The following is a 57,671-nucleotide window of genomic DNA, read 5'->3' as shown; positions in this document are numbered from 1 at the left end:
CGGCAGCTGTATCAGTTGTGAAATATGGGTTTCCGGTTCCAGCACCAAAAATTACAATTCTTCCTTTTTCAAGGTGTCGTACCGCTCTTCTCTTAATATATGGCTCAGCAATCGCTTCAATTTTCAAGGCAGTTTGTAAACGGGTAAGCATTCCTTTATCTTCCAGCGCGCCTTGTAAAGCCATTCCGTTGATAATTGTAGCCAGCATTCCCATATAATCGCCTTGCACTCTGTCCATTCCTGCGCTTGCTCCGGCAACTCCTCTAAAAATATTTCCACCACCTATTACAATGGCTATTTCTACTCCTTTTTCATGAATTTGCTTGATCTCATCAGCATATTCAGCTAATCTTTTTGGGTCAATTCCGTATTGCAAGTCGCCCATTAAAGCTTCTCCACTTAGTTTTAGAAGAATTCTTTTGTATTTCATGTGTGTGTTGAGTTGATTGGTGCAAATATAGAATATTCTTTTTTTTTAAAATAATGTTGCTGAAATTTTATAAATTAAGTTTTTCGTACGATTTTTTTGCGGCTTCATAGCCAATGTTGAAAACAGCATCCATCTTCACTTTGTTGGTTTCAAAGGTGCTGTACAAACACAAATCCTTTGGTTCAATAACCCAGTCACAAATATTGAATTTATGCAGGTTAGAATTTGCCGAAAGAATATCAAATGCCCGAGTGGTCACCGCTTTAATAGAACTTAAATCTTTGGCTTCTATTTTTTGAATCGGGCTCACATAAACACCTATTAATGTATCACATTGTCCTTGTAAGATATCAGTGGGGAAATGATTCAATATCCCGCCGTCACTGTATATTTTTCCTTTAATTTCATACGGAGACAAGATTCCGGGAAATGCTGAGGAAGCTAAAATAGCATCGATGATTTTTGTTTCCTGATCAAATATTTTTAATTTTCCGCGAACCATATCGGTTGCTGTAATTTGAATCGGGATTTTTAAATCACCTAGAGTGGCATCTTTAAAAATAGTGTGAAAATAAGATTTGAAGGATTCAGAATCAATTAAACCGGCTTTTTTGAACGTTAAATGCTTCCAGTGAAAAAGGTATATCGATTTGAAAAATTCCAAAATTTCTTCGGGCGTTTTTCCCCACGCATACATTGCACCAACAATTGAACCTGCGCTTGTCCCTGCTATTTGAGACGGACGGATGTTTTTTTCTTCTAAAAATTTAACAACACCAGCATGAGCTATACCTTTAGAACCTCCGCCGGAAAGTACCAACCCTATCGATTTTGTTTTTAAATCCATCTTTTTTATTTGGGATAAAATTACTCTTTTTGTGGAATTGAAAGTGACATATATCATATTTATGCTCCAATTTTATGGTAACTTTGTGAAAACAAATAATTCATTATGAAAACTCCAGTAGCTAAAGCATTGTTTAATAGTCATTCCTATTCAGAGTATAGAAAGCTAGTTTCAGATTTATTACTGGAAGGAAAGTCAACCGGTAATGAACAATCGGAAGATTTAAAACATTACAGTGAGTTAAATGAAACCAGAATGAATCGTTTGGATAAAACGATGATAATTACCGAGGGGAATAGTCTGAAATTAAAGAACTTGAAGCGTGAATACATTTGGTTAGTGATTTCCGAAGGTTGGTGTGGCGATGCAGCTCAACTCTTGCCAATTATGAACAGAATGGCAGTTGATTCTGGTAGTATAGAATTGAAAATTGTTCTGCGTGATGAAAATGACGAACTGATGAAGTTGTTTTTGACTAATAAAAACAAATCAATTCCAATAGTGATAGTCGTAGATAAAGAAACAGGAAGTGTTCTTGGAAAATGGGGACCAAGACCCAAAGGCGCAACCGATTTGATTACGGATTATAAAAAAGAGTTTGGAAGTATTGACGAAACAGCAAAAAACAACTTGCAATTGTGGTATTTACATGACAAAGGAATAAGCACCCAAAATGAATTGATTAACTTGATGCTTGATTTGGAACAATAAAATTTTCAAAATCAATGATACTCATAACTTCTGTTGCCTCATAATTGTCAAAAAAGCTTTAATATAGAACAAGAAATTATTGTTTTAATGTAAAATTTTTAATGTAAAAAGCACCTGAAATTCTATGTTTATTGATGTAAAATAATTAGACTTTTTTTTCGTTATTTTTTTTTGTAAATCGAAAAAAAATTGTAAATTGGTGACTGCCAACCAGGTCTATTATTTGATTTACTTTTTTTATCGGTGTTTAAATATTGTTTCACAATTTAAAAAACAGCATGATGAAAAAACGATTTGAAAAGTTTTATGATTATTTGTCACATTTACTATTTGGAGGTAAAAAAGCAACTAATTATTAAACCATCGGCGCAAGCCTAGTAAGCAAATAGAGTATGGATTAAAACTACTTTAACTTTAAAAAAAACACATCGCAAATTCAATTTTGGATTTGTCATGTGTTTTTGCTTTTTGATTACAAATGAGGGTGTAGGAAGTATTAAAAGGCTAGTTTTTCAACAGCCTAAAATGTTTTCCTTCAAAAAGAGACTAAGGAAAGTCCTAAATTGATGTTGTAACTATCTCTTTGATTATTAATGGGAATCTCATAATGACTTACTTCAACAAATAAAATAAGATCATCAGCCGTTTGTAAACCCAAACTGATTTTTTTATAATCCCCCATCAAATCACCTCGACCCAAAGCAATTGCTTTTCCTAAACCGAGTTGTAGCGTAATTCTAGTATCGTCACCAATTTTGGGACTTAACTTTAAATTTGCAAAAACAGGAACGACAACCAGTTTGTCGGTCCACTTCCAGTCTATACCAGAGTGAATTCCTAAACCAACCCATTTGTTATGATGTATTCCATATCCTATTTTACTGCTCAATCCATCGGGTAGAAACCATAAATTGTCAGTGTTTCCATTTAGATCAGTTTCGCCTCGATCCGGATTTCCTTTGATAGAAAAAGCTACGTCAAATTGTGTATAAGTGAATTTTTTATTTTGAGAAAAAACAGAAAAAGTAAAAAATAAGAAAACGGATAAGGTTCTTAAATGACCCATAATACTAATTATTTGATTCTAGGCTATCCTCGAATAAAGTAACGTCCATTGCATCAGTCACATCATAATCTCCAATTTTTGTTCTGCGTAAAACGGTTAAATGGGAACCGGAATTCATCGCTTTCCCAAAATCAAAAGCCAGGGAACGAATGTAAGTTCCTTTGCTGCAAACGACTCTGAAATCTATTTCTGGAAGTGCGATTCGAGTAATTTCAAATTCGTAAATGGTTGTTTTTCTACTCGCAATTTCGATTGTTTCTCCAGCACGTGCATGTTCGTATAAGCGAACACCATCTTTTTTTATGGCCGAAAAAATGGGTGGTTTCTGGTCTATTTCCCCTAAAAACTGCTTGACTGTTTCCTGAATTAAAGCTTCGTCAATATGTTCCGTCGGGAAAGTTTGATCTATTTCTGTCTCTAAATCATACGAAGGCGTTGTGGCTCCAATATAGAAAGTTCCGGTATATTCTTTGGCTTGACCTTGAAGTTCAGTAATTCTTTTGGTAAATTTTCCGGTACAAACTAACAGTAATCCAGTTGCCAAAGGATCTAAAGTTCCGGCGTGACCAATCTTAAATTTTTTTGGAAGATTAATTTTGCTGATTAAAGCCCATTTCATTTTATTCACCGCTTGAAAAGAAGTCCAATTCAAGGGTTTGTCAATGAGTAAAATTTGTCCGTTTTGATAATCTTCGGCTGTTTTCAATGGGAATTATTTTAAGAATGAAAAGTAGATCAATAAAAACACGCCTACTATTATTCGGTACCATCCCCAAGGTTTGAAACCGTATTTTTTGATTATTTCAATGAAAAATTTAATAGCGATAATGGCAACGATAAAAGCAACAACATTTCCTATTAAGAATAATTGTATGTTTTCATTTGATTTTAAAATCAATTCGTAACCTTTCATTTGTGACGTTTCGTAGGTTTTCAAAAATACAGAGTAACACGTTACTGCCATCATCGTTGGGACCGCTAAAAAGAAAGAGAATTCTGCTGCAGCGTGACGCGTTAATCCTTGTTGCATACCGCCAATTATGGAAGCGGCAGAACGGCTTGTTCCCGGCATCATCGCTAAACATTGCCAAAAACCAATGGTTACTGCTTTTTTAATGGTGATGTCTTCTTCTTGAATAATCGTTGGACTTTGAAAACGACTGTCAATAAATAATAAAATGATTCCGCCTAAAATTAATACAATCGCAATAGGAATAGGATCTCCAAGAACTGCTTCAATCTTGTCATCGAATAATTTCCCTAAAACCAAAGCCGGAATTACGGCGCAAATAAGTTTAATATAAAAGTTGATTGCGACACTTTTTGAAGAGAAATCGAAAAATTTCTTCCAATACAAAGCGACAACAGCCAGAATGGCTCCAAATTGAATAGAAACTTGAAATAGTTTCACAAAATCATCCTCTTGAATTCCGAAATAAGAACTTAGAAAAACCATGTGAGCTGTTGAAGAAACAGGAAGATATTCTGTTAATCCTTCGATAACAGCAATTAAAAATGCTTGTAATGTATTCATTTATGCTTTTTTGGGATTCTTAAGAATGGCATAAATAGTAATTCCAAACCCGATTAAAACGGTAGTTGGTGCCAATCGAATTCTTCTGAAATTAAAGATATCTTCATTGAAAACATTTGGGTCATCACTTCCTCCGCCAGCCATTAGAATAAATCCTAAGGCAATTACTCCAATCCCAATTAATAAAATTTTATAATTTATTTTGTCAAAAAGAAATTCTGATTTCTGTTCGTTGTTTTTCATAAAGTCATTGCGAGGAACGAAGCAATCTTATCCTCATTATTTAAATTAATAAAGGTCGTCCGTTCTTAAATTCAAGAAACGTTGTGTTGCAAAATAAGTGCTTAACCAAGTAATCAATATTCCAATTCCTAAAACGGCTAATAATACCAATCCAATTAAAGCTTTATCGTCAAGTATGCCAAGATTTGGAAAGTTTGTTTCCACGTAAATCAAAACACCAATTAATGCAATAATGGCAAGTCCTGCACCAATCATTCCCAGTTTTATACTTCTAACTACAAATGGCTTTCTGATAAAAGCCTTGGTTGCACCTACCATTTGCATGGTTTTAATGATAAATCGGTTGGAGTGTATTGATAAACGCAACGAACTATTAATCAGTAATACGGCAATCATGGCTAAGAATCCGCTGATTACTAGAATCCACATACTTACTTTCTTGATGTTGTCATTTACTAGATTCACTAATTGCTTGTCATACACAATATCCGAAACCATAACGTTTTTGCGCAAGCGGGTTTCTATTTTTGCAATACTGTCCTTGATTACATAATCGGCTTTTAGGTGAATATCGTAAGAGTTTTGAAGTGGATTTTCACCAAGAAATTCCATAAAATCTTCTCCAATAATATCCGTATGTTGTTTTGCGGCAGCTTCTTTAGTTACATAATCGTATGATTTTGCAAAACGGCTCGATTTTAATTCAGTTCCAAAAGCCTTCAAAATACTGTCGTTAGCTTCGTTCTTGAAAAAAACGGTCATGGCAATATTTTCTTTGAAATCGTCCGCTAATTTTTTAGAATTTATAATAAAAAGACCCAACACACCCAATAGAAATAAAACCAAGAATACACTTAGCACTACTGAAAAATAAGAGGAAATTAATCTGCGTTTTTGAAATTTATCAAAGTTAGAACTCATAGTTTATTGAAATTATTGGGTAAAAATAATAAAGAATTTCTTTATTTAAAGTTAATAACGCTCAAAGTTTTAACTTTCGTACAATAAACGTAAATTTGCGACCTAAAAATAGTCATCGTGAGAAAGCCTTCAAGGCTTTGTCCCTTTGCAACTTTGCAACTTTTATAAAAATGAAATACAATCCGAACGAAATAGAGGCCAAATGGCAGAAATATTGGTTAGAAAACGAAACGTTTAAAGCCGAAAACAACTCAGAAAAACCTAAATATTACGTACTTGACATGTTTCCTTACCCATCTGGAGCGGGATTGCACGTAGGACATCCGCTGGGATACATCGCCTCTGATGTGTATTCAAGATACAAAAGACACCAAGGTTTTAACGTTTTGCACCCAATGGGCTATGACAGTTTTGGATTGCCTGCGGAACAATATGCGATTCAAACGGGGCAACGGCCTGAAGATACTACTTCGGTAAATATTGACGGAGGAACGGATAAAGAAGGGAATAAAATTGCCGGGTACAGAAAGCAATTGGATAAAATTGGATTCTCCTTCGATTGGAGTAGAGAAGTTCGCACTTCAAATCCCGATTATTACAAACATACGCAATGGATTTTTATCCAATTATTCAATTCTTGGTACAATAAAAATAGCGATAAAGCAGAAGATATTTCGACTTTGGTTTGCATTTTTTCAACGGAAGGAAATACGAATGTAAATGCAGTTTGCGATGAAAATATTGAAGCTTTTTCAGCAAATGAATGGAACGCTTTCGAAAAAGAACAGCAGGAGAAAATTTTGCTGCAATACAGATTGACTTATTTAGCCGAGACTGAGGTGAACTGGTGTCCGGGATTAGGAACCGTTTTGGCAAATGACGAAATCGTAAATGGTGTTTCAGAACGTGGCGGTTTTACGGTTGTTCGTAAAAAAATGACCCAATGGAGCATGCGAATTTCTGCTTATGCAGAACGTTTGTTACAAGGTTTGAATGCTATTGATTGGAGCGAAAGCATCAAGGAAAGCCAAAGAAACTGGATTGGAAAATCCGTTGGAGCAACGGTTTCTTTTAAAGTCGAAAGTCAAAAGTCAAATGTCGAAAGTGAGCAGCAATATATCGATGTGTTTACTACAAGACCTGATACCATTTTCGGAGTGACGTTTATGACATTGGCACCAGAACACGAATTGGTTTCACAAATAACCACTCCGGAACAAAAAGCGGAAGTGGAAACCTACATAGAAAAAACTTCAAAACGTTCCGAAAGGGAACGTATGGCTGATGTAAAAACCATTTCGGGAGTATTCACTGGAGCGTATGCTGAACATCCTTTTACCAAAGAACCAATTCCAGTTTGGATTGGGGATTATGTTTTGGCAGGTTACGGAACAGGCGCGGTTATGGCGGTTCCTTGTGGTGACGAAAGAGATTATGCCTTTGCGAATTTCTTTAAAGATCAAAACGGAATGCAGGAAGTCAAAAATATTTTTGATAAAGATATATCTGAAGCTGCTTTTGGAGCCAAAGAAGGTTTTCAATTGGTAGATTCTGATTTTCTAAATGGATTAGATTATAAAAAAGGGACTCAAAAAGTAATCGAGGAATTAGAAAAATTAAACCAAGGAAAAGGAAAAACGAATTACCGTTTGCGTGATGCTGTTTTCTCTCGCCAGCGGTATTGGGGAGAACCGTTTCCAGTATATTATGTGAATGGCTTGCCGCAAATGATTGATGCGAAACATTTGCCAATAATCCTTCCGGAAGTAGAGAAATACTTGCCAACCGAAGAAGGTTTGCCGCCTTTAGGAAATGCTTTGGTATGGGCTTGGGACAGTGTTCAGTGTTCAGTTGTTAGTACTCAGTTAGTAGATAACGCGACCATATTTCCTTTAGAATTGAACACGATGCCGGGTTGGGCGGGAAGTTCTTGGTACTGGATGCGTTATATGGATGCACACAATGAAAAGGAGTTTGCGAGCAAAGACGCACTTGCGTATTGGGAAAGTGTGGATTTATACATTGGCGGAAGCGAGCACGCCACCGGACATTTATTGTATTCTCGTTTTTGGAATAAATTCCTAAAAGACAAAGGTTTTGCGCCAACCGAAGAACCATTCAAGAAATTGATCAATCAAGGGATGATTTTGGGAATGAGTGCTTTTGTGTATGGTTTTGGAGTTGGTGTGAAAAATGTTAATCCTGATTTAGGGATTATTAAACCAAAGAGATATGTTATTTCTAGAACATCATATTTGAGTGCTATTAAAGGAGAATATGATGATGTTATTACGAATATTGTAGATAAAGAATTAGAGAAATATAAAGTTATTGGGAATGGAAATGTTGAGTGGGATTTAGAATTGACTGCCTTTACTCCAATTCATGTTGATGTTTCTCTAGTAAATTCTTCGGATGAATTAGATGTTGAGGCATTTAAAAATTGGAGGTCTGATTTTAAAGATTTTGAATTCATTTTGGATAAAGATAAATACATAGTTGGTCGTGAAATCGAAAAAATGTCGAAATCCAAATACAATGTGGTAACGCCAGATGATATTTGTAACGAATATGGAGCTGATACGTTGCGTTTGTATGAAATGTTCTTAGGGCCATTGGAACAAGCCAAGCCTTGGAACACGGCAGGAATTTCGGGAGTTTTTGGATTCTTGAAAAAACTGTGTCGTTTGTATTTTGACGATAATGGTTTGATTGTTACCAATGACGAACCAACAAAAGACAACTTAAAATCATTACACAAAACCATCAAAAAAGTAGCAGAAGATATTGAAGGTTTCTCTTTCAATACATCGGTTTCTCAGTTTATGATTTGCGTGAATGAATTGTCTGCGCAAAACTGTCATTCTCGTGCAGTTTTGGAGCCATTAGCAATTGTGATTTCGCCTTATGCGCCACACATCGCCGAAGAACTATGGTCATTGTTAGGAAATACAGGTTCTATTGCAACGGTTGATTTTCCAATATTCGAACCAGCACATTTGGTAGAAAGCAGCAAAGAATATCCGGTTTCTTTCAACGGAAAAATGCGTTTCACTATGGTTTTGCCTTTGGATTTAACCAAGGAACAAATCGAGGAAATCGTAATGAAAGACGAAAGAACCATCAAACAATTAGAAGGAAGAACGCCAAACAAGGTGATTATTGTTCCGGGAAAAATCATCAATTTGGTGGGATAGGTATCCATTCCTGTAGAGACGCACCGTAGAGACGCACTGCAGTGCGTCTCTACAACAACAGATATATAATCCAAATTCTAATTATTAGAATTTGGATTTTTTATTTTAATTCATAAAAATCCGCAAAAATCCGTTTCATCTGCGTTCCATTTTATGAATGCCAAATTGACATTGTAAAAAATTGGTTCAGATTTTGATGTTTCTTTTATAACTTTAAACAATAAATTAAAAAACAAAAATATGGGAATGGGTTATTTGATTCTTGCCGGAGCAATTATGCTTTTCAGCTGGTTAGTTAGTTCAAGACTAAAAAGCAAATTTGAACATTATTCTAAATTACAATTACAAAACGGAATGTCAGGCGCTGAAATCGCCGAAAAAATGCTCGCCGATAACGGAATTCGGGACGTGAGAGTGATCTCTACACCGGGACGTTTGACGGATCATTACAATCCAGTAGATAAAACTGTAAATCTAAGTGAGGCGGTTTACAACCAACGAAATGCGGCTGCGGCTGCTGTTGCGGCGCATGAATGTGGTCACGCCGTGCAACATGCTGTGGGATATCTATGGTTGACGATGCGTTCTAAATTAGTGCCGGTGGTGAATGTGGCCTCAACGTATATGCAGTGGATTTTGCTTGCGGGAATCTTGATGATGAAGACTTTTCCACAATTACTATTGGTAGGAATTATCATTTTTGCGGCAACCACTTTGTTTTCGATTGTTACTTTGCCAGTCGAATATGATGCAAGTAATCGTGCATTAGCTTGGTTAGAAAATAAAAGAATGCTGACGCAGCAAGAACAAGCAGGAGCCAAAGATTCCTTGAAATGGGCTGCCAGAACATATGTCGTGGCTGCTTTGGGATCTATTGCAACGCTGTTGTATTACGTTTCGATTTATATGGGAGGAAGAAGGAATTAGATTATTAGATCTTTAGAGGATTATAGAAAAAACCGTCTTGTGAAAACAAGGCGGTTTTTTTATCAAATAACCAATCAACGATTAACCAAAAAACTATAATTGAATCTGTCTGTCGATTTGTTGGTCTAAGGAAATAAAGGTTTCTGTTCTGGAAACACCTTCTATCGCTTGGATTTTTGTATTGAGCAATTGCATTAAATGTTCGTTATCGCGACAAATAATTTTTATCAGAATCGACCAGTTTCCTGTGGTGTAATGGCATTCCAATACTTCAGGAATTTTTTTTAAATCTCTTACTGCTTCTGGATTTCTGGCTGCTTTGTCCAAATAAATTCCAACAAAAGCCATCGTATTATAACCCAGGATTTTATTGTTTACCGTGAATTTTGATCCCGAAATAACGCCGGATTGCTCCAGTTTTCTCAAACGTTGATGAATTGCGGCACCTGAAATCCCTATTTTATTGGCGATTTGAAGAATTGGTTTTCGGGCATCTTCCATCAGGTCGCGTAAAATTTCTTTGTCGATACCGTCAATTTCTACTATTAGGGAATTAATTTTCATGAGTTGCTATTTTAAACTAAAATGTGAGATTTAGTTTTAATTGAAAATCAAAATTAAGTAAAAAACGATTACTAAAAAGAATATTGAGCTGTTTTTGTAATTTATGTCATAAAAAAAGCCATTCGGATTGCGAATGGCTTTTGTAATTGTATCTGAAAAGTAATTTTTTATTTTCCTTTATTTGCTTCAGCAATGTATTTTTCCAAAGCCATTGTCATTGAAGGAGTTGCTGGTGTTGGAGCGAGGATATCCACTCTTAAACCATGATCCAATGCTTCTTTTTGAGTAGTACTGCCAAAAACTGCAATTCGAGTATTATTTTGCTCGAAATCTGGGAAGTTCATAAACAATGATTTTATTCCGGTTGGGCTAAAGAAAGCCAAAACATCATAATATACATCGGCTAAATCGGATAAATCACTCATTACAGTTTTGTAAAAAACAGCTGGTGTCCAGTCTACTTTTAAAGCATTTAACGTTATTGGCGCATCGGCATTTAATTGGTCTGAAGCAGGCAATAAGAATTTTTCGTCTTTGTATTTTTTTATAAGCGGAGATAAATCAGCAAAATCTTTTGGTCCAACGTAGATTTTACGTTTTCTATACACTACGTATTTTTGCAGGTAAAAAGCAATAGCTTCTGATTGGCAGAAATATTTTAATCCTTCCGGAACTTTATAACGCATTTCGTCAGCCACTCTGAAAAAGTGATCTACAGCATTTTTACTCGTTAAAATAATAGCGGTGTAATGATTAAGATCAATTTTTTGAAGTCTAATCTCTTTTGCATTAACTCCTTCTACATGAATAAAAGGTCTGAAATCAATTTTTACTTTATGCTTTTGTTGAAGTTCAAAGTAAGGGGAATTCTCCACTTTAGGCTCAGGCTGTGACACCAAAATTGTTTTCACTTTCATATTTAACGGTTTCTAAGCACTCCCTTTTGTAAACCAATAATACATAAAATAATAGGGGGCTATTTCAAGAGCGCAAAGATATAAAATAAAATAAAACAACTTACCGAATATTATATTTTGATAATTTTTTATTGAAATCAAATAAGTCATAATATTGATTATCAGTACTATGGCTATAATTAGCAGTAGAATATTTCTTGAAAAGGAGTCGTAATAAAACAAAATAATATTGAACGGGAGTATGAATAGTCCAATATAGGTTCTGTAAGTCACCTTTTGGAGGTTAAACTGTTCCATAAATTCTTCAATATTGAATGAAGTAGCTATTATTTTCTCTATCAAATATTTTGATAAAATAAAGAACGCTAGGAAAGTAAATATTTGAATATAAAGAATCCAATCTGTTTTTGAGGCGTAACCAAAATAACTCAGCGCAATTTGAATGAAGAAAGCAAGCGAAATGACTTGGACAAAAAATAAAGAGATGGTGAAACCGCTTTTTAGGTGGCTGCTGTCTCTGTATACTTTGTTGTATTTGTTGGAAAAAATTAAATTGGCAAAATCACCGAATCTGTTTTCGAAAACGGATTTTGTAACAGCAATAATAGCAAATGACAGAACAAAAAGCACGGTTGCCCAGTCTTTGCTGTCAGTTATTCTTGGATGAAGTATATTTTCGATCATAACGCTGCAAAATTACTAATTTTTATATCATTCTTTTTATTATAATTTTATTAAGGATGAAATGGCATAAAAAGTTTACTTTTGCGGTGAAATTAGTCAAAATATGAATGATTGTATTGTTATAATTCCTACCTATAACGAAATTGAAAATATAGAAAGCATTATTCGATCGGTGTTTTCGCAGCATAAATCTTTTCATGTTCTTATTATTGATGATAATTCGCCGGATCATACTGCTGATAAGGTGGTTTTACTTCAATCTGAATTTGGAGGTAGATTGTTTTTGGAAAAAAGAGAAAAGAAATCGGGTCTGGGAACGGCTTATGTTCATGGATTTAGATGGGCATTGGAGCATAAATATGATTTCATTTTTGAAATGGACGCTGATTTTTCCCATAATCCAAATGATTTAGAGAAATTATACAATGCATGTCATTTTGGAGATGCCGATTTAGCGATTGGTTCACGCTACGTTACCGGAGTAAATGTGGTAAACTGGCCGTTGAGCCGAGTATTGATGTCCTATTTTGCATCGGTTTATGTACGAATGATTACCGGAATGAAGATTCATGATGCCACAGCGGGTTTTGTTTGTTACAAAAGACAAGTGCTCGAAGAGATCAACTTAGATAAGATAAAATTTGTTGGATACGCTTTTCAAATTGAAATGAAATACAGAACGTATTGTAAAAAATTTCAAATTACGGAGGTTCCCATCATTTTTACCGATAGAACAAAAGGGCAATCCAAAATGAGTAATTCAATAATTATTGAAGCTGTTTTTGGAGTTATTGCACTTAGATTAAAAAGATTAGTCAACACATTATAAGAAAAAGACAGGATGAACAGGGTTTTAATTAAGAATGCCAAAATTGTAAATGAAGGAGTGATTTTTGAGGGCGATGTATTAATTGAAAATGACTTAATTGTTGAGATTTCAGAAAGTATCAGTGCCAAATCCTCTCAATGTAAAATCATTGATGCCGAAGGAAATTATTTGATTCCGGGTGCAATTGATGATCAAGTGCATTTTAGAGAACCAGGGCTGACACACAAAGGAGACATAGAATCAGAATCCAGAGCGGCGGTTGCCGGTGGAATTACTTCCTATATCGAACAGCCCAACACAATTCCGAATGCGGTTACCCAAGAAATATTAGAGCAAAAATACGAGTTGGCCGCCCAAAAATCGTATGCGAATTATTCTTTTATGATGGGCGCAACCAATGATAACTTGGAAGAAGTTTTGAAAACAAATCCAAAGAATGTTGCCGGAATAAAAATATTTTTAGGTTCCTCAACAGGAAATATGTTGGTGGATAATGAAGCGACTCTAGAGAAAATATTTTCCAGTACACCGATGCTTATTGCGGTGCATTGTGAAGATGAAGCGACTATCAAAAATAATTTAGAGAAATACAAAGCTGAGTTTGGAGAGGATGTTCCTGTTACGGTTCATCACCTTATCCGAAGCGAGGAAGCGTGTTATATTTCGTCTTCCAAAGCGGTTGCACTGGCTAAGAAAACAGGGGCTCGCCTGCATATTTTTCATCTTTCGACTGCTAAAGAAATGGATTTGTTTACAAACAAAATCCCTTTGGAAGACAAGAAAATCACTGCCGAAGTTTGTGTGCATCATTTATGGTTTACCAATGATGATTATGCTACTAAAGGCAATCTCATAAAGTGGAATCCAGCTGTAAAAACGGCTAATGACAGAAAAGTGCTTTGGGAAGCATTGCTGGATGACAGAATTGATGTGATTGCAACGGATCATGCGCCACATACATTAGAAGAAAAAAAACAATCGTATTTGAATGCTCCTTCTGGCGGACCATTAGTGCAACATGCTGTTGTGGCTATGTTTGAAGCGCACCACCAAGGAAAAATAAGCATTGAAAAAATCGTGGAAAAAATGTGCCATAACCCGGCTAAAATTTTCAAAATAGAAAAACGTGGTTTTATCAAAGAAGGCTATTATGCGGATTTGGTAATTGTAAATTCAGGTTTGCCTTGGAGCGTAAAAAAAGAAAATATTTTGGCTAAATGTGGTTGGTCTCCATTTGAAGGTTTTACTTTTAAATCAAGAATTACCCATACTTTTGTAAACGGGCAATTGGTTTATACCGCTTTTAAAGTAAAAGATATTCGTGCAGGAAAACGTTTGTTATTCGAAAGATAAAATTTAATAAATGAGAAAAATCATAACATTTTTAACGATTATAACACTACTTGTAAGCTGTAAAGAAGAAGTGGTGAATAAGCCGGAACGTCTTATAGAAAAAGACGTTATGATAGATATTATGTATGATTTATCTGTTTTGGACGCCATAAAATATCAAAATCCGGCTTCTTTGGATACTTTTAAAATAAATTCGAGAGATTATATTTTTAAAAAATATAAAATTGACAGTGCCCAATTTGCTAAAAGCAATGTTTATTATGCATCTGATTATAATGAATATAAAATCATGTTTGAACAAATCAGCAAGCGATTGGAAACTAATAAAAAGAGCGTAGATTCTCTAGTCAAATTGCAAAAAAAGAAAAAGAATGCCATTATTAAAAAAAGAGCAAAGCAAGCTAAAATTGGCAGGGATACTACAAAAATAGAATAAGTAAAGAACTTAGAGATTAGAGATTTCTTTGATGTACTGATGAACATTTATAAAATCAGTTTTCAAGGTATCTTTAATCTTTTGGTTGGAATATATAGTTGTCGAATAGGATGACTTTGCAGTTGTTTGAGTCAGTTTTCTATTCTGTAGAAAAATATTCGAAACAAACCAATCCAATCTCCAAAGCATTTCCATAAAAAAGGGTTTTGCGTGAATTTCAGGTCTTTTTACACCCAAGGAATCGGCCATAGTATTCAGAATGTCACGGAAAACACTATTTTCTGCAATCAAGGTAAAGCGTTCGTTGTGAACTTCACTTTGCATTAATTGATGTGCGATTCGAACAACATCAGTAACGGCAACAAATCCTGTTGAGCCTAATGTATAAAATTTCAATCCGTTTTTTACTTTCGTAAAAAGTTGTCCACTTCCTTGTTCTCTAAAACCGGGTCCGAGAATAACGCCAGGATTTACAATTATTACATTTAAACCTTCTTGTTGTCCGCGCCAGATTTCCATTTCGGCACCATATTTAGAAATGGCATAATCATTATGTGGCTTCTCCGGATTCCATTCGGATTCTTCCGTGATGAATTTTTCATGAGGCAGTAAATCACCCAAAGTGGCAATAGAGCTTACAAAACACAGTTTTTTTATACCATAAGCAATGCAGAAATTCACAATATTTGCCGTGCCTTCAATGTTTGTTTTTCGCAATGCATCTTCGTCTTTTGGGTCAAAAGAAATCAAAGCGGCGCAATGGTAAACGGTGTCAATATTTTGAAAGGCAATTTCTAACGAAGGAACTTCGGTAATATCTGCGGGGATCCATTCGATTTGCTCAAACAGGGATTCCTTTTTATAGGTAGCGAATAGGGATTTGGTCTTTTCAATTGAAGCGACACTTCTATAAATAGCGCGTACTTTTTCTCCATTATCAATTAAATGAAGCAATAGATGTGCGCCTACTAAACCCGTTCCTCCTGTGACTAAAATCATGCTACGAAAATACGAATAATTTTTTTCGAATAACCTAATAAACAAATAACCGAATCCACAATAAATTTTATCTTTGTGCAAATTGATTAAAAAGATGAAGAATTTTATTGAAGAAGTGACTTGGAGAGGAATGCTCCACGATGTTATGCCCGGCACAGAAGAACATTTGATGGAACAAATGCGTGTGGCGTATGTGGGAATTGATCCAACTGCCGATTCATTGCATATAGGGCATTTAGTTGGCGTGATGTTATTGAAACATTTTCAACTATCTGGACACAAGCCATTAGCGTTAGTGGGTGGAGCAACAGGAATGATTGGTGATCCGTCAGGAAAATCGAATGAAAGAAATTTATTGGACGAAGCAACATTGCGTCACAATCAAGAAGCTATAAAAGGACAATTGTCCCGTTTTCTAGATTTTACTTCCGATGCGCCAAATGCGGCAGAGTTAGTGAATAATTACGAATGGATGAAGAACTTTTCTTTTCTGGATTTTATTCGTGATATTGGAAAGCACATCACAGTAAATTATATGATGTCAAAAGATTCAGTAAAGAAACGTTTGTCTTCTGAAGCTGCCGAAGGAATGTCATTTACGGAGTTCACGTACCAATTGGTTCAAGGATATGACTTTTTGCATTTGTACAGAGAAAAAAATTGTACGCTGCAAATGGGAGGAAGCGACCAGTGGGGAAATATCACCACAGGGACCGAATTAGTGCGCAGAATAGCCAGTGGAAAAGCATATGCGTTGACTTGTCCGTTGATTACAAAAGCGGATGGAACCAAATTTGGAAAATCAGAAGGTGGAAATATTTGGTTGGATGCAGCCAGAACATCGCCGTATAAATTTTACCAATATTGGTTGAATACTTCCGATGTTGATGCGGAAAAATACATTAAGATTTTTACTTTTTTATCAAAAGAAGAAATCGAAGTTTTAACCGAAAAACATAGAGAAGCACCACACTTGCGTTTGTTACAAAAACGTTTAGCCGAAGAAATTACGGTGATGGTACATTCAGCAGAAGATTTAGAAAATGCGATAAAAGCATCGAATATTTTGTTCGGGAATTCTACTTCGGATGATTTGAAACAATTGGATGAAGCGACTTTCTTAGATGTTTTTGATGGTGTTCCTCAAGCGGAAATTAGCAAAACCGAAATCGAAGCCGGACTTGATATTGTTGCTGTTTTGAATGAAAAAACAGGTTTTATGAAATCGAATGGTGAAGCAAGACGTGCTTTGACAGCTAACTCTATTTCTGTAAATAAAGAGAAAGTTGCCGAAGATTTTGTGCTTTCGACCAAAGATTTAATCAACAACCAGTTTGTGTTATTGCAAAGCGGAAAGAAAAATTATTTTGTAGTGAGAATTGTTTAATTGTTTGATTTGTTTAACCAAATAAACAAATTACCGAATAAACTTTAAAGAACCATCAAATTACAACCTCGAATATCAGAATTATCAAAACGTCCCAATACTTCAAAAGAGTTGTTGGGATTTTTTTTGCCCAAATCCTGCGTAGCAATAAACGAACAAGAATTAATGTTAGCCAAATCAATGATGTTGATTCCGCCCGTTTTTCCGTCTTGAATATAGGTCAAAGCATCTTCGGTGTCACGAACGAGGATTTGTATCCAAGAAGGGCATTCAAATACACCGTTTCCTAAAGAATAGGCTTGTGAAAGCAATTCGGTCATTCCATATTCAGAATGTATGGCAGAAACGCCAAATCCTTTACACAATTGTTCGTGTAATTCTTCCCGAATCATTTCTTTACGTTTGCCTTTCATGCCGCCGGTTTCCATGATAATAGTATGCTGCAGTTGGAACTGGTGGTTTTCAATTAAGTCCAATAAAGCGAAAGTGACGCCAATCAGAATGACATTTTGACCGGCTTGGTCTAAAGCTATGAGTTTGGCAATCAGTTCGTCATGATTGTGCAGGTAAAAACCACTTTCAGGATGATTGGATAATGCAATTAAATCCTTGACCATGTAAATTAAGGAAGAGCCTTCTCTTTCCAGATAGGATGGAAGCAAGGCTAAAACAACATAATCTTCAATGTTGCCATAAAATTCGGAAAATCCTTTGCGGTAACTTTCTTCATACAAGGTAACATCAGTAACCAAATGTTTGCTGGTAATCATTCCGGTTGTTCCGCTGCTGGTAAAGGTTTCTTGGATTGGATTGGTGTTAGAAACCACTTCATGACTCTTAAAGAACTGAATCGGTAAAAATGGAATTTGTTGTAAAGACTTTACTTTATGAGGATCTGTTTTCAAAAAATTACAAAACTCCTGATAGACCAAGTTGTTTTCGTATTGGAAACGAAACACTTTCAAGGCGATTTTCTCAAACTGTTTTTGACTGGAAATAGCAAATATATCGGAGGATGTAATCAAGAATTTTTTTTGCAAAAGTAATCAAAAATTCTAAGGGAAGCTCATTAACAAAATAGCAATAGTCTGTTTTTGGAATTCATTATATTAGAATTCTGTATAAAAAAAGCTCCAATGTGAATTGAAGCTTTTATATTTAAATCTTGACGTATTATCGTATAATTAATTTTCTGGTCGCAGATGCCTCTTTTTCATTAATCTTTATAATGTAGACACCTGAAGTAAGATTAGAGACATTAAGTTCTCTAGAACTAAGCATTGTTTGAAGCACTTTTTTTCCTAAAACATCAAAGATAATGATTTCTTTATCCAAGTCATTTTTTGAAGTAATGTAGACTTTGCCATTACTCACAGGGTTCGGGTACAAGCTTAAACCTTCAATTACGGCGGTTTCTTGTGTTTTTGGTTGTTGTTTAGTTTCTTGAGCACCAGCGCTCATAGAGAATAAAAAAACCAATAAGATGGTGATATAAAAGTAGTTTTTTGCCATTGGATTAGTTTGAATAGTAAATATACAAAAAATAATTCAAAAAGCGTACCAAAAAAAACATCCTGATTTCTCAGGATGTTTGATATAAATAAATGCGGGTGTTTTTTATAAATTCCCTAATAAATTAACGCCATCAACAATAGCCCATGCTCCAGGAGTCAATACTGCTCCAGATGCTGTTGTACTAGTGGTGAAGTTTGCAGGTAAAAATGAAACTGTGAAAGCTGTACCAGCGCCCCATTGAGCAGTATTAGTATCTGCAATTTTTACATTCAACATTTTTATTTTTCCAGTTGCAACTTGATTTGTATTTGTGTTAGCATCTTGTATTCTAACGGCAACTGCATTTATTGTTGTAGTTCCTGAAGTTGCAGTATTTGTGTATCCTGAAATTACTACATTAGTATATTCTCCGTTTCCTTCTTTTTTGAATTGGATTGCATCTATTTCAAGTGGGTTACCAGCTTCAGTTGCCGTACCGGCAGCTCTTCTTAAAGTAATGTTAGATACTTTTGGAAAAAAAGTATTGTTCACACTTTTTGCTTCGATTTCCATTCCAAAATTTCCAGCTCCAGTTTGATAAGCATACCAGTTAGTATTTGCTTGACCTTGCCATCCATCTTGCCAGTCAAAAGAATCATCAGTGTTTCCGTAAGAAATAAGGTTTTTAGCGCTTACAGTTCCTCCGTAAAATTCAAAACCATCATCAGCTCCTTTGTATGAAACCAGGTTTTCTAATACGGTACCAGAACCTACTGAGTAAAATGAGAAACCATTCATTTCAGAATTTCCGTCAAGGATTTTTTTACCTGCATATTCTACTCGTGCATATTTCAAAGAACCACCATTATGAGCAGCATTTGTACCACCGTAAACAATATTTGTTCCGTCTTCAGAAGTTGCAGTTGTAATAGGACTTCCGTCAGCTGCTTTTCCAGAAACGATAGGAGCATCACCAAACATGATTATTCCACCCCAAGAACCTGCAGTTTTAGATTTTTCAGTAAATACAACTGGTTCTGCTGCAGTTCCTGAAATATTTAATTTTCCGCCTTTTTCTACTAATAAAGCATCTGTACCGTCAGCTACATCAGCAGTGATAACTGAACCAGCCTCAAAAGTTAAAGTAGCATCATTTTTTACTCTAACAGTACCTTTAATAGTATAAACCCCTTTTGTATACGTTTTTGCTCCTGTGATATCTCCTGTGATTTCACCCGTTGCAGTAGGTGGAGTAGTTGCTACATCGTCATCACTTGAAGTACAACTTGTAAAAACCAAGCTCATTAATGCAAGACTGAATACTAATTTTTTCATTTTTAATGATTTTAAAATTATAAGTTTTTTTGTTAATTATTTATTTCAAAAGTACTCTAGGGCTTCTGAAATTTAGTTATGTAATTGTTATCAAAGTATTATATAACAATGAATTTGATGTAAAGTTTATGTTACTTATGTAAACAAAAAAAAGAGCCATGACAGCTCTTTTTTGTTGTTGTTTTTAAAACGTATATCCTATGTTAAAGGAGAATCCGACACCTTTTTTGAATTCTCTTAAAATTAGCGAGTCTTCTGTAATGTTTAAAGTGCTTTTGCTTCCCAGCTCTTTTTTATAGCTTGGATTTAATATGTTATCTACACCAAATTTAAGTTCAATGCTTTTTGAAATAGAGTTAGTCCAAATGAAATCTAATTTACTAAAAGATTTTTCGTAGATATGATCAATTCCTGAAGAACCTACAGCGAAAATACGATCTCCATAAACGTTATATACTAAGGTCATAGAGTTTTTCCAATCTTTATTAAGGATGAAATCATACTTTAAATCAGAATTAATTAACCAGCTTGAAGCTCCTTGCAGTTTACGATTTGTGCTGTTTTCTAATTCATTACCTTGTTTCTTAGTGTCAATTTTGACATCAGTACTCATTAATGATGTATTGAAACCTAAAGAGAAATTAGAAAGAGATTCGTTTATTCTGCTCAATTGGAAAAGCATTTCTATTTCGGCACCATAAATAACGGCTTGCTCTGAATTTTTGAAAGTTGTGATTTGACCACCGCTATTTGCAGTTGGTTTGAAAACTCTTTCTATTGGATCGTTAATCATTTTTCCAAATACTCCTACAGCAAATAATTCTTTATTGTTAGGGAATAATTCATATTTGAAATCTACATTATAGTTCTCGCTATCTTTTAAATCTGGGTTCCCGCTTTCTGAAGTTCCATCGGCATTGATGTAATTTATTGGTAACAACTCCATAGCAACTGGACGAGTTATTGTTTTTGCCAATGATACTCTCAAATTACTGTTTTCGTTCAAAATACGTTTCGCATTTATAGACGGCAGGATATCAAGCTTGTCATCTGTTTTTTTGCGGTAAGCACTTCCAAAAGGATCACCTTGCTGTCTGTATTTTATTTCACGAGTAGAACTTTCACCTCTAATTCCGGCATTTAAATCCCATTTTTCTCCAAGATTCATAAATAAATTGAAGTATCCCGCATTAACAAACTGATTCAATTTTACTTTATAATCTCCGTTAGACTCTTCCTGAACATAAACAATTCCGTTGTTGATGTCTTGGTTGATGTTTTGGCTAATAGTGCTTAAATCGGCAGTATAATTTTTCTCCAGATTTCTTCTTCCAGAGAAGAAACGGTAAGAAGATTCCATGTCGTTCAGCGAACTGTTGTATCCAATGGATAATTTATTAGAATCTTCGGTGTCTCCAAATTTTAAATTATATTCTAAAAGTGAAGAGTAATAGAAGTTTCCTTTTACATCAAGGAATTGACGGTTCAAGTTATTACCACCATAAGACATGTTTATTTGGCTATCATTTACTTTTACACCAGTGATAAATTTTCTGTCAGGTTGTTGAAAAGAAGTTTTTACATAAGAACCACCTGCTTTTAAGCTATGTTTTCCATCTTCGGTTAATTTATAATCTCCGTACAATTGCGTGTTCCAATAGTTAGATTCTTCGTATTGGTTCAATCTGATAAGATTATTTGTCTGATTTGCTAAGCTGTTTGTGTATCCTAACTGATCTTGAATTTTGCTTTCAGTCGCTTTAATCAAGAACGTATTGAAACTTAAATTAAAACGGTTTGTCTTGTATTTCAAACCTGCTAAACCAGAAAAAGTAGTTTGGTAGCTGTATTGTGTATTGTATAAATTATTGTCGTAGTTTCCTTGTCCAAGATTGAAAGTTCTGTCAACACCTTCTCTGTATGAGTATTTATTATCAAAATTGAATGACATGATATAACTAATATTTCTTTCTTTTTCAAGATTGAATTTTTGAGCATGTAAAAATCCAATGCTAGAATTCAAAGGACTTTTTGTGTTGTTAACATCCCATGATTTTTTACCAAATCCGTTTTCGTATTCAGCAGGAGAAAGCTTTTGTCCGCTTGGAACTGACCCAAAAATACCAGGAAGCGCTCTGTCATTACCAATCATTCCTAAAGATCCTTTAGTAGAATTTGCATCATCAGAAAGTAAGAAGTCTTGAAGGTTATTGTTAGTCGTATATCCAAAACCAATATTCAATTTAGTGATATTTTTTGGTTGAGGTGTTTCAATATTAACAGTTGCTCCAGCAAAATCCCCAGAAATATTAGGATTGAAAGTTTTGTAGATATTTAATACACCCACAACATCAGTAGGGAATAAATCCAACGGAATAATTTTTTTGAAAGGACTGTTTGATGGTGATTGTAAGTCGTTTATCAATAAGTTATTGTAACGGTCTTCTAGTCCTCTTATGAATAAACCTCTTCCGTCAACTTTAGTGATTCCGGTAATTTTTGTTAAGCCTTCCTCAACATCGCTAACTCCTTTACGGGCCATTTCTTGGGCACCGATACTTTGTTTAATTACGACGGCTTGTTTTTGGTCTAATAAAAGAGCCGTTTCCTTTTCTCTGCTGGCTGTATTTTTTATAACAACATCTTCTAGTTTGTAGCTTCCGGAACCTAACGCTTTGTTTATGGTTACAGTTTCATTAGCAACTACTGTTACAGGAATTTCTACAGATTCATAACCCACAAAACTAAGTTGTAAGGTATAGCTTCCAGATAGTATTGTTATGGTGTATTTACCATCAATATCAGTATTTGTTCCTATATTTGTTCCTTTAATAAGAACGTTGGCAAAAGGTAATGACTGATTATTAGCATCTTTGTCTGTTAAGATTCCAGAAATTGTTCCTTTATTCTGTGAAAAAGAAATAGCTGTTATTAATAACGTGAAAAATAGTAACTTGAATTTCATTTGGTTTTAATTTTTTTGCAAAGTAACGCCTGAAATGTAAAATGTAAGTTACTGACTTGTTATGGTTATGTTTTGTTTTGGGTCTCAATATCACCCCAATATTAAATTATGGTTAACACCATTTGAATATCCCATTTATTGTTACATTTACAATTCAAAAACAATTTTTTGCGCTTTATGAAGAAAAAAAACACGAAGATTCTATTAGTAGATGATGAGCCGGATATCTTAGAAATTGTAGGGTATAACCTTTCTCAAGAGGGATATCAAATCGTTACAGCAGCAAATGGGAGAGAGGCAATAGCGAAAGCTAAAAAAGAAATGCCAGACCTTATTATAATGGATGTAATGATGCCGGAAATGGATGGAATGGAAGCTTGTGAAGCTATTAGAAAGATTCCGGAACTCAGTAATGTAATCATCACTTTTTTGACAGCCAGAAGTGAAGATTATTCCCAAGTGGCAGGCTTTGACGCGGGTGCGGATGATTACATCACAAAGCCAATTAAACCTAAATTATTAGTCAGTAAAGTAAAAGCATTATTGCGCCGATTAAAAGAACAGGAACAGAACAGCGAAACACTTAACGTAGGCGGAATCGAAATAAATCGCGAAGAATACAAAATCGTTAAAGATAATATTGAAATCGCATTGCCCAGAAAAGAATTTGAATTATTCTATCTGCTTGCTTCAAAACCGGGGAAAGTATTCAAACGTGATGAGATCCTGGACAAAGTTTGGGGTAATGAAGTAGTTGTTGGTGGAAGAACGATTGATGTTCACATCAGAAAATTACGAGAAAAAATTGGAGAAGAATTGTTTAAAACAATAAAAGGAGTTGGCTATAAGTTTGAAGTATAAATGACAATAAATTTTAAAAAAACATATCGTTTTGCCGTAAAGTCAGCGCTTTATATTACTCTTTTTTCTACCGGATTAGTTGGTTTTCTGACCTATTTATTTTTCACCTTTTCGTATCGTTTTTGTTTGATTTTTGCAATTGCGATTGCTACTTTTTCATTTGTTGTAATACAATATCGAGTGGAGCGCTTTATCTATAAAAAGGTAAAAAAAATATACGATGATGTCTCTTTGTTAGAATCAAGCAGTTTCAGGAATCAGCCAATTACAACTGATATGGCAACACTAACACGTGAAGTAAAAAAGTTTGCCACCGATAAAAAGCTAGAAATCGAGACTTTAAAAGTTCGTGAAGAATATAGAAGAGAGTTTCTTGGGAATGTTTCCCACGAGCTCAAAACACCACTTTTTATGGTTCAGGGGTATTTGTCAACCCTGCTAGACGGAGCCATGAGCGATAAAACAATCCGAAAAAAATATTTAGAGCGTGCTGAAAAAGGAGTGGAAAGACTGATTTATATCGTACAAGATTTAGACATGATTTCTAAACTCGAAATTGGGGATTTGAACTTGGAAATTGCCGAATTTGACATTGTTAAATTAGTTCAAAATGTCTTTGATTTGCTCGAAATGAAAGCTTCCAAGAAAGATATTCTGTTGATGTTTGATATGAAATATAATAAGCCCGTTATGGTTGTTGGAGATCAGGAGAAAATCCAACAAGTAGTCATGAATCTTATTGTAAATTCAATCAAATACGGAAAATTAAAGGGGTCAACAGAAGTAAGCATCGAGGATTTGACTGATGAAAAAGTCATCGTTCGAATAACCGATAATGGCGAAGGAATTGATAAAAAAAATATCTCGAGAATTTTCGAACGTTTTTATAGAGTAGACAAAAGTGGCGCAAGAACCGAAGGTGGTTCCGGTTTGGGATTATCCATTGTAAAGCATATTATCGAAGCGCACAATGAGAAAATTTATGTAAACAGTAAATTTGGAATTGGATCTGAATTTTCTTTTACACTTGAAAAATCAAATAAACGCGGTAAATAATAGTAGAGTCAAATGTCATTTTAAAGTTAGGTAATTTTTAATATAACATGAAGGTTTTTGTTTGGTACAAAAAAGGTATATTTGTAACTGGTTAATAAACAATAGATTAATATTTATTCGTAACAATTTATTAACATTAGTTTTTAATTAAATTAACAATTGCGTAATGTTTAATTAACATTACGCAATCACCTTTGGGGTACTAAACAAACAACATTTAATCGTGAAAAAAATAGTATTAATTATTGCAAATATATTTGTAGTAAATCTAGCAGCTGCACAAGTTACTCCTGTTGTGGAAAGTTCTAAAAAAACGGAAATTCCTCAACAAACGGTTCCTTTAAATAAAGAAGAGTTTACTAAATCCATAGTTCATGTTTTGGACTCCATCAATAAAGTAAAGGATGCCCAAGAAAAAAGCAAGGAGAAAAAAGAACAATGGTATGATAAAATTTCAATACGTGGTTATGTACAGGTAAGGTACAACGGATTGTTTTCTACCAATGACAAAGTTTCCTGTGATCAATGTGATAGATCTTGGGGAACAACATCAACAGCCATTGATGCAAAATCGAATAACGGTCTTTTTATAAGAAGAGCTCGTATCGTATTTTCAGGGCAAATTCATCCTAATGTATATTTTTATATTCAACCGGACTTTGCAAGTTCGCCTTCCTCTAGTGTGAATAATAATAATTTTGTCCAACTAAGAGATGCGTATTTTGATTTATCATTTGACGCCAAGAGAGAGTACAGAGTCAGAATAGGACAAAGTAAAGTGCCTTTTGGATTTGAAAATTTGCAGTCAAGCCAAAACCGATTGACTTTAGATCGTAATGATGCTTTGAATAGTGCAGTGGCAAACGAAAGAGATCTAGGGGTGTTTTTTTATTGGGCTCCAAGTAAAATCAGAGATCGTTTTGCGATGCTGGTAAAAGATGGATATAAAGGTTCCGGAGATTATGGAGTATTCGCGTTTGGTGCCTATAACGGACAAACAGCTAACAGGTCGGAAGGAAATAGAAACTTGCATGTAGTGACAAGGGTAAGTTATCCTTTTGAAATTGGGAGTCAAATTATAGAGCCGGGCATACAAGCTTATACTGGGAAATGGGCTTTTTCTAATAATGAGCTTTCTACAGGAGTGACTACACCAAACAGGCAAAACACAATAGATCAAAGGGTTGCGGCTTCTTTTATTCTTTACCCAAAACCATTCGGGTTACAGGCAGAATATAATATTGGGAAAGGACCACGTTATGATAAAGTGACTAATACTGTAGAAGCTTCTGATTTAGAAGGCGGTTATGTAACCTTAAATTACAAATGGAATTTGCCTAAACAGCAATATATTTATCCTTTTGCCAAATTCCAATATTATGATGGCGGAAAGAAATTTGAGAAAGACGCCAGAAGTTATGTTGTAAGAGATTATGAACTTGGAATTGAATGGCAGCCTATTAAAGCATTTGAATTGGTAGCAGAATGGGTGATTGCTGATAGAACGTTTGAAGACAGTGCGCTTCCAAATAACAGACAAAAAGGTAATTTATTGCGATTACAGGCTCAGTTCAACTTTTAACAAATTGTTGTCATTTGTTTTGGATGGATTAAATAATTATTAAAATAAGCTAAATAATAAAGATAGTATAATACTGGCTTAACATATTGTTAATGTAGCGCATATACTTTTGTACAAATTTATAAATAACCATAAGATGACTATCAAAACGAAATTATTCTTAATGTTACCTTTAATAGGAATGTTAAGTTGCGGTAAAGCAAAAAATGAAGATAAAGGGACTGAAGATAAAGCAACGGCTGCGACATCAGTTACAATCAAAGGAAGTGATACCGTTTTGCCATTGGCACAGAAAGAGGCTGAGGAAATGATGAAAACAAATCCTGAAGTTAGTGTTACCATAGTAGGAGGAGGAACTGGAGTTGGTGTTACCGCTCTTTTAGACGGAACAACGGATATCGCAATGGCTTCCAGAGATTTAAAGACAGAAGAAAAATTAAAATTTTCTGAAGCCAAAAAAGAAATCGAAAAAGTGACTGTTGCCTTTGATGCTTTAGCGATTATTGTTAATCCGGCTAATAAAGTAGGTCAGTTAACACGTGAGCAATTGGAAAAAATCTATACAGGAGAAACTAAAAACTGGAAAGAAGTAGGTGGTGAAGACGCAAAAATTGTAGCGTATTCAAGAGAATCTTCTTCAGGGACGTATGAATTCTTTAAAGAAGAAGTAATGGATAAAAAAAATTACGCTTCTGATATCTTGAGTATGCCTGCAACAGGAGCGATTGTTCAAGCAGTAAGCCAAACAAAAGGAGCTATCGGGTATGTTGGATTAGCGTATGAGACTAAAGAAGTAAAACAACTTTCTGTTTCTTATGACCAAGGGAAGACCTTTGTTGCTCCAAGTGTAGCTTCTGCAAAAGACAAAAGCTACCCAATTTCAAGACCATTATTCTATATTTTTGATAAAGTAAATGCCGCAAAAGTAAAAGCGGTAGTGGATTTTGCTTTGTCACCAGAGGGACAAAAAATTGTTTCTGAAGTAGGTTATGTACCGCTAAATTAATAAGGTTTGTTTTTAAGTTATAAAAGGCTGTCCGTTTTGGGCAGCCTTTTTTGTTGCTTCATTTTCAGGATTTTTTTTATGGAAAGCGGAAACGATTTGCGTACTTTTATGCTTAACTTTAAATTAACACAAGGTTAATATGTAAAACACATTCGGAATATAAGGCTCATGTATTTTTGCCGTTAAAATAAACTATAGATTTGAAAACAAATTTTAAAAAAATAAAAGAGAAAATAATAGTGACTATATTAATGCTAAGTAGTGCTGCTACTAGTATTACTGTTGTTTTGATTGTTTTTTTTCTATTTATTGAAGGCGCGGGAGTTTTTACCAAAAAACCTATTGAAGAAGGTTTTTTGTTGGCAGTACATTCGACTAATCCAATACAAAAATTAGAGCCTTCGCAGGTAAAAGATATTTTCGATCAAAAAATCACTAATTGGAAACAGTTAGGCGGAAAAAACGAACCCATCGTTTTGTTTAGAACCGAAGATATTACGGAATTTTATTCTGAAGCCGAATTGGGCGAAAACTTCGAACATTTTCCTGCGAAAATAGATGAGTATGTTTCAAAAACGCCTGGCGTAATTGCCTTTTTTTCGGATAAATACAAAGCGAAAAATTTTCATGGAAAAGAATTAGAAATCAACAAAATTAAAATTTTTGAATTTCTTTCCGGAGAAGAATGGTTTCCAACCGCGCAACCCATTGCACAAATGGGAGTTAAGGCATTGATTTATGGTACGCTATGGGTCAGTTTTGGAGCAATACTATTGGCATTGCCCATTGGTTTGGCCGCAGCCATTTATTTGAGTGAAATAGCCCGAAAAAGAACCCGTAATATTTTAAAACCGCTTATCGAATTATTAGCAGGGATTCCATCAGTGGTCTATGGCTTTTTTGGATTAGTGGTCATTGTCCCTTTAATTCAGAGTGTTTTCGGATTACCCGTTGGAGAAACAGGATTGGCGGGAAGTATTGTTTTGGCTATTATGGCATTACCAACGATTATCACCATTTCGGAAGATGCAATGCGTACCACTCCGCGCGCTATGAAAGAAGCCAGTTTGGCTTTAGGTGCGAGCCATTGGCAAACTATTTATAAAGTAACAATACCTTATTCGGCATCTGGAATAACAGCTGGAGCCATTTTAGGAATTGGACGTGCTATTGGTGAAACCATGGCAGTTTTAATGGTAACAGGTAATGCGGCCATAATTCCGCATACACTTTTAGCTCCGTTAAGAACCATTCCGGCTACCATTGCGGCCGAATTGGGTGAAGCTGCAAATGGAGGATTGCATTATCAATCGCTGTTTGCCTTGGGATGTATTTTATTCCTGATTACATTCTGCATAAATATGTTGGTGGAGTTGGTTACCAATAGAGGATCCCATAAAAAACATTAAAAGATGACTAAAGAAATTCGTTTAGCAAAACAAAAAAGAAGAAACCAAAAAATTGCTTTTGGACTATTTCAATTCACCAGCTATGCCGTTGTGGGTCTTTTATTTGTAATATTGGCTTTCATAGTAATAAAAGGAATTGGCGTTATAAGTTGGGAGTTTATTACAGAAATGCCTAAAGAAGGGATGACTCAGGGAGGGATTTTCCCGGCGATAGTAGGAACACTTTGTTTGGTTTTTGGAAGTATGATTTTTGCCTTTCCTGTAGGTGTTTTGGCCGCTATATATATGAATGAATATGTGAAAGATGGCTGGATAAAAAAGATTATCAAACAAATGACCAATAACCTGGCCGGAGTTCCATCGATAGTTTTTGGACTTTTCGGGATGGCGTTGTTTGTTAATAAACTGGAATTTGGAGATTCCCTTTTAGCGGGGTCTTTGACCTTAGGATTATTGGTTTTACCGGTGGTAATCAGGACTACCGAAGAATCATTAAAGTCGGTGGATGATACTTTTAGACAAGCCAGTTTAGGTTTGGGGGCCAGTAAATGGCAAACGACCAGTGAAGTGGTTTTTCCTATTGCGTTTCCAAATATTATTACCGGGTTAATTCTTTCCATAGGTAGGGTTTCCGGGGAAACGGCACCAATTTTATTTACCGTTGCGGCTTATTTTTTGCCAAAATTACCCACTTCAATTTTCGACCAGGCCATGGCGTTGCCGTATCATTTATACGTTATTTCAACCAGTGGAACAAATATAGAAGCATCTCGGGCAATGGCTTATGGGACGGCACTTATTTTAATTATAATCGTATTAATTTCTAATTTATTAGCGAATGCGCTTCGTAAATATTTTGGAAAAAAAGTAAAAATGAATTAGTATGCACAAAATAGAATCAAAAAACATCAATTTTTATTACGGAGAAACTCAAGCTTTGCATGACGTTTCGCTATCCATGAAAGAAAATACAGTTACTGCATTAATCGGACCTTCTGGTTGTGGGAAATCGACGTATTTGCGTTTACTGAATCGAATGAATGATTTGATTGATAATACGAATCTAACGGGTACGATTTTGATAGATGGGCAAGATATTTATGCAAAAAACACCAATGTAGATGATTTGCGTAAAAATGTCGGGATGGTATTTCAAAAACCAAATCCGTTTCCCAAATCCATTTTTGAAAATGTGGCGTATGGTTTAAAAGTAAACGGAATTACCGATAAAAAAATAATTGAAGAGCGCGTGATTACCTCTATTGAACAAGTGGCGCTTTGGGGAGAAGTGAAAGACAAACTGAAGAAGTCGGCTTTTGAGCTTTCAGGAGGACAACAACAACGTTTATGCATTGCACGTGCATTAGCGATTCAGCCTTCTATATTGTTAATGGATGAGCCTACTTCGGCTTTGGATCCAATTTCGACCTCCAAAATTGAAGAACTTATTTACGAATTAAAAAATAAGTATACAATCGTTATCGTGACACATAATATGCAGCAAGCAGGACGTGTGAGTGATACTACCGCTTTTTTCTATATGGGCGAATTGATTGAATATGATAAAACAAAAACTATATTTACAAAACCGTCACAAAAACAAACGGAAGATTATATAACAGGAAGATTTGGATAAGATTGTTTTTGATTTGTATTCAGAATCGTTTAATTTTAAATCTTTTAAATCTTTAAAAAATGGGGTCACACATAGAAACAGAACTGGAAAAGCTTAAGGGCATAATAATAAAAATAGGAAATTTAGCCGAAAGTCAGGTGACTGAGGCTGTCAAAGCATTACTTTCAGAACCTGTCACGGAAGGTAAAGAAGTAAAAAAAACAGAAAACAAGATTGATAGACTGGATGTTAAGATTGATGAGGTTTGTCAAAGTATTTTTGCCTTGCATCAGCCAGTCGCTTCTGATTTACGTTTTATTATGTCAGCCATGCAGATTAGCAATGAAATAGAAAGAATAGGTGATTTGGCCATAAGCATCATAAAGAAATCTAAAAATATTAAAGATAAACATGACTTAATTGTTAAGTTTAGTATTGTTGATATTGCCAGACAAGTGGAGACTATTACAATAAAAACAAATGAATGTTTTTTAACTCGTAATGAAAGTACGATAGGTGAGATTTTCATATTGAATAATACCATAAAAAATGAAAGTGATGAAGCCATTCACAATATTATAAATGAAATGAAGATCAATTCTAAAACGGTAGTTTCAGGAACTAATCTTGTGATTGTTTTAAAACATTTGGAACGTATTTCGGAGCATTGTACAAATATTGCAGAGTATGTTTATTTTATGATTAATGCCAAAATTATCAAACACGAAAAGTTTGATGACAAAAAATTTGACTCCGATAATCTGGATTAATTTTTCAGATTTATTATAAAAACACACTAATTATATACTTTGAAAGTATGGTAATTAGTGTGCTTTTTGATTATGGAAGGAACCTAAATTAGGGCTTGTGTATTTGAAGTGTTTTATAAATTACAGTTGTAATAACGATTAATTCTTTTCAAAAACTTGGAATAATATTTTCCAGTCTAATGTAGTGTCTAATCGAGGCAATCCTTTATATTCCTCAATTTCTTGAATGTTTTCCATTCTAAAATCATCTTGTGTTGCATAAGGAACCAGACCTTCTTTCTTTAGTTTTTTTGCTAAATATTCTTGTTCATATTGACCGGGTGTTGGAATGAAAAAAGCTTTTTTTCTCAGTTGGGCTAGATCCATGATTGTAGTGTAACCCGAACGGCAAAGAACCATTTCACTTTCGTTAAAAGCCTGTTCCAGTTCGGTTGAATTCATGAAGTTGTAATACGTGACATTTCCAATTGCTGTTGTTTTTTGTTCCTTTTCGATATTTCCTTCAATGAAAATTACATTACCATTGTATTTAACAATCTCTTTTTTCAAATGTTTTTCTAACATGCCGCGTTGAGGTTCGGGGCCAGAGAGAATTACCATTAAATCATGTTTTTTTGGCAACAATTTCTTTTGTAGTCTGCTCAAAGGACCAATATATTTTGTTTTAAGATTTGGATTGTCAACATGACCTAGTTTGCCGGTTAGATTTAAAGTTCCAGCAAGATCGGGAACCCAACATTCCGTGTATTTTTTTATAATATATTGATGTACTTTACTGGTTATCCAAGTTGTATTTCCTGTCATCACATTCAATTGATGGGTGATAAATACGGAGGGTACATTCTTACTGAAAACCCCCAATCTGTTATCCGAAATAATTCCGTCTATTGCATATTTTTCAATCCAATTTTGAATTATTTTTTTTTCTTCCAGAATAGCTTTTACCATTTTGGGGCCATTTTTTATTAATTTCCACTTAAAATTGGCGCCATTTTTAGCATATTCAATTTGATAGGATGGCAGTTCCAATGTTTGGAGGTTTGGAAACTCTTTTCGCAGTAATTCAAGAGCAATACCATCAGAGGCAATTATTGGGATGTAGTTGTTATCTTGTAAAGCTCTAATGATTGGAATACAACGGGTGGCATGTCCTAAACCCCAGTTTAAAGGTGCAATCAAAATAGTTTTAGGGGCGATTTTTATATCCATTTCTAATTGTGTCAAATGTTTTTTATAGGTGAAAGATACATAAGTTAGGCCCTTTTTTGTATTTGCAAAATATTACTAAACTATTAAGTTATCCAGTTATTAAATACTGTTTCAGACTATATTTTTCTTTCTGATGGACTAAAATAAAGAAAGGCTATCTTTTTTAGGGACAGCCTTTTCAAGATACTTTCTATAAAAAATTATTCTTGGATATAGGTTTTATTTCCGTTTGAGTTAATATAATATTTTCCTCCTCGAGGACCGGTATATACTTTTTTGCCATTGTATTCTCCAGTTATTTTATCGGCTACTTTAGGCGCTTTTTCATTGGTTTCTTTAATTTTTTTTACTGATTTTGTATTTGTAGCTTTTTCTTTTACGGTTGCTTTAGCTGTCGCCACTTTATCTTTTGCTGTTTTTTTAGACGCGGTTGCTTTTTCTTTAGTTTCTGCTGCTTTATCTTTTACAGTTTCAGCTTTTTCTTTAACTGTTTTTTTTGCTACTTTATCTTTTGCAGTTTCCACTTTTTCTTTAGCTGTAGTTGCTTTTTCTTTTGCAGTTTCGGATTTCTCTTTAGCGGTTTTTTTAGCGGCAGCTGCTTTTTCTTTAGTTGTAGTTGCTTTGTCTTTAGCCATTTCAGCTTTGTCTTTAGCTATTTTTTTAGTTGCTTTATCTTTTGCAGTTTTCACTTTTTCTTTTGCAATTTCGGCTTTCTTTTTAGCGGTTTTTTTTGCTGTCTCTGCTTTTTCTTTGGCTATCGCCGCCTTATCTTTTGCTGCTTCAGCTTTTTCCTTTTTGGCTTTAGCCAATTTTTCAGTTTTAGCTTTTGCCGCTTTCTTTTCGGCTGCAGTTTCTTGTGCATGCAAGTTTGCCGAAAGGATAATCATGAAACATAACAACAGTAATTTTTTCATAATAGTTTGATTTTAAGTTTTATATAATAAAAATAATAAAAAATAATCATATTTGGAAAGTCATCCGATGAAATTGTTTCAAATTTAAATATTAAAAATAGGCTCTCAATTGAACATTTCCGGTATGAATGGCTTGGCTTGTTTCACTTTTCCGTCCTTGATAATTGAAATTAATGTCTAAAAATTGTGTGATGTTTTTTTGCAAAAGCAATCTCCAAGTCAAGTTCTGACCGGTTTGTAAACCTTCGAGCATTTGAAATCCAACCGAAGAAAATTCATTTCCTTCAAATTTATTTTGATAAAAAGAAACTTCTCCATTCAGCGTTATTTTTTTATCACTGGCATAGGAAAAGGCAGTTCCAAAACGGTTTTGTAGTAATGTTTCGAAGACTCCAATCTGGTTTTCTTTGCTTTGTAATTCATAAAAAATATCCCAACTGGTATTTTTAGAGAATAAATAACTGATTTTTGGTGCCAATTGGTACCCGTTTATAGCATAATTTTTTTCTGGGAAATTCTCTGATTGAATAGTTGTTTGGATTGTTTTGGCAAAGAAACCGAACAGCCAACTTTTTTGGTACAAATGTCCATACTGCAATTGATGCGAACTGTTTGTAGCTTCTTGCGAACCGATTGACAACAAGTTTTTCGTTTTATTTTGAAGATAAGAATAGGTAATCGAATGGTTTTGCTTTCCTCGATTGTAAAACAAGCTGTTCCTCAAACTGGAATTTAATCCCAGTACATTTTCATTGGAACCGCTAAACGGGTTTAATTCAAAATTATCTCCGTCACTTCTCGTTTTTCTGTCAATTATAAATGCGGTTTGATTATAGAAATAGGAAAGTAATTTTTTTATTCCTTTTTCATTTTGCCATTGATTTGGGTTTAATGTCACGGATTGTGAGAACTTATTTTGATGTGTTTTTATATAAATCCGATTGGGTAAAAATACTCTGATAAATTTTGCCTGATCGATAAACGGAGCAACTTCAAACTCCTGTAATTCCTGAATTCCATTGCCGTTGTAATCATTCCACGCATAAACGCCCTGACCTGCGGGAACTTCCAGATAGGTAAATTCCTGTTGTGGAATGGTTCCTGAATTCGTTTCATAAACCGTTGTGCTTTGGATCAATTGATTAAAAAAACGATCTGTGTACACTATTCTGGAATTTAATGAAGGTTCTCTTTTTCTTGCAGCATCCACAAAATCCAAGATTCTGTAATTGGCATAAAGGGATAAATCACTTTTATTGGTTTGAATTAATTTAGATTTCAGCATAAAAGTCTGGGAAGAATTTACGCGCTGAATCAAGCCATTTTGAAGGCTGTCATTAGTTCTTCTTAAATAGCCCAATTCTACAAAAACTTTAGTGCTGTCACCACGACCGGTAAAAAAACCATATTCCGTAAATTTCTGGCTTAACATCGAAAATTGATTTGTTGCTTTATCTTTTTCTTGATTATCCTCTAAACGCAAGCTGGAACCAACCCAATTTTTATCGAAATGAAAACGCATTTGAGATTGGTTTCTTAAAAATTTCGACGATGACACACTGCCATCGCTTTTTAGGAAACTGCCTTGGTTTTGAAAGGTCCATTTTTTTATTCGAAACAAACCATTTAAAATATGTCTGCTGCCAGAAAAATTTCCGGAGAAATCCAGTTTTTCAAATTGATACAACAGTAGTCCATTAGTAATAGATTTTGGTTCTGGATTTAAGTCCAATTGCAGACCTGAAACTAATAAACTTTGATTTCCAACAGCAGCGGTTCCTAAATTCCAGTCTCTGTCGAATTCTATATTGTACAGTCGTTCCACGGATCTGAAATCTTTTTGTATAAATTGATAATTGGCAAAAGCATCAACCTGCCATTTTTTTGAAAAAAGCCGTTGCTTTGCGTTGATTTTCCCTGCCAAGCCTTGATTGTTGGAGTCGTCAATGGATGAAAATAAATTTTTATCATTGTTGCTAAGGCCAATTTCAAAATCGACAGCCGTTTTTTCATTTGGTTTGTATTTTCCCAAAAAGGTGGCAACTTGAATTTTTGTTGGTGAAATGAGCTGAATTATTGGTTCATAATTTCCTTGAGGAATACCATTTATTGGTTGGATGTATTCGTAAACACGGGTAATTGTAGCCGAATTTGTCACGATATAATTCCCATTATTGGTTCCTACTAAAGTGAATCGAACATTGAATAATTCCTGTTGAGCGTCATTTGAGTATTCGAAAATTTCAACTGCATTAAATATCGTTTTACGATACAACACTTTGTTTTCGGAGTAGGAATCAGCATAGGCGGAAGGCGCAGTCATTAAATCAGGATTGTCTCCTGAATTGACTAAAATCTGGGCTTGTTCTTGTGATAAATTTTGTTGTAGCGGCTGGTTTTTCAAGTCGTTTTCCGAATATAAATACCCTCCAAAACTCCATTTTTCATTTTCATGCGTGGCACCGGCATAGGTTACAAAACGGGTGTAATTCCTGTCGGAATATTGATATTCTATGGCAATCCGCATTTCGGAAGTTATGGTAAAAAGGGGCGTAAATACAATTTCACCCGCATTGTAATCTATTGTATAATCATTGTTTTCGCCTCGTTTCAGTAAAATACCATTTACATAAACCCGCTCTGAACCCGAAACCACTAGGACATACAATTCTCCATTTTGCCCTTTTAATTTGTAAGGACCTTGATTGCCTTCTTGTCCCACAAAATTACTTTTGACATATTGTCCCCGAACTAATGCTGCTGATGCAAATACATTTGTTTTATTTTCTTCGGTTCCAAAGTTGAAAGTAGTCGCCAGTCCCTGTACTTTTTTATTGAAATTAAGGAATTGGGTTTTCTTGTTCTCGAGAAAAATATCTCCTGCCCGAATGTTCCATTGGTCACTGAATAACTCCATGAAAACATTGTCAAACTGATCTAGTTTTTGAGAATAGCCGCCATCCTGTAACGGGATATTACTGTCTTGGATGGAGGCTCTCAAGCTTACTTTTTCGGAAATTTTTCCTGTGATTTGTAAATCTAAATTAGAGTTCAAAACCGCATTTTGATTGTTTCCTATGGTAATGCCACGTGTAATACTTCCTGAAGTATTCAAACCGTCAAAAGGAACATTTTTCTTTAGGTTTTTATCTTCAATTTTATATAGATTTCCAGTCCCTGCTTCATTACTGACGACTCTGCTGGGGTCGTAAATGCGGTATTCTTTGGTTAGTATTTCAGGAAATTTAAGATAGTGTATCGTAAGCGAATCGGAGTTAAAAGAGCTATTTTCCTTTAAAATTAAAGCCCCTTTTTTAAAATCTATCTTAAATAAAGTACTGTCGATGGGTTTGCCATTGGCGTCAAGCAGTTTGAAAAAACTGGAATTAATACTTTCTTTTTCAATGTAAATAGTGTCGCGGGAAGGAAGAATTTTTTTGGTTTTGTACAGCGAATTAATTTCCTGTGCATGGAGCCCAGAAAAACAGCCTATTACAATCCAAAAAAGTAATTTTTTCAACATAAATACTATAACTCGACAGTATCAAAAGTAGTACTTATAATCCGATAATTAGAAAATGCGTCAATCAGAAAATAAGGAAATAGACAAATCGATATATTCAGGTTTAGAGTTCTTGATTTTAGGCTTTGGAACAGCAAAAAAAATGGGAATCAAAATTAAATTTCGATTCCCATTTTTAATAATGTTGGACAGTGTTTAAACTTCTTTAGTGATCACTTGCATGGTTTCACGACTGACTTGTTTCAATAAAACTACTTTGTTTTTTTCAACAGTTTGAGCTGCTTTGTCGTTGAAATGTCGGATAGTATATAAGGTTACATTTTCGTCGTAATCCACTTTAAATTTTTTAGATAAAATAGCATTCAGTGCTTTAAAATTATCGAATTTATCTTCCACGCATACAGAGAAACTAATCGCAGAATTCTGGATTAAGTTTACCTTTATCTTGAATTGGTGAAACAGAGCAAAAATCTCGCTGATGTTTTCTTCCATGATGAAAGAGAAATCTATAGAGGAAAGCGAAATCAGAAGCTGGTTTCTTTTGACAATAAAACAAGGTAAATACGGCTCTAAATCGACACCTTTAGAAACACTTGTCCCTTTTAATAATGGGTTTATAAATGATTTTACATACAAAGGAATTTCCTTTTTTTGTAAAGGTTGCAGTGTTTTTGGGTGAATAACCGTTGCGCCGTAAAAAGCTAATTCAATGGCCTCGCGATATGAAATTTGATTTAATAAATTTGCGTTTTCAAAATATCTCGGGTCGGCATTCATTACTCCAGGAACATCTTTCCAGATGGTTACGCTTTCGGCATTTAAGCAATACGCAAAAATTGCAGCAGTATAATCGGAGCCCTCACGACCTAAAGTGGTGGTGAAATTATTCTCGTCTGAACCCAAGAAACCTTGTGTGATGTTTAGTATTTTTCGTTTTACGTTTTTAGAAATGTTTTTCTGTGTCAATTCCCAATCTACTTCGGCATCTCTATAATTTGCGTCTGTTTTTATGAAATTACGCACATCCAGCCATTGTGTTTTTATTTCCATGAAATTCATGAAATGGCTTAGAATAGTTGTCGAAATTAATTCACCATAACTTACAATCTGGTCGTAAACAAAATTATAATTGGGAGATTTATTATGTGTCAAGAAATATTCTAAATCAGCAAATTGAGTATTTACAGCGGCAAAAACTTCGTTTTTGTCATCTTCAAATAAATCCATCAAAATTTGATTGTGGTATTTTTTTACTTCTTGGACTGATGAATTTAACTCAGCTGATTTGTCGAAATAGTTTTTTATGACAATTTCCAATGCATTAGTTGTTTTTCCCATTGCAGAAACTACCAACAACACATCTTCGTAACCCACTTTTTGTAAAACGTCATATACGTTTTTAATTCCTGCGGCATCTTTCACAGAAGCTCCTCCAAATTTGAATACTCTCATAATCTTTTAAACAAAAATTGTTCTTTTACTTTATTTCAATTTATTCTCTACAAAATGGTTGATTCCTGCTTCATCCATTTGTACAACATCCCAATCCCGTAGCACTTTTGCACCTGATTTTTCGTAAAATTCTATTGCCGGGGTATTCCAGTCCAGTACATTCCATTCCACTCTTCGAACCTGATCTTTTTTACCCTGTTTTATAATTTCAGAATACAAAGCATATCCAAGTCCGGTTCCACGCATTTTGTCTTTTACTACTAAATCTTCTAAATGAATTGTTTTTCCTTTCCAGGTCGAATAGCGGTAATAATACAATGCGATACCCACGATTTCGTTATCGGCTTCGGCAACAAAAACATGAAATAAAGGAACAGGGTCAAAACCATCCCGAATTAAATCGTCAACAGTTACAAGAACAGCATCTGGCTCCTTTTCAAAGTCGGCTAATTCTTGGATAAGACCTAAAACAGCTGGCATATCTTGAGGGTTTCCTCTTCTAATATTCATAAATTTTTATTTTAATGATTTAAAAATGCAATAAAACTGCATTTTTACGTATTAATTTTGTGTTTTATTCAGCAAATATACAATACTGACAAACTAAATAAATAGTATTCAAATTGTTTTCACAAAAAAAACGATATTTGTGACTTCAAAATAACTACATCGATTTCGTAATGGAAGAACGCAACAAAACACTAGGAGAATTTATCATTGAAAATCAAAATGCTTTTCAATATTCGTCAGGCGAATTATCCCGAATCATTAACTCGATCCGATTGGCTGCCAAAGTGGTCAATTATAAAGTAAACAAAGCTGGATTAGTTGATATTGTGGGTGCTGCCGGAGAACAAAACATACAAGGAGAAGATCAGCAAAAACTCGATGTTTATGCGAATGAAGTTTTTATTCAAACTTTAATCAATCGTGAAATTGTATGTGGTATTGCTTCCGAAGAGAATGATGATTTTATCACTGTAGAAGGAAGTGACAACAGTCATAATAACAAATATGTGGTTTTAATGGATCCGCTTGACGGTTCATCAAATATTGATGTAAATGTTTCTGTTGGAACTATATTTTCGGTTTATAGAAGAGTTACTCCAATAGGAACTCCAGTTACAATTGAAGATTTTTTACAGCCGGGAATCAATCAGGTTGCAGCGGGATATGTTATTTACGGAACCTCGACGATGTTGGTTTATACAACAGGACACGGAGTGAACGGATTTACGTTGAATCCGGCCATTGGAACCTTTTATTTATCGCATCCAAAAATGCAATTCCCAACCGATGGTCATATTTATTCCATTAACGAAGGGAACTATGTTCATTTTCCGCAAGGAGTAAAAGATTATATAAAATATTGTCAGTTAGAAGAAGGAGACAGACCTTATACTTCAAGATATATTGGGAGTTTAGTCTCGGATATTCATAGAAATATGATTAAAGGCGGAATTTATTTATATCCTACAAGTTCTAAAGCACCAAAAGGTAAATTACGTTTATTGTATGAATGCAATCCGTTAGCTTTTATTGCTGAGCAAGCGGGAGGAAAAGCCTCAGACGGTTTTAATAGAATCATGGAAATTGAACCGACGGAATTACATCAAAGGGTGCCGTTCTTTTGCGGAAGCTACAACATGGTGGAAAAAGCGGAAGAATTTATGCATAAAGCTAAATTAAGCAAATACTAAAAATGCAGGTTTAATAAAAAAGCTCCCAGATTTCTGGGAGCTTTTTTTATACTTTACAATTACTTGTTCATGTTTTGCATTTCGAAAAGGAAAGTGTCTATATCGACTTTTCTATCTACTAGTTTTAGTGCTTTATGTACAATGTAATCTACATTTTCAGCATTAAAGCCTAGTGCTACTCCAATTTTTCTCAATAATAATTCTTGTGTGTCGCCTAACTGATGATCCACATGTACCATTCTCGCTAAATCAAACAAACGTTCCAGTCTTTGCTCATGCAAATAAGGAGCGTTTATGGGATATTTTAATGGGTTTTCTAAAATTTCTTCATATTCTGCTTGAGAAATTTCTAATCGAACAGCCAGTTTGTCTAAAAATAATTTTTCTTCTGGAGCAAACTTATCGTCAGCCAGTGCTACGCGAACAATAGCTGAAAAATGACCTTTATTTCTTTGTTTGAATTCGCTATCAAATAAATCTGAAAATGACATAATTATTGTTTTTTTATCTTACAAAGATAAATCTATTTTTAAATTAATGATTTTAATTTTTTTATATTTTTTCTTTGAATTTGATCTCTTTTGAATTGCATTTATTTAAATAATCAAATCAATCATTTTCAAAATTAATCGTAAGTTTACAACCCCTTTATCAACCTAATAAATTACCTATGTCAGAATTTTGGATTTACTTTCAAATAGGATTAAAACACGTTTTAGATATTCATGCGTATGACCATGTTTTATTTTTAATAGCCTTAGCGATTCCTTTCTCTTTTAAGGATTGGAAGAGAATTGTGCTTCTGGTGACGCTTTTTACCATTGGACATACGATGGCTTTGTTGCTTTCTGTTTTTGGTATAATTGCAATTAAAGTGAATGTTGTCGAATTATTAATTCCAATAACGATACTGATAACGGCGTTGTTTAATCTTTTTACGGCGGGAAAATCAAGCAAGCAAGAAAGTATAAATTTGGTTTTTTTTATCACGCTTTTCTTTGGGATAATTCATGGATTGGGTTTTTCAAATTATTTCAAATCAATTCTCGGAGGCGATGCTACGGCTAAAGTATTGCCATTGTTAGAATTTGCATTAGGAATAGAAGCGGCCCAGATTGTAGTGGTTTTTGTAGTTTTGATTTTGTCGTATATTGTTCAAACCGTTTTCAGATTCTCGAAACGCGATTGGACCTTAGTAATGTCGGCATTTATAATAGGAGTAGTAATACCAATGATTGTTGAAAGTGAAATCTGGATTAGATAAAAATGAACGAAAAAAAATTAAATAAATACGATAAAGCGTATCTTAGAATTGCAAAAGAATGGGGTCTTTTATCGTATTGTAAACGCAAACAAGTTGGTGCGATTATTGTGCGAGATAGAATGATAATCTCTGACGGATATAACGGAACGCCATCTGGTTTTGAAAATTGCTGTGAAGATGACGAAGGATTGACACGTTGGGATGTTTTACATGCTGAGGCAAATGCGATTCTGAAAGTGGCACGATCTACACAATCCTGTGAAGGAGCTACTTTGTATATTACGCTTTCGCCTTGTAAAGAATGCAGCAAATTGATTCATCAATCCGGAATAAAAAGAGTGGTGTATCAGAATGGATACCGTGATGATTCAGGAATTCAGTTCCTGATAAAAGCAGGAGTTGAGGTGGAACATATTCCAGTATTAGAAGAATAAATGTTGTCTTCATATGAAATATAACGTAAAATATTTGCCCATTATTATTTTCTCAACACTCGCCTTGGGTGTTGTGCTGGGCGGAATGTTGAATTTTCCTAATGCGGCTGACTTTTCAGCCAGAAACAATTCCAGAAGCAAACTCAATAAATTGATTGATTTTATTGACAATGAATACGTCGATGATATTAATACGGATTCTATTGTAAATCTTACCGTAGATAATATTCTGGCGCAACTCGACCCGCATTCAGTATATATTCCGCCAAGCGATCAGCTGGAAGTGGTAGAAAGCATGAAAGGAAATTTTGTGGGAATAGGCGTGAACTTTTATATGTACAACGATTCAGTTGCAGTTATAAAACCAGTTGAAAATGGGCCTTCGGCAAAAGCAGGAATAAAGGCAGGAGACCGAATTTTGTATGCCGATAAAACGAAATTATTTGGACGCAAATTGCCAAGTGATAGTTTGTATTCTAAATTGAAAGGAACGGTAGGTTCTGATATAGAGCTTACTATCTACAGAAAATCGGAAGGCAAAAAACTAAAAGTAAAAATAAAACGGGATGTTATTCCTCTAAAAAGTGTCGATGCGGCGTTGCTTTTGAGTAATAAAACGGGCTATATAAAAATAAACAGATTTGCCGAAACTACTTATAGAGAGTTTATGGCGGGTTTAACTAAGCTGAAACAACAAGGTGCAAAATCACTCGTTATTGATGTTCGCGATAATGGAGGTGGTTATATGGAAGAAGCGATTGCTATTGCCGATGAATTGTTGACAGATAAGCAGCTGATTGTTTTTACCAAAAATAAAAACGGGAATATAGACAAGACATTTGCAACCAAGAAAGGCAGTTTTGAAAACGGAAACGTATTTGTTTTAATCAATGAAAACAGTGCTTCAGCCAGTGAAATTCTAGCGGGCGCCATTCAGGATAATGATAGAGGAACTATTGTGGGGCGTCGCTCTTTTGGGAAAGGATTGGTGCAGAGAGAAATGGATTTTGCGGATGGTTCAGCGGTTCGATTGACTATTGCCAGGTATTACACACCAACGGGTCGCTCCATTCAAAAACCATATTCAAAAGGAAATGAAGCGTATTTTAAAGAATCGGAAGCTCGTTTTGGAAATGGAGAGTTGTATGAAAAAGACAGTATAAAAGTTTCTGATACTTTGAAATTCAAAACTAAAAAAGGTAAAATTGTTTACGGCGGAGGCGGAATTGTTCCTGATGTTTTTGTGCCGCTTGAAGTGGAGCATGGAAATGAAAGTACGGCTTATTTATTGCAATCCGGAATCGTTGGTAATTTTGTTTTCGAACAATTAGATAAAAACAGAAGCGCTTTTAAAGGACTTACTTTCGAACAATTCAAAATTAAAATGGATCAAACGGATTTGTATTTTAATTTGTTTCAAAAATTTATTTTCGGAAACGGATTGGATTTGAAGTTTGGAAAAAGCAAGCCATTAGTAAAAAGATACTTAACTGCAGAATTCACCCGACAATTGTATGGGGAAAGCTATTATTATGGAATCATTTTGAAAGAAGATGCGATGATTAAGGCAATTTCTAAGAAGTAATTGTAAAGGAAAATACTTGTTTTAAAAACTATTAATTTTCATTATCCCAATCTTTTCTATACCGAATGAGTTCTTCATCTATCATGTTTTTAGACGTGTTTAATAAATAGGTTGCATCTTCAGAGTAAATAGGTGGAAAAAAAGTGATTTTAATTTCAGTAGTCCATTTTCCAAAACATTTTAAAAAATGCGGAATGAAAGTGTCGTCTCCGACAAAAGCATCTGTTTTTTCTTTATAATCAATAGCAATAGGAATAACGGCAGATTTAATCTTAGTGGCCATCACAAAAGAACCGTAATTAAAATCCAGAGTCGTTGGCAAAACATCTGTTGTGCCCTCCGGGAAATTAATGATAGAATATCCTTTGGCTAGAACTTCTCGAATATTTTCGGCAGTTTCTTGTCTGCTTTTTTGGCACTTTCTATCTACAAATACAACACCGGATATTTTACAGATATAGCCAATAAGCGGCCATGATGCCACCTCTTTCTTTCCTACAGGAAAAGCATGGATTAGATTTACAATAACGATTGGGTCAAAATAAGAACGATGGTTGGCCACAATCAGTCCTTGTATGGTAGGTTTTTCTCCGTAAATTATGGTACGAATGCCTAAAATGATATTAAGTCCTCCTATTAAAAAATCACGTAATAAAAGTGCTCTTTTGGAATTATTTTCTTCGCTACAAAAGAAACTCATGAAATAGAAAATAATCGAGAAAAAGGAAACGAATAGTATAAAAACGATGAGCCTAATCAGGCCCAATAATAGTGATAACATAAAACAGTGTATTGAAAAATGCAAACCTACCACTATTTTTCCAGTGATTTTTCAGAATGAAATTCTATTTATCTAATACTGTCATGTGCATGAGTCTGCACGCCGTCATTCCATGCCGTAAGAATATCTGTTGCAACTGCGGCACCGCTTCCGGCAGCAATAGCCAGTTGACTTCTCCAGCCTGCTAAAGTTCCTATAACATAAATTCCTTCGGCAACTTTATGGTCGCTGTTTTTTAACTGGATTCGTTGTTTTTCAGGAAGGGACTTTTGATGGGGTTCTACATAATGCATCAATCCATCTATTGCAAAAGTATTTGCGGATCCAATGCCTATGACGATTATTTTTGTTTGGTAGGAATTCTTGTTTGTAAGGACTGTAAATTTCGGAAATTGTCCTTCAATTTTTAGTACTTTTTCCTCTGGAATTTGAGTAATATGAGGATAAGCTTTCGAAAGATGTTCCGTGCTTTCCTCCAATAGTTCGGAGCCTAATTTTCCCGGAGGAATTCCGTATGCATTATTAAACAGCGCTTCTTGAAGAGATGATGTTTTTTGATGGGTGAAAATGCCGATTTTTTTGTCAGTAGCAAAGGGTTTGTTTTTTGCAGAACCCAAAACGAGTGCGCATGACATTCCAGAAACCCCACCGCCAACTACAAGAATATCAAACATTGTTATGGTTACTCATTTGATTTTTCTTCAATCTTTTTAGCCATTTTAAAAATCAAAAGAATTAAAACGGCACAAAAAGAAGCAGCAATTCCAATAAAAGCAACTACGCTATCTCCTTGAAATGGATTTCTAAAATCCAACAAAGTAACATTAAATATGATTAGCGCTATTGCTAAAAACACCAATATGTTAGTAAAAATTTTCATAATACGTTTTTGTTTTTGATATAAAAGAAACAGATTTTTTATTTTAGAAACACATGTCAGTTCAAAAATCAGATTATCTTTTTAAATTATCTTAGGGGGTAAATTTATGAAAATTTATTTTAGACAAACAAACCTTTAACATTCGCAGCGAATAATTTAACAGCAATGGCAAGAAGTACTACGCCAAAAGTCTTTCTAATGACGCCAAGCCCATTTTCTCCTAGTATTTTTTCGATTTTAGAGGATGATTTCAAAACGATATATACCAAAATAATATTCAATAGTATTGCGATAACAATATTTATAGTAGAAAACTGCGAGCGTAAAGAGAGTAAAGTAGTCATTGTTCCGGCTCCGGCTATCAAGGGAAACGCCAAAGGTACAATAGATGCAGAACTCGCTTCTTCATCTCGATAAATGCGAATGCCTAAAATCATCTCTAATGCCAGAAAGAATAATACGAATGAACCAGCAACGGCAAAAGAATTGACATCAATCCCTATTAAATTCAATAATTCTTCTCCCACGAAAAGGAAAACAATCATAATTATACCGGCTACCATTGAAGCTTTTTCGGATTCTATGTGCCCATGTTTTGATCTTAAATCAACAATAATAGGAATGGTTCCCACGATATCAATTACAGCAAAAAGTACCATTCCAACCGTAATTATTTCTCTAAAATCGATTTCAAACATATTTTTTTTGTTTGCAAAGTTAAACTTTTCGGTAGATTTTTGATTAAAATTAAATTTTATTACAACAATTCTGATTCATTTTTTATAGACTGATTTTCAATTGATTTGTTGTTTGTTATGATTGTATGTTTCTTACTGTTAGTTTGTTAGTTGGTTTTAAAAGTCAATTATTCCATTGGTTTTTAAAAAAGTTAAAGTTAGTTTTTATCTAAAAAATTACAATTTACTTTAACTACCTTTGCGCTTTATAATCTCAGTACCCCAAAATAATGTTTCAATTAGGAAAAACGATCGTCTCAGAAGACATACTCGAAAAAGATTTTGTTTGCAATTTGTCAGCCTGTAAAGGAGCATGTTGTGTTGATGGCGACGCGGGAGCTCCATTGAGCGTTGAGGAAACTAAGATATTAGAGGAAATTTATCCTAAAGTAAAACCATTTTTACGCAAACAAGGAATTGCCGCTATCGAAGCGCAAGGAACTTGGACAAAAGGAACTGATGGTGATCTTGAAACACCACTGATTGACAATAAAGATTGTGCTTATGTAATTTTTGATGGTAAAACGGCTTTGTGCGGGATCGAGCAAGCGTATAATCAAGGGATAATTGACTGGAAAAAACCTGTTTCTTGTCATTTGTATCCTATTCGTGTTAAAGATTTCACCGAGTTTGCTGCCGTTAATTATGATAAATGGGACATTTGTGATCCGGCCTGTTCTTTAGGTCAGGAACTAGAAGTGCCAGTGTATAAATTTGTCAAAGAAGCTTTAGTTAGAAAGTTTGGAGAGGATTGGTATGCGGAGCTAGAAATAGTCGCGCAAGAACTCAAAAAATAAATCTAAAATAAATTCAAATTTCCTTGTTTACTGTTTTTAAAATCCTATATTTTACGGTACTTCATCTCTTTTTTTAAATTTTAAAATGCTGATTTATAGATATCTAAAATCTATATTAAAAATGTATCGATTTTTTCCGTTTGTTAAAAACTAGGGCCGATTGTGAATAAGTTTGACTTTTAATTTCGGCAATATTTCACAATCTTTGTAATCCACAGAAAGCATAAAATTTCGTTAAAATCTCAAAAAATAAACAATTATAATGGCGCAAGTTGAACCAATTTTACAAGAAAATAAAAATCGTTTCGTAATTTTCCCTATCAAACACCATGATATTTGGGAATTTTATAAAAGTATGGAAGCCAGTTTCTGGACTGCTGAAGAAATCGATTTGTCACAAGATTTAAACGACTGGAATAATAAACTTTCTGATGAGGAACGGTATTTTGTAAAACACATTCTTGCTTTTTTTGCTGCTTCTGACGGAATCGTAAATGAAAATCTTGCTGAAAATTTTGTGAACGAAGTGCAGTATGCTGAAGCAAAATTCTTTTACGGTTTTCAAATCATGATGGAAAACATTCACAGCGAAACATATTCGTTGTTGATTGATACCTATGTGAAAGATGAAGTGGAGAAAGATGAATTGTTCAACGCTTTAGAAGTTTTTCCTGCGATTAAGAAAAAAGCGGACTGGGCTTTGAAATGGATCGAATCCGATTCGTTTGCGGAACGTTTGATTGCTTTTGCAGCTGTGGAAGGAATCTTCTTTTCGGGAGCGTTTTGTTCTATTTATTGGTTGAAAAAACGCGGATTGATGCCGGGATTGACATTTTCTAACGAATTGATTTCTCGCGACGAAGGGGTGCACTGTGATTTTGCGGTGCATTTACACAACCACCACTTGGTGAATAAAGTTCCAAAAGAAAGAATCAGAGGTATTATTGTTGATGCTTTAAATATAGAGAGAGAATTTATCACGGAGTCACTTCCTGTGAGTTTGATAGGGATGAATGCGGTATTAATGACACAGTATTTAGAATTTGTTGCCGACAGATTATTAGTAGAATTGGGTTGCGACAGAGAATACAATACCTCAAATCCGTTTGATTTCATGGATATGATTTCGCTTCAGGGGAAAACAAACTTCTTTGAAAAGAAAGTTGCCGAATATCAAAAAGCAGGTGTTATGAACACGGATGAAGATGCTCAAAAAATATCTTTTGACGCAGATTTTTAGAAAGTAGTTATCGCATCAGCGGGTGTTTTAGCCCCGATGGAAGGGAATATCCTTTTTGTTTTTTTTCTTTAAAAAAACAAAAAGATTGGAATGACAGCGGGATTAGCTTCCCAAAAAAATGAAACAAATACTCAAAAACGGGAAAGGGATTTTCTGTTTTTTAAAACAATTAAGCGTATGTATGTAGTTAAAAGAGATGGGCACAAAGAGCCGGTAATGTTCGACAAAATCACAGATAGAATTAAAAAACTATGTTATGGTTTGAATGATTTGGTTGATGCTGTGAAAGTGGCCATGCGCGTAATTGAAGGACTTTATGATGGTGTATCCACATCGGAATTGGATAATCTTGCTGCCGAAACTGCCGCGTCAATGACTATTGCGCATCCGGATTATGCCCAGCTAGCCGCCCGTATTGCAATCTCAAATTTACATTCGAATACAAAAAAATCATTCTCGGAAACGATGAGTGATATGTTCAATTATGTAAACCCAAGAAACGGTCAATATGCTCCGTTACTTTCTGAGGAAGTACATAAAGTAATTATGGATAATGCGGAGTTTTTAGACTCGCATATTATATACAATAGAGATTTCAACTACGATTATTTTGGTTTTAAAACCTTGGAAAGATCGTATTTGCTAAAAATAAACGGTAAAATCGTGGAGCGTCCGCAACACATGTTGATGCGTGTGTCTGTTGGAATTCACTTAGACGATTTGAAATCGGTAATAGAAACTTACGACTTAATGTCGAAAAAATTCTTTACGCATGCAACTCCAACATTGTTCAACGCCGGAACGCCAAAACCTCAAATGTCTTCTTGTTTCCTTTTGGCCATGCAAGACGACAGCATTGACGGGATTTATGATACGTTGAAACAAACGGCTAAAATCTCGCAATCAGCAGGTGGAATTGGACTTTCTATTCACAATGTAAGAGCGACGGGTTCTTATATTCGTGGTACAAACGGAACGTCAAACGGGATTGTTCCAATGTTGAGAGTATTTAATGATACTGCACGTTATGTAGATCAAGGTGGAGGAAAACGTAAAGGAAGCTTTGCTATTTATATCGAAACTTGGCATGCGGATATCTTTGATTTTCTGGATTTGAAAAAGAATACCGGAAAAGAAGAAATGCGTGCAAGAGATTTATTTTTTGCCATGTGGACTTCGGATTTGTTTATGAAAAGAGTACAGGAAGACAGTTATTGGACGTTGATGTGTCCTAACGAATGTCCAGGATTGTATGATGTGTATGGCGAAGAATTTGAAGCGATGTACATTGATTACGAGAAACGCGGAAAAGGTAGAAAAACCATCAAAGCACATGAATTGTGGGAGAAAATTCTGGAATCGCAAATCGAGACCGGAACGCCTTACATGTTGTATAAAGACGCAGCCAACAGAAAATCAAACCAGAAAAATCTAGGTACCATTCGTTCTTCGAATTTGTGTACGGAGATTATGGAATTTACTTCTAAAGATGAAATTGCGGTTTGTAACCTGGCTTCTCTTTCGTTACCAATGTTTGTGGAAAACAAGAAATTCAATCATGACTTGTTATACACCGTTACCAAACGGGTGACGAGAAACTTGAATAAAGTTATTGACAGAAATTATTATCCTGTAAAAGAAGGAGAAAATTCTAATAAACGCCACAGACCAATTGGTCTTGGAGTACAAGGATTGGCTGATGCTTTCATTATGTTGCGTTTGCCTTTTACGAGCGACGAAGCTAAAAAACTAAACCAAGAAATTTTTGAGACTTTATATTTTGCAGCCGTAACCGCATCGATGGAAATGGCCAAAGAAGAAGGTCCTTATTCTAGTTTTGAAGGTTCACCAATATCTCAAGGAGAATTCCAGTACAATTTGTGGGGAATGAAAGATGAGGAATTATCGGGTCGTTGGGACTGGGCTTCCTTGCGAAAAGAAGTAATGGAACACGGGGTTAGAAACTCATTGTTAGTTGCACCAATGCCAACTGCTTCGACTTCTCAAATTTTGGGTAACAACGAAGCATTCGAACCCTATACTTCTAATATTTACACGAGAAGAGTACTTTCGGGAGAATTTATTGTGGTGAACAAACACTTGTTGCACGATTTAGTGGAACGTGGTTTGTGGAACGAAACATTGAAACAAGAATTAATGCGAAATAACGGTTCGGTTCAAGACCTGAATATTCCGCAAGACTTGAAAGAATTGTACAAAACAGTTTGGGAAATGTCCATGAAAGACATTATCGATATGTCTCGTCAGCGTGGTTATTTTGTCGATCAATCACAATCATTGAACTTATTCATGCAAAATGCCAATTATTCTAAATTGACATCGATGCATTTCTACGCTTGGCAATCCGGATTGAAGACAGGAATGTATTATTTAAGAACAAAAGCTGCGGTGGATGCGATTAAATTTACATTGAACAATGATAAAAAAGCAGAACCAATTGAAGTGAAAGAACAGCCAATCGCTGTTCCTGTAGTAGCAGAACAAGTAGAGATGACTGCCGAAGAATACAGAGCAATGATTGAATTGTCTAAAAATGCAGGACCGGACGAATGTGAAATGTGTGGATCCTAAGGATTTCAGAATGATGATTAATGATTTTTGATTTTTGATCGAAAATCAGTATAAATAAACCTTTTGCTATTTTGGCGAAGGAGAAATTTCAAGCAGTTATTGTAATGATAGCTGCTTTTTTTTTGAGCTATTTACTTCGTCAGTTCGCTTCGCTCGTGTCCCGATTTTTGTTACAATCTTTTTATTTTTAAAGAAAAATAAAAAGGATTTCCACTTCAAACGAAGTTCACTGAACTCCAATTAAAATTAAAGTTAAGTGAAGTAATCGCGGCTAAAACACCAAGATTTAATATTCAAATTTGTAAACAATTCACTATATTTGAGATTGTTATTAGCCTTAAAGCATTTTATAATAATCAAAAATATTAAAAATGGAAAATAAAAAATTTACTGTTACAGATGATTTATTAGCTTCCAAAAGCCAGCGTTTCCTGAATTTCCTTATCGACGTATTGATAGTTTATATCATCGGAATCACTATCGGCACTACCATAACTATAATTGGAGACTTGACTAATAGTTATGCCGCTTCGAATTGGGTTAAAGCATTGAGCCACATTGAAAATTTATTTTTCGGACTCATTGTCCTGTTTTTTTACTACGGACTTACTGAAATGTATTTCTCCAGAACCTTTGCTAAATATTTTACAAAAACACTAGTTGTCAAACATGACGGTTCAAAACCCAATATGAAAAGCATTATTATACGAACAGTATCGAGATTGATTCCTTTGGAGCCTTTTTCTTTTTTAACTGGTGCACGCGGATGGCATGATACATTATCCGTTACGTATGTGGTGAAAAAGCATGAGTTTATAGCAAAAAAGAAATTGCTTGACCCATCCGATGAAATTGTAGTTTAATACTAGTTTCACTTAAAAAAGAAACCTAGTAGATTTAAAAATCTACTAGGTTTTTTATTTTAACTATTAAACGGTTACAATATTTTCCACAGCAATTCTCATCTCTTGAGCAGCGGCTACCATTTCGATTAAAGCCTTTTTAGTTTCGTCCCAATGGCGGGTTTTTAAACCACAATCCGGATTTACCCAAAGTTGGCCTACAGGAATAACTGCCGAAGCTTTTTCTAATAATTTCACCATTTCGGTACTGGAAGGCACACGAGGTGAGTGAATATCATAGACTCCTGGGCCTATTTCGTTTGGATAATTGAAATCGGCGAAAGCATCCAGTAATTCCATTTGCGAACGCGAACATTCTATGGTGATTACGTCGGCATCCATATCAGCAATATTCTGGATGATATCGTTGAATTCACTGTAGCACATGTGGGTATGAATCTGGGTGTCATCTTTTACGCCACTTGCCGAAATTCTGAAGGCTTTTACCGCCCAATCCAAATAGGTTGCCCATTCTTCTTTTCGCAGAGGCAATCCTTCTCGAATGGCGGGTTCGTCAATTTGAATGATTTTAATTCCTGCATTTTCTAAATCGACTACTTCGTCTCTGATCGCCAATGCAATTTGGGTGCAGGTTTCTGAGCGTGGCTGATCGTTACGAACAAACGACCATTGTAAAATAGTTACGGGACCGGTTAACATTCCTTTTACCCATTTTGGTGTTAATGCTTGTGCAAAAGCAGACCATTTTACCGTCATCGGATTCGGGCGGGAAACATCACCATAAATAACGGGAGGTTTCACACAACGGCTACCGTAACTTTGTACCCAACCGTTTTTGGTAAACGTAAATCCATCTAATTGTTCACCAAAATATTCCACCATGTCATTGCGTTCAAATTCTCCGTGAACCAAAACGTCAATGCCGGTTTCTTCTTGAAAGCGGATGGTTTCTTCGGTTTCTTTTTGAAGTAAATCATCGTATTGTTGTTGGCTTAATTCTCCTTTTTTAAATTTGGCTCTCCAGCTTCGTACTTCCGTTGTTTGCGGGAAAGAACCAATAGTTGTAGTCGGGAATAATGGAAGATTTAATACATCTATTTGCTTTTTTCTTCTAATGGCAAATGGATTTTCTCTTTGGTCATCACCAGTTGTAATGCTGGCAACACGATTTTTTACCGCATCATTATGGATTAAAGTGGATGTTTTTCTGTTTTCATTGGCAACAGTATTTTCTTGAAAACGAATCGAATTAGTGGTGTCTATTTCATTCGAAGCAAAATATTTAAGCAGTACTATTTCTTCTGTTTTTTGTTTGGCGAAAGCCAACCATTGCTTGACTTCAGGAGTTAGCGTTGCGTTATTCGTTTCTAATTCCAAATCACACGGCGAGTGGATAAGAGAGCACGATGGCGCAATTAGGATTCTGTTTTCGCCAAGCGCATCAGTCGCTTTCTTGATAATAGCCAAGGAATTTTTGAAGTCATTTTTCCAAATATTTCTGCCATCCACAACACCAAGTGAAAGATTTACATTACTTGATAATTGTCCGGATTCCAGTATGTCATCCAATTGGGAATGACAACGAACCAAATCTAAATGCAAAGTATGGACGGGCAAAGCAAGAACGGTGTCAAGATTTTCTCCAGAACAATCAAAATAGTTGGCAAGAATTAGTTTGATTTTAGGGAAGCGTTTGTTGATTTCGGTATATGTATAAGTGATGGCGCTTCTTTCTCTATCCGTTAGATTCAAAGCCAAAAATGGTTCGTCAAATTGAATCCATTCTACATTTTCATTATCCAGTTTTTGAAGGATTTCAAAATATACCGGAAGCAATTTATCGATAAGGTCTATTCTATGGAAACCTGCTTCTTTTTCTTTTCCAAGAAGCAAGTAGGAAACAGGTCCTATAAGTACAGGCTTTGTAGCGATTCCTAAAGCATTGGCTTCTTTGAACTCATCGATTATTTTTTCAGAGAATAATTTGAATTCTTGGTCTTTGGTAAATTCCGGTACGATGTAATGGTAGTTGGTGTCAAACCATTTTGTCATTTCCATAGCAACTACATCTTGTCCTTCTTTTTGCGAGCCTCTGGCCATAGCAAAATATAAATCGATGGTAGAGTTTGTTTTAGCTAATTCTTGATAACGTTTTGGAATAACTCCTAATGTAAGTGATAAATCCAGGACTTGGTCGTAAAACGAAAAGTCATTGGAAGGGATTAAATCGATTCCGGTTTCGGCTTGTAACTGCCAGTTTTGCTTGCGGATAGAGGCACCTACAGTTAAAAGTTCGTCTGCGGAAATTTTTCCTGCCCAGTACGATTCACAGGCTTTTTTTAATTCTCTGTTGCTACCAATTCGCGGGTAGCCAAGATTGTTTGTTAGCATTTTTTTTGCTTTTTAAATGATGAATAAATCAGTTAAAAGCTCTTGATGCATTTCAAATGCTCGTTAGAAATAAATAGTAGAAAGGGGAAATGCGTTACGAAAGAGAGCCGCACAACAAGGCATAAATAGTTACGCTTATTGTGTTCAGAACGCACCATACCTGACTATTGCTTCAAATCGCGAAAGCATTGTCAATTCGATAAAAGGCAGGTCTCCTGACTTGTAACATTTTTATCATCCTTCCCATTCGTCATAGACTAACAGTGGATCTTATTTCAGATAAAAACTTTTTGTGTTACTTACAGTTGCGCGACAGTTCGTGATTTACACACGATTCCCTATTAATTTACAGTTAAGTAAAACCCTTATCGGTTGATGAAGAAATAAATTAAGAACTTAAATTCGGTACAAAAGTAGCACTAATCATTTAAAGTTTTTTCTATAGGTTTATAAATTTGTTATTTTTAGGATATTGTATTAATAGGAGCTGAAACTTTAAGTTTTTCATATAAATTAAGTAATACCTGACTTTATTTCTCTTGATAATGTGTCTATTTCTTCTATCTTTGGAAAGAAATTTTAAAAAGAAATCATGAACTGGGAACAACTTTTATCACTAAGACGACAAGGCGACAAAGGCAAAAGATTGCGTGTAGAACAAGACGATACCCGTTTGGGTTTTGAGGTTGATTACGACCGTATTATCTTCTCGGCCGCTTTTAGAAGTTTGCAGGATAAGACACAAGTTATTCCATTGTCAAAAACTGATTTTGTGCACACCAGATTGACACATAGTTTAGAAGTTTCGGTTGTTGGGCGTTCTTTAGGACGATTGGTTGGTAAAAAAATAATAGAAAAATATCCGCATCTGAAAGAAATTCATGGGTATCATATGAATGATTTTGGAGCTATAGTTGCCGCGGCGTCTTTGGCGCATGATATTGGGAATCCACCTTTTGGACATTCCGGTGAAAAAGCGATTGGAGAATATTTTTCGATTGGAAAAGGACAGCAATATAAAGATCAACTTTCGAAAAAAGAGTGGCAGGATTTAATTGATTTTGAAGGAAATGCAAATGGATTTTCAGTACTGACGGCAAGTCGTCCCGGAATTGAAGGCGGACTCCGAATTTCGTATGCGACTCTTGGTGCTTTTATGAAATACCCAAAAGAAAGTTTGCCAAAAAAACCAACCAAAGATATTGCCGATAAAAAATACGGCTTCTTTCAAACCGATAAAGCCTTTTTTCAAGATGTGGCTTCTGATATGGGTTTGATTCCAAATAAATCAGGAAACGATATTGGTTTTGAAAGGCACCCTTTGGCTTATTTAGTTGAAGCTGCTGATGATATTTGTTACACCATTATTGATTTTGAAGATGGAATAAACTTAGGTTTAGTTTCCGAAGATTTTGCGTTGGAATATTTGATAAAATTGGTAAAAGACAGCATTGATACGTCTAAATATAAGACTTTAGAAACCAAAGAAGATAGAATTAGTTATTTGCGCGCTTTGGCAATTGGTAGCTTAATTAATGATGCTGTAAAAGTTTTTGTCGAAAATGAAGCATTAATTCTGGAAGGCAAATTTCCTTTTGCCATCATGGATAAAAGTAAGTATAAAGCTCAAATGGATGATATAATAAAGATTAGTGTCAATAACATTTATCAAAGCCGAGAAGTCATCGAGAAAGAAATCGTTGGCTATCAAATTATTCAAACTTTGCTGGATAAATTCATAACCGCTTTCAATAATAAATTCAATGGAAATGCTTCTAATTACGATGCGTTAATTCTTAAAATGTTGCCGGAAAAGCATCATTTGGAAAAAGAGAATCTATATGGGAGATTACTCCATATTTGTCATTTTATTTCTTTACTGACGGATGGAAATGCCTTGCTGTATTATAAAACAATCACTGCGGCAAAAAGTTAGAAACTAAGCATGATTGAATTAAATTGTGATATTAAATAAAAAGAATTAAATTTATCCTTTTAACTAGGTATTTTACTAATTGATCAGTTTTTATGAAAAAAATATTACTTTCTATAATTGTTGCACTACCATTATTGAGTTTTTCTCAATCAAATAAAGAAATAATTCAAAATTATTTAAGCACGCCCCAGGCTAAGAGCAGTATCTCAAATCGTAATTTCAACGATTGGATTATTCAAAGCGAGGGTGGATCCACCAGTTCTGGAATAGAAAACTGTTACGTGATACAACGCTATCAGGGAATTGAAATATTCAGAGCTGTTTCAAACTTTTCTGTAAAGAGTAGTAAAGTAATTGATGTTAAGAAAAGGATAGTTGAAGATGTTTCAAATAAAGTAAATACAAAAAAACCGTCTCTATCAGTTTCAGATGCTTTAGCTAAAGCGTATTTTCATTTAGGAATTAAGGCAAGTAACCCATTTACTATTTTAGAAAATTTAGAAGAAAATAAATTTAGACTGAGTAATGGTTTAGGAACAGAAGATCCTGTTGCTGCAAATTTAGTATACCATCAAGCAAAAGATAGTAAATTGATTTTGGCATGGGATTTTACAATTCATACCCGCACACATGAGCATATTTGGAGTGTAAGAATAGATGCGCTTAGTGGAAAAATGTTAGAGAAAAATGATTTTGTAATTTCTTGTAGTTTTGATAGAAATAAGGCTTACACTACCATAACTGATGATTCATCAACTGAATATTTAAGAAACACCTATAAACAAATTTATTCAGGATCTTCCTCTAAAGCAGCTGGAGGTTCTTATCGTGTAATTCCATCTAATTTTGAAAGCCCAAATCATAGCCCTTTTCAACTTGTTTCTAACCCTTCAGATAGTAAAGCGTCTCCTTTTGGATGGCATGATATTAACGGTGCAGATGGTGCAGAATATACCATAACTAGGGGTAACAATGTGTGGGCTAAAGATGATTTTGCTGGGGATAACTTAAATAATGGATCCAGTCCTGATGGTGGACAATCACTACTATTTGACTTTCCTTATAAAGGTACAAATGTTGATGCAACAACCTATATTGATGCGGCAAATACCAATTTATTTTATATGAATAATATAATGCATGATGTCTGGTATCAGTACGGTTTTAATGAAGCAAACGGTAATTTTCAAGACAACAATTATGAACGAGGCGGTAAAGCAGGGGATTATGTGAATGCTGAAGCACAAGATGGAGCATTAGCCGTACCAATGAGTTTGAATAATGCCAATTTTTCTACTCCAGTAGATGGTAATAGAGGAAAAATGCAAATGTTTCTATGGAATAGAGGACCTGTAATTAAGCCATTACTTATTACGTCACCCACAAGTCTTGCAGGAAGCTATGTGGCTAGGCAAAATTCTTTTAATCCTGGACGTGTTGCTTTACCGATAACCCCTGATTTTTTACAATCAGATTTGGTATTGTATCTTGATAGTTCCGGCAATACATCAGAGGCATGTGTAACTCCTTCTAATGGAGCCGCTATGAATGGAAAAATAGTAATTTTAAGAAGAGGGAACTGTAGTTTTGCAATCAAAGTAAAAGCAGCTCAAAATGCTGGAGCAATAGCTGTTATTGTTGTCAATAACGTAGATGGAGACCTATCTATGTCCGGTGCAGATGCAACAATTGTAATACCTGCGATCAGTATCAGCAGTTCAATTGGAGAGAATATTTTGAATCAAATGAAGACTCAGGTTGTAAATGTAAAAATACAAACAGAATCTTCCCCATTTATAAATGCCGACGGGGATTTTGACAACGGTATTATTGCGCATGAGTATGGCCATGGAATTTCAATTCGTTTAGCTGGGGGACCTAATAATTCTAGTTGTTTGAATAATACAGATCAGATGGGAGAAGGATGGTCTGATTGGTTTGCATTAATGATGCAAATAAAACCAGGTGATTTCAGTGGAGCCAGGAGAGGAATTGGAACCTTTGTGTCATCGGAACTTACAGATGGAAAAGGGATCAGAGATTATCCGTATTCAACCGATAGAGCTGTTAATCCTATGACTTATCAATTTACTAATAACTATCAATTTTTAGATAGCGAAAATGTTGAACAAACTTCTGTCCATGGTGTAGGATCGGTTTGGGCAACAATGTTATGGGATTTATCATGGGCTTACATCAATAAGTATGGATTTGATAACAATAAATACTCCGGGG

51 protein-coding genes and 1 riboswitch (2 of these 52 running past the window's edge) are annotated in these 57,671 nt (G+C 34.8%); of the genes, 25 read left to right on the top strand and 26 right to left on the bottom strand.

Annotation, left to right across the window (positions count from 1 at the left end; translation table 11 throughout):
* Positions 1-430 carry the 5' portion of a UMP kinase gene (gene pyrH / locus E0H99_RS00985; RefSeq protein ID WP_131914855.1) on the bottom strand. The gene continues 278 nt to the left of window position 1, outside the view, so only the first 430 of its 708 coding nucleotides appear in the window; it begins with the start codon at positions 428-430; its stop codon lies off the left edge, out of view.
* 67 nt (positions 431-497) lie between these two features.
* A complete protein-coding gene (locus E0H99_RS00980; RefSeq protein WP_131990390.1) occupies positions 498-1,277 on the bottom strand; it encodes a patatin-like phospholipase family protein in 780 nt (259 codons plus the stop codon).
* 105 nt (positions 1,278-1,382) lie between these two features.
* Between E0H99_RS00980 and E0H99_RS00975 the strand changes: the two genes are divergently transcribed.
* Entirely contained in the window at positions 1,383-1,988 is a 606-nt protein-coding gene (locus E0H99_RS00975) for a thioredoxin family protein (RefSeq protein ID WP_131990389.1), read from the top strand.
* A gap of 535 nt (positions 1,989-2,523) precedes the next feature.
* Here E0H99_RS00975 and E0H99_RS00970 read toward each other — a convergent pair.
* From E0H99_RS00970 to E0H99_RS00950, 5 genes are read right to left on the bottom strand one after another with little or no spacing between them, the layout of a single operon-like run.
* Positions 2,524-3,054, bottom strand: coding sequence for a hypothetical protein (locus E0H99_RS00970; RefSeq protein ID WP_131990388.1), 531 nt, complete (start codon positions 3,052-3,054; stop codon positions 2,524-2,526).
* 4 nt (positions 3,055-3,058) lie between these two features.
* Complete coding sequence (gene truB / locus E0H99_RS00965; protein ID WP_131990387.1) at positions 3,059-3,760, bottom strand: tRNA pseudouridine(55) synthase TruB; 702 nt, start codon at positions 3,758-3,760, stop codon at positions 3,059-3,061.
* Positions 3,761-3,766: 6 nt separating this feature from the next.
* Positions 3,767-4,588 (bottom strand): undecaprenyl-diphosphate phosphatase, encoded by an 822-nt coding sequence (locus E0H99_RS00960; RefSeq protein WP_131990386.1) that lies wholly within the window; start codon positions 4,586-4,588, stop codon positions 3,767-3,769.
* Positions 4,589-4,831 (bottom strand): DUF3098 domain-containing protein, encoded by a 243-nt coding sequence (locus E0H99_RS00955; RefSeq protein WP_131990385.1) that lies wholly within the window; start codon positions 4,829-4,831, stop codon positions 4,589-4,591.
* Positions 4,832-4,876: 45 nt separating this feature from the next.
* Complete coding sequence (locus E0H99_RS00950; protein WP_131990384.1) at positions 4,877-5,752, bottom strand: cell division protein FtsX; 876 nt, start codon at positions 5,750-5,752, stop codon at positions 4,877-4,879.
* 170 nt (positions 5,753-5,922) lie between these two features.
* On the opposite strand from E0H99_RS00950, the gene E0H99_RS00945 reads away from it, so the two are divergent.
* Together E0H99_RS00945 and E0H99_RS00940 are read left to right on the top strand one after the other, a co-directional pair.
* A complete protein-coding gene (locus E0H99_RS00945) occupies positions 5,923-8,949 on the top strand; it encodes a leucine--tRNA ligase (RefSeq protein ID WP_131990383.1) in 3,027 nt (1,008 codons plus the stop codon).
* Positions 8,950-9,189: 240 nt separating this feature from the next.
* A complete protein-coding gene (locus E0H99_RS00940; protein WP_131990382.1) occupies positions 9,190-9,876 on the top strand; it encodes a zinc metallopeptidase in 687 nt (228 codons plus the stop codon).
* 93 nt (positions 9,877-9,969) lie between these two features.
* Here the strand turns inward: E0H99_RS00940 and E0H99_RS00935 are convergent, their stop codons facing one another.
* The 3 genes from E0H99_RS00935 to E0H99_RS00925 all read right to left on the bottom strand — a co-directional run bounded on the left by E0H99_RS00935 (position 9,970) and on the right by E0H99_RS00925 (position 12,041).
* Positions 9,970-10,440: an Lrp/AsnC ligand binding domain-containing protein gene (locus tag E0H99_RS00935; protein ID WP_073352582.1), complete on the bottom strand. Its 471-nt coding sequence runs from the start codon at positions 10,438-10,440 to the stop codon at positions 9,970-9,972.
* Between the two features lie 167 nt (positions 10,441-10,607).
* Positions 10,608-11,357, bottom strand: a complete 750-nt coding sequence (locus E0H99_RS00930) for a uroporphyrinogen-III synthase (RefSeq protein ID WP_131990381.1) — start codon at positions 11,355-11,357, stop codon at positions 10,608-10,610.
* A gap of 12 nt (positions 11,358-11,369) precedes the next feature.
* A complete protein-coding gene (locus E0H99_RS00925) occupies positions 11,370-12,041 on the bottom strand; it encodes a DUF4271 domain-containing protein (protein ID WP_131990380.1) in 672 nt (223 codons plus the stop codon).
* Between the two features lie 103 nt (positions 12,042-12,144).
* Between E0H99_RS00925 and E0H99_RS00920 the strand changes: the two genes are divergently transcribed.
* Genes E0H99_RS00920 through E0H99_RS00910 form a run of 3 tightly spaced genes read left to right on the top strand, consistent with a single transcriptional unit; the run spans position 12,145 to position 14,659 of the window.
* Positions 12,145-12,870: a polyprenol monophosphomannose synthase gene (locus E0H99_RS00920; RefSeq protein ID WP_131990379.1), complete on the top strand. Its 726-nt coding sequence runs from the start codon at positions 12,145-12,147 to the stop codon at positions 12,868-12,870.
* 12 nt (positions 12,871-12,882) lie between these two features.
* Positions 12,883-14,223 carry a dihydroorotase gene (locus E0H99_RS00915; RefSeq protein WP_131990378.1) on the top strand — a complete coding sequence of 447 codons (1,341 nt, stop codon included), beginning with the start codon at positions 12,883-12,885 and terminating at the stop codon, positions 14,221-14,223.
* A 10-nt stretch (positions 14,224-14,233) separates the two neighbouring features.
* A complete protein-coding gene (locus E0H99_RS00910) occupies positions 14,234-14,659 on the top strand; it encodes a DUF4296 domain-containing protein (protein WP_131990377.1) in 426 nt (141 codons plus the stop codon).
* Between the two features lie 9 nt (positions 14,660-14,668).
* Here the strand turns inward: E0H99_RS00910 and E0H99_RS00905 are convergent, their stop codons facing one another.
* Complete coding sequence (locus E0H99_RS00905) at positions 14,669-15,658, bottom strand: NAD-dependent epimerase/dehydratase family protein (RefSeq protein WP_131990376.1); 990 nt, start codon at positions 15,656-15,658, stop codon at positions 14,669-14,671.
* A gap of 94 nt (positions 15,659-15,752) precedes the next feature.
* Between E0H99_RS00905 and tyrS the strand changes: the two genes are divergently transcribed.
* Positions 15,753-17,045, top strand: a complete 1,293-nt coding sequence (gene tyrS / locus E0H99_RS00900; protein ID WP_131990375.1) for a tyrosine--tRNA ligase — start codon at positions 15,753-15,755, stop codon at positions 17,043-17,045.
* A 44-nt stretch (positions 17,046-17,089) separates the two neighbouring features.
* Here the strand turns inward: tyrS and E0H99_RS00895 are convergent, their stop codons facing one another.
* The 4 genes from E0H99_RS00895 to E0H99_RS00880 all read right to left on the bottom strand — a co-directional run bounded on the left by E0H99_RS00895 (position 17,090) and on the right by E0H99_RS00880 (position 22,839).
* On the bottom strand, positions 17,090-18,070 hold the full coding sequence (locus E0H99_RS00895; protein ID WP_131990374.1) for an acyl transferase: 981 nt from the start codon (positions 18,068-18,070) through the stop codon (positions 17,090-17,092).
* A gap of 148 nt (positions 18,071-18,218) precedes the next feature.
* Positions 18,219-18,557 carry a T9SS type A sorting domain-containing protein gene (locus E0H99_RS00890; RefSeq protein ID WP_131990373.1) on the bottom strand — a complete coding sequence of 113 codons (339 nt, stop codon included), beginning with the start codon at positions 18,555-18,557 and terminating at the stop codon, positions 18,219-18,221.
* 105 nt (positions 18,558-18,662) lie between these two features.
* The gene (locus tag E0H99_RS00885) at positions 18,663-19,874 is read right to left on the bottom strand and encodes a hypothetical protein (RefSeq protein ID WP_131990372.1); all 1,212 of its coding nucleotides are present in this window, start codon (positions 19,872-19,874) and stop codon (positions 18,663-18,665) included.
* 184 nt (positions 19,875-20,058) lie between these two features.
* Positions 20,059-22,839 carry a TonB-dependent receptor gene (locus E0H99_RS00880; protein ID WP_131990371.1) on the bottom strand — a complete coding sequence of 927 codons (2,781 nt, stop codon included), beginning with the start codon at positions 22,837-22,839 and terminating at the stop codon, positions 20,059-20,061.
* A gap of 177 nt (positions 22,840-23,016) precedes the next feature.
* On the opposite strand from E0H99_RS00880, the gene E0H99_RS00875 reads away from it, so the two are divergent.
* From E0H99_RS00875 to phoU, 8 genes are all read left to right on the top strand, one after another.
* Positions 23,017-23,700, top strand: coding sequence for a response regulator transcription factor (locus E0H99_RS00875; protein WP_131990370.1), 684 nt, complete (start codon positions 23,017-23,019; stop codon positions 23,698-23,700).
* On the top strand, positions 23,701-24,756 hold the full coding sequence (locus tag E0H99_RS00870) for a sensor histidine kinase (protein WP_131990369.1): 1,056 nt from the start codon (positions 23,701-23,703) through the stop codon (positions 24,754-24,756).
* A 319-nt stretch (positions 24,757-25,075) separates the two neighbouring features.
* Positions 25,076-26,338 (top strand): porin, encoded by a 1,263-nt coding sequence (locus E0H99_RS00865; protein ID WP_240723438.1) that lies wholly within the window; start codon positions 25,076-25,078, stop codon positions 26,336-26,338.
* A 136-nt stretch (positions 26,339-26,474) separates the two neighbouring features.
* Complete coding sequence (locus tag E0H99_RS00860; RefSeq protein ID WP_240723420.1) at positions 26,475-27,344, top strand: phosphate ABC transporter substrate-binding protein; 870 nt, start codon at positions 26,475-26,477, stop codon at positions 27,342-27,344.
* Between the two features lie 200 nt (positions 27,345-27,544).
* Positions 27,545-28,753, top strand: coding sequence for a phosphate ABC transporter permease subunit PstC (gene pstC, locus E0H99_RS00855; RefSeq protein WP_235832057.1), 1,209 nt, complete (start codon positions 27,545-27,547; stop codon positions 28,751-28,753).
* Positions 28,754-28,756: 3 nt separating this feature from the next.
* Entirely contained in the window at positions 28,757-29,635 is an 879-nt protein-coding gene (pstA, locus tag E0H99_RS00850) for a phosphate ABC transporter permease PstA (RefSeq protein WP_131990368.1), read from the top strand.
* 1 nt (position 29,636) lies between these two features.
* Positions 29,637-30,389 (top strand): phosphate ABC transporter ATP-binding protein PstB, encoded by a 753-nt coding sequence (gene pstB / locus E0H99_RS00845; protein WP_131990367.1) that lies wholly within the window; start codon positions 29,637-29,639, stop codon positions 30,387-30,389.
* Positions 30,390-30,448: 59 nt separating this feature from the next.
* On the top strand, positions 30,449-31,138 hold the full coding sequence (gene phoU, locus E0H99_RS00840) for a phosphate signaling complex protein PhoU (RefSeq protein WP_131990366.1): 690 nt from the start codon (positions 30,449-30,451) through the stop codon (positions 31,136-31,138).
* A gap of 138 nt (positions 31,139-31,276) precedes the next feature.
* Here the strand turns inward: phoU and E0H99_RS00835 are convergent, their stop codons facing one another.
* The 5 genes from E0H99_RS00835 to E0H99_RS00815 form a co-directional block, all read right to left on the bottom strand.
* The gene (locus E0H99_RS00835; RefSeq protein WP_131990365.1) at positions 31,277-32,347 is read right to left on the bottom strand and encodes a glycosyltransferase; all 1,071 of its coding nucleotides are present in this window, start codon (positions 32,345-32,347) and stop codon (positions 31,277-31,279) included.
* Positions 32,348-32,547: 200 nt separating this feature from the next.
* Positions 32,548-33,261, bottom strand: coding sequence for a hypothetical protein (locus E0H99_RS00830; protein WP_131990364.1), 714 nt, complete (start codon positions 33,259-33,261; stop codon positions 32,548-32,550).
* Positions 33,262-33,352: 91 nt separating this feature from the next.
* Entirely contained in the window at positions 33,353-36,784 is a 3,432-nt protein-coding gene (locus E0H99_RS00825) for a hypothetical protein (RefSeq protein ID WP_131990363.1), read from the bottom strand.
* 195 nt (positions 36,785-36,979) lie between these two features.
* Positions 36,980-38,236: an aspartate kinase gene (locus tag E0H99_RS00820; protein WP_131990362.1), complete on the bottom strand. Its 1,257-nt coding sequence runs from the start codon at positions 38,234-38,236 to the stop codon at positions 36,980-36,982.
* Between the two features lie 30 nt (positions 38,237-38,266).
* Positions 38,267-38,746, bottom strand: a complete 480-nt coding sequence (locus tag E0H99_RS00815) for a GNAT family N-acetyltransferase (protein WP_131990361.1) — start codon at positions 38,744-38,746, stop codon at positions 38,267-38,269.
* A gap of 170 nt (positions 38,747-38,916) precedes the next feature.
* Here E0H99_RS00815 and fbp point away from each other — a divergent pair, with 170 nt between their 5' ends.
* A complete protein-coding gene (fbp, locus tag E0H99_RS00810) occupies positions 38,917-39,936 on the top strand; it encodes a class 1 fructose-bisphosphatase (protein ID WP_131914885.1) in 1,020 nt (339 codons plus the stop codon).
* A 59-nt stretch (positions 39,937-39,995) separates the two neighbouring features.
* Here fbp and E0H99_RS00805 read toward each other — a convergent pair whose 3' ends face one another.
* On the bottom strand, positions 39,996-40,427 hold the full coding sequence (locus E0H99_RS00805; protein WP_131990360.1) for a TerB family tellurite resistance protein: 432 nt from the start codon (positions 40,425-40,427) through the stop codon (positions 39,996-39,998).
* Between the two features lie 179 nt (positions 40,428-40,606).
* On the opposite strand from E0H99_RS00805, the gene E0H99_RS00800 reads away from it, so the two are divergent.
* From E0H99_RS00800 to E0H99_RS00790, 3 genes are read left to right on the top strand one after another with little or no spacing between them, the layout of a single operon-like run.
* Positions 40,607-41,200, top strand: a complete 594-nt coding sequence (locus E0H99_RS00800; RefSeq protein ID WP_131990359.1) for a HupE/UreJ family protein — start codon at positions 40,607-40,609, stop codon at positions 41,198-41,200.
* Positions 41,201-41,202: 2 nt separating this feature from the next.
* Positions 41,203-41,634: a deoxycytidylate deaminase gene (locus E0H99_RS00795; RefSeq protein WP_131990358.1), complete on the top strand. Its 432-nt coding sequence runs from the start codon at positions 41,203-41,205 to the stop codon at positions 41,632-41,634.
* 13 nt (positions 41,635-41,647) lie between these two features.
* Positions 41,648-43,219: a S41 family peptidase gene (locus E0H99_RS00790; RefSeq protein ID WP_131990357.1), complete on the top strand. Its 1,572-nt coding sequence runs from the start codon at positions 41,648-41,650 to the stop codon at positions 43,217-43,219.
* A 31-nt stretch (positions 43,220-43,250) separates the two neighbouring features.
* Here E0H99_RS00790 and E0H99_RS00785 read toward each other — a convergent pair whose 3' ends face one another.
* From E0H99_RS00785 to E0H99_RS00770, 4 genes are all read right to left on the bottom strand, one after another.
* Positions 43,251-44,000, bottom strand: a complete 750-nt coding sequence (locus E0H99_RS00785; RefSeq protein WP_131990356.1) for a lysophospholipid acyltransferase family protein — start codon at positions 43,998-44,000, stop codon at positions 43,251-43,253.
* Between the two features lie 68 nt (positions 44,001-44,068).
* Positions 44,069-44,674, bottom strand: coding sequence for an FAD-dependent oxidoreductase (locus tag E0H99_RS00780; RefSeq protein WP_131990355.1), 606 nt, complete (start codon positions 44,672-44,674; stop codon positions 44,069-44,071).
* Positions 44,675-44,682: 8 nt separating this feature from the next.
* Entirely contained in the window at positions 44,683-44,880 is a 198-nt protein-coding gene (locus tag E0H99_RS00775; protein WP_131990354.1) for a hypothetical protein, read from the bottom strand.
* Between the two features lie 119 nt (positions 44,881-44,999).
* Complete coding sequence (locus tag E0H99_RS00770) at positions 45,000-45,578, bottom strand: MarC family protein (protein WP_131990353.1); 579 nt, start codon at positions 45,576-45,578, stop codon at positions 45,000-45,002.
* A gap of 269 nt (positions 45,579-45,847) precedes the next feature.
* Here E0H99_RS00770 and E0H99_RS00765 point away from each other — a divergent pair, with 269 nt between their 5' ends.
* The 4 genes from E0H99_RS00765 (at position 45,848) to E0H99_RS00750 (ending at position 51,109) form a co-directional block, all read left to right on the top strand.
* Positions 45,848-46,414, top strand: coding sequence for a DUF3109 family protein (locus E0H99_RS00765; RefSeq protein ID WP_131990352.1), 567 nt, complete (start codon positions 45,848-45,850; stop codon positions 46,412-46,414).
* Between the two features lie 262 nt (positions 46,415-46,676).
* Positions 46,677-47,654 carry a ribonucleotide-diphosphate reductase subunit beta gene (locus E0H99_RS00760; protein WP_131990351.1) on the top strand — a complete coding sequence of 326 codons (978 nt, stop codon included), beginning with the start codon at positions 46,677-46,679 and terminating at the stop codon, positions 47,652-47,654.
* Between the two features lie 177 nt (positions 47,655-47,831).
* A complete protein-coding gene (locus E0H99_RS00755) occupies positions 47,832-50,246 on the top strand; it encodes a ribonucleoside-diphosphate reductase subunit alpha (RefSeq protein ID WP_131990350.1) in 2,415 nt (804 codons plus the stop codon).
* A 371-nt stretch (positions 50,247-50,617) separates the two neighbouring features.
* A complete protein-coding gene (locus tag E0H99_RS00750; RefSeq protein ID WP_131990349.1) occupies positions 50,618-51,109 on the top strand; it encodes an RDD family protein in 492 nt (163 codons plus the stop codon).
* Between the two features lie 66 nt (positions 51,110-51,175).
* Here the strand turns inward: E0H99_RS00750 and metE are convergent, their stop codons facing one another.
* The gene (gene metE / locus E0H99_RS00745; protein WP_131990348.1) at positions 51,176-53,500 is read right to left on the bottom strand and encodes a 5-methyltetrahydropteroyltriglutamate--homocysteine S-methyltransferase; all 2,325 of its coding nucleotides are present in this window, start codon (positions 53,498-53,500) and stop codon (positions 51,176-51,178) included.
* A 187-nt stretch (positions 53,501-53,687) separates the two neighbouring features.
* A riboswitch (cobalamin riboswitch) is annotated at positions 53,688-53,882 on the bottom strand.
* Positions 53,883-54,092: 210 nt separating this feature from the next.
* On the opposite strand from metE, the gene dgt reads away from it, so the two are divergent.
* Positions 54,093-55,436, top strand: coding sequence for a dGTP triphosphohydrolase (gene dgt, locus E0H99_RS00740; protein ID WP_131990347.1), 1,344 nt, complete (start codon positions 54,093-54,095; stop codon positions 55,434-55,436).
* A 92-nt stretch (positions 55,437-55,528) separates the two neighbouring features.
* Positions 55,529-57,671 carry the 5' portion of a T9SS-dependent M36 family metallopeptidase gene (locus E0H99_RS00735; protein WP_131990346.1) on the top strand. 521 nt of this gene lie beyond the right edge of the window, so the window shows 2,143 of its 2,664 coding nt (coding positions 1-2,143); its start codon is at positions 55,529-55,531; the stop codon falls past the right edge of the window.

The sequence above is a fragment of the Flavobacterium sp. GT3P67 genome, assembly GCF_004349155.1.
Taxonomy (GTDB): domain Bacteria; phylum Bacteroidota; class Bacteroidia; order Flavobacteriales; family Flavobacteriaceae; genus Flavobacterium; species Flavobacterium ranwuense.
Note: the sequence above shows the minus strand (reverse complement) of the source record. Positions and strands in the feature narration are given on the sequence as shown.

Excerpts from the sequence above, each read along its gene's own strand:
- E0H99_RS00980 (WP_131990390.1), bottom strand. The coding sequence starts at position 1,277 with ATGGATTTAAAAACAAAATCGATAGGGTTGGTACTTTCCGGCGGAGGT.
- E0H99_RS00975 (WP_131990389.1), top strand. The coding sequence starts at position 1,383 with ATGAAAACTCCAGTAGCTAAAGCATTGTTTAATAGTCATTCCTATTCA.
- E0H99_RS00970 (WP_131990388.1), bottom strand. The coding sequence starts at position 3,054 with ATGGGTCATTTAAGAACCTTATCCGTTTTCTTATTTTTTACTTTTTCT.
- E0H99_RS00960 (WP_131990386.1), bottom strand. The coding sequence starts at position 4,588 with ATGAATACATTACAAGCATTTTTAATTGCTGTTATCGAAGGATTAACA.
- E0H99_RS00955 (WP_131990385.1), bottom strand. The coding sequence starts at position 4,831 with ATGAAAAACAACGAACAGAAATCAGAATTTCTTTTTGACAAAATAAAT.
- E0H99_RS00950 (WP_131990384.1), bottom strand. The coding sequence starts at position 5,752 with ATGAGTTCTAACTTTGATAAATTTCAAAAACGCAGATTAATTTCCTCT.
- E0H99_RS00945 (WP_131990383.1), top strand. The coding sequence starts at position 5,923 with ATGAAATACAATCCGAACGAAATAGAGGCCAAATGGCAGAAATATTGG.
- E0H99_RS00940 (WP_131990382.1), top strand. The coding sequence starts at position 9,190 with ATGGGAATGGGTTATTTGATTCTTGCCGGAGCAATTATGCTTTTCAGC.
- E0H99_RS00935 (WP_073352582.1), bottom strand. The coding sequence starts at position 10,440 with ATGAAAATTAATTCCCTAATAGTAGAAATTGACGGTATCGACAAAGAA.
- E0H99_RS00930 (WP_131990381.1), bottom strand. The coding sequence starts at position 11,357 with ATGAAAGTGAAAACAATTTTGGTGTCACAGCCTGAGCCTAAAGTGGAG.
- E0H99_RS00925 (WP_131990380.1), bottom strand. The coding sequence starts at position 12,041 with ATGATCGAAAATATACTTCATCCAAGAATAACTGACAGCAAAGACTGG.
- E0H99_RS00920 (WP_131990379.1), top strand. The coding sequence starts at position 12,145 with ATGAATGATTGTATTGTTATAATTCCTACCTATAACGAAATTGAAAAT.
- E0H99_RS00915 (WP_131990378.1), top strand. The coding sequence starts at position 12,883 with ATGAACAGGGTTTTAATTAAGAATGCCAAAATTGTAAATGAAGGAGTG.
- E0H99_RS00910 (WP_131990377.1), top strand. The coding sequence starts at position 14,234 with ATGAGAAAAATCATAACATTTTTAACGATTATAACACTACTTGTAAGC.
- E0H99_RS00905 (WP_131990376.1), bottom strand. The coding sequence starts at position 15,658 with ATGATTTTAGTCACAGGAGGAACGGGTTTAGTAGGCGCACATCTATTG.
- tyrS (WP_131990375.1), top strand. The coding sequence starts at position 15,753 with ATGAAGAATTTTATTGAAGAAGTGACTTGGAGAGGAATGCTCCACGAT.
- E0H99_RS00890 (WP_131990373.1), bottom strand. The coding sequence starts at position 18,557 with ATGGCAAAAAACTACTTTTATATCACCATCTTATTGGTTTTTTTATTC.
- E0H99_RS00885 (WP_131990372.1), bottom strand. The coding sequence starts at position 19,874 with ATGAAAAAATTAGTATTCAGTCTTGCATTAATGAGCTTGGTTTTTACA.
- E0H99_RS00880 (WP_131990371.1), bottom strand. The coding sequence starts at position 22,839 with ATGAAATTCAAGTTACTATTTTTCACGTTATTAATAACAGCTATTTCT.
- E0H99_RS00875 (WP_131990370.1), top strand. The coding sequence starts at position 23,017 with ATGAAGAAAAAAAACACGAAGATTCTATTAGTAGATGATGAGCCGGAT.
- E0H99_RS00870 (WP_131990369.1), top strand. The coding sequence starts at position 23,701 with ATGACAATAAATTTTAAAAAAACATATCGTTTTGCCGTAAAGTCAGCG.
- E0H99_RS00860 (WP_240723420.1), top strand. The coding sequence starts at position 26,475 with ATGACTATCAAAACGAAATTATTCTTAATGTTACCTTTAATAGGAATG.
- pstA (WP_131990368.1), top strand. The coding sequence starts at position 28,757 with ATGACTAAAGAAATTCGTTTAGCAAAACAAAAAAGAAGAAACCAAAAA.
- pstB (WP_131990367.1), top strand. The coding sequence starts at position 29,637 with ATGCACAAAATAGAATCAAAAAACATCAATTTTTATTACGGAGAAACT.
- phoU (WP_131990366.1), top strand. The coding sequence starts at position 30,449 with ATGGGGTCACACATAGAAACAGAACTGGAAAAGCTTAAGGGCATAATA.
- E0H99_RS00835 (WP_131990365.1), bottom strand. The coding sequence starts at position 32,347 with ATGGATATAAAAATCGCCCCTAAAACTATTTTGATTGCACCTTTAAAC.
- E0H99_RS00830 (WP_131990364.1), bottom strand. The coding sequence starts at position 33,261 with ATGAAAAAATTACTGTTGTTATGTTTCATGATTATCCTTTCGGCAAAC.
- E0H99_RS00825 (WP_131990363.1), bottom strand. The coding sequence starts at position 36,784 with ATGTTGAAAAAATTACTTTTTTGGATTGTAATAGGCTGTTTTTCTGGG.
- E0H99_RS00820 (WP_131990362.1), bottom strand. The coding sequence starts at position 38,236 with ATGAGAGTATTCAAATTTGGAGGAGCTTCTGTGAAAGATGCCGCAGGA.
- E0H99_RS00815 (WP_131990361.1), bottom strand. The coding sequence starts at position 38,746 with ATGAATATTAGAAGAGGAAACCCTCAAGATATGCCAGCTGTTTTAGGT.
- fbp (WP_131914885.1), top strand. The coding sequence starts at position 38,917 with ATGGAAGAACGCAACAAAACACTAGGAGAATTTATCATTGAAAATCAA.
- E0H99_RS00805 (WP_131990360.1), bottom strand. The coding sequence starts at position 40,427 with ATGTCATTTTCAGATTTATTTGATAGCGAATTCAAACAAAGAAATAAA.
- E0H99_RS00800 (WP_131990359.1), top strand. The coding sequence starts at position 40,607 with ATGTCAGAATTTTGGATTTACTTTCAAATAGGATTAAAACACGTTTTA.
- E0H99_RS00795 (WP_131990358.1), top strand. The coding sequence starts at position 41,203 with ATGAACGAAAAAAAATTAAATAAATACGATAAAGCGTATCTTAGAATT.
- E0H99_RS00790 (WP_131990357.1), top strand. The coding sequence starts at position 41,648 with ATGAAATATAACGTAAAATATTTGCCCATTATTATTTTCTCAACACTC.
- E0H99_RS00785 (WP_131990356.1), bottom strand. The coding sequence starts at position 44,000 with ATGTTATCACTATTATTGGGCCTGATTAGGCTCATCGTTTTTATACTA.
- E0H99_RS00780 (WP_131990355.1), bottom strand. The coding sequence starts at position 44,674 with ATGTTTGATATTCTTGTAGTTGGCGGTGGGGTTTCTGGAATGTCATGC.
- E0H99_RS00775 (WP_131990354.1), bottom strand. The coding sequence starts at position 44,880 with ATGAAAATTTTTACTAACATATTGGTGTTTTTAGCAATAGCGCTAATC.
- E0H99_RS00770 (WP_131990353.1), bottom strand. The coding sequence starts at position 45,578 with ATGTTTGAAATCGATTTTAGAGAAATAATTACGGTTGGAATGGTACTT.
- E0H99_RS00765 (WP_131990352.1), top strand. The coding sequence starts at position 45,848 with ATGTTTCAATTAGGAAAAACGATCGTCTCAGAAGACATACTCGAAAAA.
- E0H99_RS00760 (WP_131990351.1), top strand. The coding sequence starts at position 46,677 with ATGGCGCAAGTTGAACCAATTTTACAAGAAAATAAAAATCGTTTCGTA.
- E0H99_RS00755 (WP_131990350.1), top strand. The coding sequence starts at position 47,832 with ATGTATGTAGTTAAAAGAGATGGGCACAAAGAGCCGGTAATGTTCGAC.
- E0H99_RS00750 (WP_131990349.1), top strand. The coding sequence starts at position 50,618 with ATGGAAAATAAAAAATTTACTGTTACAGATGATTTATTAGCTTCCAAA.
- metE (WP_131990348.1), bottom strand. The coding sequence starts at position 53,500 with ATGCTAACAAACAATCTTGGCTACCCGCGAATTGGTAGCAACAGAGAA.
- dgt (WP_131990347.1), top strand. The coding sequence starts at position 54,093 with ATGAACTGGGAACAACTTTTATCACTAAGACGACAAGGCGACAAAGGC.